The organism is Mesorhizobium sp. Root554, assembly GCF_001427025.1.
Lineage (GTDB): Bacteria > Pseudomonadota > Alphaproteobacteria > Rhizobiales > Rhizobiaceae > Mesorhizobium.
On sequence record NZ_LMGA01000001.1, the window covers coordinates 607,044 to 661,714 of the forward strand.

Genomic DNA, 54,671 nt, shown 5'->3' on the forward strand with positions numbered 1-54,671 from the left:
GGCNGCTTAATACCTCTTCGTCATCCCGGCCGCAGCCAAGAGATCAAGGTCGCGAGGCAAGAGTCGGGATCCATGCCGGAATTGGCAGGTCACGGAATGGATCCCGGATAGCCGGTCTCCGCTACGCTGCGGCCAACTTCCGGGATGACGTCGCGGCTATACTAAAGCCGCGTCATGAACTGCGCGAAGGTCATCGAGCCTTCGGGCCAGGGTCCATGGCCGGATTCGGCGTTGAGATGCCCGGCCTCGCCGGCGTCGATAAACAACGAACCCCAGGCTGAGGCGATATCTTCCGCGACGTCGAACGAGCAGTATGGATCATTGCGGCTGGCGACGGTGATCGACGGAAACGGCAGCGGCTCGCGCGGATACGGCCCGAATGTCATCAGGTGCCTTGGCCGGATGTCCGGGTTGGCGACATCTGGCGGCGCCACGAAAAACGCGCCGGCGATAGGCTTGGTGAATTGCGGGATTGCCTGCACCACGGACGGAATGCCGAGCGAATGCGCGATGAACACCACCGGCCGCTCGGCCTCGTTGACCGCCCTGACGACGTTCTGCGTCCAGTCTTCACGCACCGGCTTCGACCACTCGGCCTGCTCGACCCTGCGGGCGGTCGACAGCCTCGACTGCCAGCGCGTCTGCCAGTGGTCGGGGCCGGAATTGGTGTATCCCGGAACGATGAGAATATCTGTGTCCTTGACTTTCATGGCGCGCATGTAGCGAGCCAAAAGGCTCGATGCAACATCGCGGCAACGATGCGTGTGTCGCATTCGGTGAACACGATGTTCGCTTTTGCCCGACTTGTGTGAACGATAACGATCGACGATTTATGGAGGAATGTCGTCAAAGCGGAAATGTTTTCTGCGAACGGACCATGTTCGCGCACTTGCCGACCGATGGAGATAGCCATGACCGAACTGCCCTTTGCCGCGACCACCCCGGTCAGCGTGTCACGCGTCGGGCTGAAGGCGCGCGATGCCGACGCGCTGGCAGCCTATTACCGCGACGTTGTCGGGTTGCAGGAACTTGGCCGCGATGGAGAGACCATCACGCTGGGCGCCGCCGGCAGGCCCTTGCTGGTGCTGGAGCAGGACCGCGCCGCAACGCCCGACGATCCGCGCGGCGCCGGCCTGTTTCACACGGCTTTTCTTCTGCCGGGCCGCTCCGATCTCGGCCGCTGGGCGAGCCATGCCATGGCGAACAAGCTGGCGATAGAAGGCGCGTCGGACCACCGCGTCAGCGAGGCCTTCTACCTCACCGACCCGGAAGGCAACGGCATCGAGATTTACGCCGACCGGCCGCGTGAAAACTGGCTGTGGAACGGCGCGCAAGTCGCCATGTCGACCGAGCGCATGGATGTGCGCGGCGTCATCGCAGAGGCGGCCGGCACGACATGGAACGGTGCGCCGGAAAATACCGTCGTCGGCCATGTCCATCTGCGCGTCGGCGATCCGCGCGAGGCGGAGGATTTCTGGCACAAGGAATTCGGCTTCGACACGGTTGCGAAATATGGCGCGCAGGCGGTCTTTTTGTCCTCGGGCGGATATCATCACCACATTGGCGCCAACACCTGGCAGAGCGCCGGAGCGGGCCGGCGCGACCCGGCACGGACGGGGTTGTCGTGGGTGGAGATGCGGTCGGATAAGGCCGGGGCGGCAGTGGAAAAGCAGGACCCGTGGGGCACCGTGATACGGCTGGTACCGGACCGGGCGGCCTAAAGCCTGGCCTGTTCCAGCAGCCGGCCAAGCATGAGCAGGCCTTCCGGCCATACGCCCAGCTTCGCTTCATTGCCCATATGGCCGAGTTCGCCTGCGTCGGCGACGGCGCATTCCCAGGCCGAAGCAAATTCATGCGCCTTGGAAAAGGTCACGCGCGGATCGGTTCGGCTGGCGACGACGAGCGCCGGAAACGGCAGCGGCGCCAGCGGCATCGGCGCGAATGGCCGCACCAGGTCGAAGGAAGGGTCGGGGTCTTCGATATTGGTCGGCGCGACCAGAAAGGCGGCCGCCACCTTGTCCACGCGGTCCTCATCCGCTTCTGCCGCCCACTTCACCGTCGTGGCGACGGACAGCGAATGCGCCAGGATGACCACGCGGCGCGGTGCGGCGGCAATCGCCGCGTCCACCCTGGCGATCCAGTGGCGCGGGTCGGGCCTGTCCCATTCCGCCTGCAGCACGCGGCTGGAATTCGGGAAGGCCCGGCACCAGTGCGACATCCAATGGTCCGGTCCGGAGTTTCCGCGCCCGGGCAGGGCGAGGAAGTCGAAATCTCCGGCTTCTGGAACCATCAGGCTTCTCCGAACACCCGCTTGAAGATCGTATCGACATGCTTGGTATGATAGCCGAGATCGAATTTCTCGCGAATTTCAGCCTCGGGCAGCGCTGCCGTGACTTCCTTGTCGGCGAGCAATTCCTCAAGGAAATCGGCGCCTTGCTCCCAGACCTTCATGGCATTGCGCTGCACCAGCCGGTAGGCGTCCTCGCGGCTGACGCCGGCCTGGGTGAGGCCGAGCAGCACGCGCTGCGAATGCACCAGCCCGCGGAACTTGTTCAGATTCGCCATCATGTTGTCGGGATAGACCAGAAGCTTGTCGATGACGCCGGTCAGCCGCACCAGCGCGAAATCGAGCGTCACGGTCGCGTCAGGGCCGATCATGCGCTCAACAGATGAGTGCGAGATGTCGCGCTCATGCCAGAGCGCCACGTTCTCCATCGCGGGCAGGGCGTAGGCGCGCACCATGCGGGCGAGGCCGGTCATGTTCTCGGTCAGGATCGGGTTGCGCTTGTGCGGCATCGCTGATGAGCCCTTCTGGCCCGGCGAGAAATACTCCTCCGCTTCCAGCACTTCCGTGCGTTGCAGGTGCCGGATTTCCACCGACACGCGCTCGATGGACGAGGCGATGACGCCCAGCGTCGCAAAGAACATGGCATGGCGGTCGCGCGGGATGACCTGCGTGGAAACCGGCTCCGGCTTCAGGCCGAGTTTCTCGGCGACATGCTCTTCCACATAAGGGTCGATGTTGGCGAAGGTACCGACCGCGCCGGAAATGGCGCAGGTGGCGATGTCCTCGCGCGCATGCACCAGCCGTTCGCGGGCGCGGGAGAACTCGGCATAGGCCTCAGCCAGCTTGACGCCGAACGTCGTCGGCTCGCCATGGATGCCGTGGCTGCGGCCGATGGTGATGGTGTCCTTGTGCTCGAAGGCGCGGCGCTTGAGCGCGGCCAGCAGCCCGTCCAGGTCGGCGAGCAGAATGTCGCTGGCGCGGGTGAGCTGCACGGAAAAGCAGGTATCGACGACGTCGGATGACGTCATGCCCTGATGCACGAACCGCGCATCGGGACCGACGATCTCGGCAAGGTGAGTCAGGAACGCGATGACGTCGTGCTTCGTCACCTTTTCGATTTCGTCGATGCGATCGACGGAGAAGGTCGCAGCGCCGCCTTTTTCCCAGATCGTCCTGGCAGCTTCCTTTGGAATGACGCCAAGTTCGGCAAGCGCGTCGCAGGCATGCGCCTCGATCTCGAACCAGATGCGGAAACGAGCTTCCGGAGACCATAGTGCGGCCATTTCCGGCCGGGAATAGCGAGGGATCATGTGTCGGTCCTGATCGTCTTGGGGAAATTCAAAAAAACCTCGTACCAGACGCCGGCAAGATGCTCAACGCGGCTGGCGGACAAACCAGGCGCCGGCCAGGAACAGCGCGATGAAAGCCACAGGAAAAAAGAACCGCAGGCCGAGCACGGCGAATTGATAAAGCGCCGCCAACGTCGTGAAAACGAGCTGATAAATCCAGATGACGGAGAAAGCAGGCGCGTGCCATTCGGCGTAGTAGACCCGGTACTGCAAGGCAAAGAGCGCGCTGGTCGCAGCGATCGTCCCCAGGCTGAGACAGACGAAGGCGGCGGCGAAGGCGACCTCGTCGCGCCTTCCGAGCGAAAGCAGCCGCGCCGCGAACAGGGCGATGGGAAAGGCGATGGCCCCGCCGGCGGCGTAGAGCAGCGCGAGATAGCGTATCCTTTCCACCGTTTCCCACTCACCTGTGACGAGATGCGCCAGCGCACTGGCGCCCATCGTCAGAGCCCAGACGATGGCGCCAGAAACTGCGGTCCGCAGCGACGGCAGCGCGCGCTTCATATAAGAAATGATACCCGATGGGGGCACCTTTTTGAGCCGTCGCGACGGGGCTTCTGCTGTCACGGTCGCCCGGTCACGGCGATCCAGCGGTGGTCCGGTCCTTCGAAGCCGTATTGGCGTACCGAAATCAGCACCGCATAGGCAGTCAGCGAGTCGGCCGACAATGTCTGCACGCCGCCAAGGGCATAGCCCATAGGGCATCCACGGCTTTTCGGAATCGATTTGTCCTCGTGCAACACCGTGGTCTTGCCACCGTCCTTGTCGTCCACCCGCAGCAGCCGGAAACCCTTCGTGTCACCGAGACTGTTGCAGACTTCCGCACCCGCCATCGGGATTTCCTCAAGCCGGAATTCCAGCGGAGGGTCGATGGCCGGAAACACCGGGCGCGGGTTCACCGACATCCGAAACGGATCGGCGGAAAGCTCGGTGACAGGGTTCAGGCCAGCGGTAAAGCCACGGTTGGCCGCGAGCTCACTGGCCGGAACGATTTTCTCGCCCTGTTCACGCGCTCTCTGGCGCGCGCCATCGACTGAAACGCCGTCCTGGTCCAGCCGTACCCGCACCGGAGTTCCGGGAAGGAACGCATCGCTGTCCACATCAATGTAGTAGCGGTTGGCGTAGGGAAAACCGGACCCGTCCTGCAGGCCGTATTCCTCGAAAGCGAAAACCTTGCCGTCCTTGCCGAAGCCGAGGATTTCGAGATTGGCCGCGTCGCCTGCTTGCGCCGCTGGGGCCACGGCCAGCACCAATAGCGTCACAACAAACTGACATAGGAATCGCATGGTTTCCCCCGGGCGTGCAGACACCCACATATCATGGCAAAGCCTGCGCGGCACTGCACGAGAATTGTCTGCGCCATGCATCCATTTGGCGAATCGTCCGTTTCTGACTGGCAAAAGGAGAACCGTCATGAGCAACACCGCGGGCATTCGCGAACATATGGAATTGATCGGCGCCGATGGCCTCCATGTCGGCACCGTCGACCGGGTCGTCGGCGACCGCATCAAGCTGATGAAAAAGGATAGTGGCGAGGGCTCGCATGAGGGGCACCACCATTTCATCCCGGCCAGCCTCATCGCCGGAGTCGAGGGTGATACGGTGCGGCTTTCGGCGAATTCAGACGTCGTCGTCGATGAATTCATCGAAGAAGAATCCGATCCCACCTGAATGATGAAGCTCCGGCTAGTCCTTGCGGGTAGACCAGGCCGGAAACAGGTCACCGTCAGCCGGTGAGGCCGCGAACACGCCCCGGCTAATGGCGCGGGCCATGGTTGCGCCGGCTGCCGCATAGAGGTCGATGGCATCATTGGGCGAAAGCGCGATGCCGCTTTTCCCCGTTGCCAGCGCGAACACCAGATCGCCGTCCGCCGGCGTATGGCTGGGCCAGATGGCGCGGGCAAAGCCGTCGTGCGCGGCAATCGCCAGCCGCTTCGCCGCCGCCTTGGGGAGCACGGCGTCTGTGGCGATCACGGCGATGGTGGTGTTGCCGCCGGTCCCTGCGTCGCGGAATTTCAACCGGATGTCGCTCGCGTCCCGCGGCATTGGCGAGGGATAATCAAGGCCGCCGAACTCATCGCCGATCTCGAACGGCGCCGCCCAGAAATGCCGGCTGCGCCCGACGGTCACCGAGCCCACCGGGTTCACTGCGGCCAGCGCGCCGATGGTGACGCCGCTTTCCAGCGCGGTCGAGGCCGAGCCAAGCCCGCCTTTCAGGCCGGCGCTGAGCGCGCCGGTTCCAGCGCCCGCCGTGCCGATTTCAAAATCCAACGCCGCCGATTGCACTGCCGAATAGCCCAGCTCGCGATAGGGCGGATAACGTCCCCAGTTCTTGTCGCCGCCATTCTTCAGGTCGAACAGGATCGCTGCCGGCACGATCGGCACCCGAAAGCCACCGACCTCGAAACCGACGCCTTGCTCGCGCAGGAATGCTTGTACCCCGGAAGCGGCGTCGAGGCCAAAGGCCGAACCGCCGGAAAGCACCACCGCGTTTATTGCCTCGACCGAATTGTGCGGTTCCAGAAGGTCGGTCTCGCGCGTGCCGGGCGCGCCGCCCAGCACCTGGAAACTGGCGACCGCCGGTTCGTCGCATAGGATCGCGGTGACGCCAGATTTGATCGCCGCGTCCGCGGCGTTGCCCACTCGAAGGCCAGCCACGTCGGTAATGAGGTTTCGTGGGCCGGTACGGAGCATCACTCGTCCTCCGCCGGCGCGAACCGCGTCCCGTCGAACCGGAACAGCCGATAAGGGCTTTTCGCGAGATCTCCTTTTTCATCGAATTTCACCGGTCCGATGGCCGTGCGGAAGGCCTGCAACGCCAGCTCTTCCGCGAGCGGCCTGCCGGACGCCTTGGCGGCTTCGTTGGCCTGCCGGGCGATTTCAACCGCGGCATAGGCAGGCAGCGCATAGCCTTCCGGAATGATCTGCGCGGCGGAAAAGGCGTCGAGCGCGGTCTTGTCGGCACTATCGGCCCATTCCGGTTCGGCGACCATCAGCGTGCCGGTGGCGAGTGGCACCTCGCCTTCGGGCGCGCGCAGCGTTTCACCTCCCGCGAAAGTCATGCCGGCTTCCAGTGTTTCGGCATCGCGGCTCATGATCGCCAAATCGTCGCGGTCGCCACCAACGAAGACATGGGTCGCGCCCGCTTTCTTGAGCCGGCCGACCAGCCCGACCTGATTGTCCATTCCCGGACGGAACGTATCGACGAAAACCGGCTTGAGCGCCGCCTGCTCGGCCGCCGCCCTGAAACTTTCCGCCATCTCGCGGCCATAGATCGTGCCGTCGTCGACAATGGCGAACAGCCTCTCCCGCCATTGACGGGTCAGGATCGACGCGGCGGCGGTTCGTTCGTCGTCGCCGCGCGGTCCAAGACGGAAAACCGGCCAGCCTGTCTTGGCGCGGCGGTCGGTCAGGCTGTCGGCGCGCACGCCAACCGTGATGACTGGGATGCGCGCGTCCTTAAATAGGGGCAGCGCCGCTTCGATGGCGTCCGTGCAGAGAAAGCCGATAACGATATCGACCTTGGCCCCAATGAGGTCCCTCGCGGCCTTCTCGCCGCCCGCCGCCGTGCAGCTATCGTCAACCGTCCGGATTTCTACCCCGGCGGATTTGGCCGAAAGCGCCGCGCCATCCTTAACCTGCGTGCCGAGCAGGGCCGAGGAGCCGGACAGCGGCGCCGCCACGCCGACCGTCAACGCCTGCGCCTGGCCGGCAAGCGCCAGCCATGTCAATGCTGCAGAAAGGATGGTGCGGGGCCGCATACAGGAAAACTCTCCATGCCGGAAGGTGGTCCGGCTTTCCAGACCTAAAGGCTGGTCTGCGCGCGCGCAACTCGCCATTTTCGTTGCGATACACCCAACCGTTAACTTGTACCGGTCCACCATGAGGTCTTATATAACGAGCAGTTTCAAACAAATGGGCGAAGCAGTGCTGAAGAAGAACGATGTCGAGCCCCAGGCCTATCGCGATGCGATGAGCCATTTTGCCGGCCATGTGCATGTGGTGACCACGGATGGCTCGGCAGGCCGGCGCGGCGCCACCGTCATCGCCGCCTGCTCGGTGTCCGACACGCCGCCGATGATTCTTGTGTGCCTCAATCGCCAGAATCTGAAGAACGAGCCTTTCCTCCAGAACGGCAGTTTCGCGCTGAATACGCTTTCCTCCCATCACGAACCCCTGGCGGTCGGGTTTTCCGGGCTGACCGGACTTCCGGCTGAAGAGCGCTTTGCTCTCGCCCAATGGGACACGATCTCGACCGGGTCGCCAACGCTCACCGATGCGCTCGCTGTGTTCGATTGCGAACTGGTCGATACCAAGGACCTCGCCACGCATCGTGTGCTTTTTGGCAAGGTGACAGGTCTGCGCATCGGGTCTAATTTGAAACCCCTTATCTATCACGACCGCGGCTACCACGTTCTGTGAAACGGACGGCAGCTTTCACGGAGAAGGTATGACCGGATTGAAACCGCGCGCCGTGCCGCAGACGATTGATGAAACGCTCGATCTGCTCACTGGCGCGGACTATGTCGCGGACAGGTCGCTGGCGACGGTCCTGTTCCTCAGCCTGCGGATGCGCCGTCCGCTTTTCCTGGAAGGCGAGGCCGGCGTCGGCAAGACCGAGATCGCCAAGGTGCTCGCCTCGGCGCTTGGCCGCCGTCTGATCCGATTGCAGTGCTATGAGGGGCTCGACGTCTCCTCGGCGGTCTATGAGTGGAACTATGCCGCGCAGATGATCGAGATCCGGATGGAGGAGGCGGCTGGCAAGGTCGACCGCACCGACATGGAGCGCAATGTCTTTTCCGAGAAATATTTGATCCGCCGCCCGGTGCTGGATGCGCTGACGGGAACGGCGGGCGCAGCGCCGGTGTTCCTCATCGATGAACTCGACCGTACCGACGAGGCTTTCGAGGCGTTCCTGTTGGAAATCCTCTCCGATTTCCAGGTGACTGTGCCGGAACTGGGGACGATCAAGGCGGAGGAGCCGCCCATCGTCATCATCACCACCAACCGCACGCGGGAGATCCACGACGCGCTGAAGCGCCGGTGTCTCTACCACTGGGTCGATTATCCCGATGCGGCGCGTGAGCTGGAGATCGTGCGGCGCAGGGTGCCGCAAGCCAACCGCCGGCTCTCGGCTGAAGTTGTGTCCTTCATCCAGAAGCTGCGCCAGATCGAGCTGTTCAAGGCGCCCGGCGTGGCTGAGACCATAGACTGGGCCGGCGCCCTGACCGAGCTCGACAAGGTCGCGCTCGATCCCGAAACCGTGTCCGACACGATCGGCGTGCTGCTGAAATACCAGGACGACATCGCCCGCATCGGCGAGGGCGAGGGCCGGCGCATCCTCAACGAGGTGAAGGCCGAGCTGTCGGCGGCGGCGGAGTAGTCCGATGGGTAGCGTCGCAACGGTTCCTGACGCTAAAGCAGACGGCCGCATCGCCGACAATATCGTCTATTTCGCCCGCGCGCTGCGCAAAGCCGGCGTGCGTGTCGGCCCGGCTGCGGTGAAGGACGCCATCGAGGCCGTGCTTGCCGCCGGCATCGGCTCGCGCGACGATTTCTACTGGACCCTGCATGCCGTGCTGATTACCCGCCATGAGGACCACGCAACTTTCGATGAGGCGTTCCGGCTGTTCTGGCGCTCGCGCGAGTTGATCGAGAAGATGCTGGCCATGTTCTCGCCCGTCGCGCCCGACAACCGCGAGAAGCAGAAGCTCCGCGCTGCCGAAAACCGCGTCAGCCAGGCGATGTTCGAGGGCCACCAGAAGCATCAGCAAGTCCAGGAAACGCCCGAGGTCGAGGTCGATGCACGCCTCACCGTGTCGGGCAACGAAGTCCTTCGCGAAAAGGATTTCGCCCAGATGACCGCGGCCGAACTCGTCCAGGCGCGCAAGGCCATTGCCGAACTGCGCCTGCCGTTCGACACGGTGCTGACGCGCCGCTTCCGTCCGGACAGACAGGGCCGTCGTATCGACCCCCGCGCCATGATGCAGGCGGCCGCGCGCAGCGGCGGCGAACTGATACTGCCAAAATTTCGCTCGCAGCGCGAAATTCACCCGCCGCTGGTGGTGCTGGCGGATATTTCCGGTTCGATGAGCCAGTATTCCCGCATCTTCCTGCATTTTCTCCACGCTTTGAGTGAGAAGCGCCGGCGTGTTCACGCCTTCGTTTTCGGCACGCGTCTGACCAATCTCAGCCGGCAATTGCGCCATCGCGATCCGGATCAGGCGCTGGCGGACGCTGCTGCCGCGGTGAAGGATTGGTCCGGCGGCACCCGCATCGGCGATACGCTGGCCGAGTTCAACCGCCTGTGGTCGCGCCGCGTGCTGGGGCAGGGCGCCATTGTGCTTTTGATCACTGACGGACTGGAGCGGGACGATACCGCTGGCCTCTCGCAGGAGATGGAACGGTTGCAGAAATCCTGCCGGCGGCTGATCTGGCTCAACCCGCTGCTGCGCTTCGACGGTTTCGAGGCCCGCGCCCGTGGCGTGCGGGCCATGCTGCCCTATGTCGACGAATTCCGCTCGGTTCACAATCTCGAGGCGCTTGGCGATCTGTGCGCTTCCCTCGGCAGCAAAGCGCCGGCGACAATCGATCCGCGCCGCTGGCTCGAGGCTGGCGGCAGGCGCGCCGCATGACCATATATTCTGTTTGAATTGGAGGTTCCGACATGGACAACCCCGTTCCCCTGGACGAAGCCCGCGATCCGCTGACCATCGCTGAAAACTGGCTGAAGGACGGCCGCGAGGTCGCCCTGGCCACCGTAGTCGAGACCTGGGGCTCGGCCCCGCGCCCGGTCGGCAGCCATCTCGTCATCGACGCCGAGGGTAATTTCCACGGCTCCGTTTCCGGCGGCTGCGTCGAAGGCGCTGTGGTGACCGAAGCCGCCGACGTGATCGGAACAGGCAAGCCTCGGATGCTGGAATTCGGTGTCGCCGATGAAACGGCCTGGCAGGTCGGGCTGTCCTGCGGCGGCCGCATCAAGGTTTATGTCGAGCCGCTGGGCTGAGACATGACGCGTTTTCAGCGAGTGCATTGACATGGAACGACACCTGCTCGAACGTTTGAACGCTGCCCGCCGTGAGCGGCGCGCGGCAATGCTCGTGACCGATCTGGCAAGCGGAGCGGGCCGGCTCGTCGGCGAGGGAGAGCCTGTGACGGGAGATCTCGGCACCGCAGTTTCAAGGGCCTTCCGCACCGGCAATTCCGGTACGGTCGAGGCAGACGGACAAACCTTCTTCCTCAACGTACATCTGCCGCAGCCGCGCCTTGTGGTGATCGGCGCGGTCCATATCAGCCAGGCGCTGGCGCCCATGGCCAAGGTCGCGGGCTATCCGGTCGAGATCATCGACCCGCGCACCGCCTTCGCCACGCCGGAACGCTTTCCCGATGTCTCGCTGGAAGCCGAATGGCCGCAGGACGTGCTCGCCCGCAAGCCACTCGACAGTTACACCGCCATTGCCGCTGTCACCCACGATCCGAAGATCGACGATTTCGCGCTGAAGTCGGCACTGGATGCCGGTTGTTTCTACATCGGTGCGCTGGGCAGCAGAAAGACGCACGCCAAACGGGTTGAACGGCTGCTGGCTCTTGGCGCGAGCGCCGAACAGGTTGCCCGCATCCATGCCCCGATCGGACTGGATATCGGCGCCGCCAGCCCGTCCGAGATCGCCGTCGCGGTGCTGGCGCAGATCATCCATGCTTTCCGCTCGCGCGGTCTTGAAGCGAAGGGCTCGGCGGCGTGAAGTTCGGGCCTGTCCCGATCGACCAGGCCGCCGGCGCCATTCTGGCGCACGCGACCACGGCGGGCGAGAGACGCTTGCGCAAGGCGCATCGGCTGAGCGACGTCGACATTGCTGATCTCAAGGCAGCGGGCATAGCCGAGATCGTCGTCGCTGTTCTCGATCCCGGCGACCTCGACGAAGATGCTGCCGCGACGGCCATTGCCGCCGCCATGTCGTTCCGCAATGTGGTCGCCAGGCCCGCAGCAACGGGCCGGGTCAACCTTCATGCGCTTGAAGCCGGCATCTCTACCGTCGATACAGCCAAGATCGATGCGATCAACGCTGTCGATCCCGCCATCACCATCGCCACCTTGCCGCGCTATGCGCCGGTGATCGCCGGGCAGATGGTGGCGACTGTCAAGATCATTCCGTTCGCTGTCCCATTGGCTCTTGTCGACAAGGTGCGCGCGCTGTGTATCGGCGGCGAGATATTTGGGGTCAACGCATATCGTCCCATGCGCATCGGCGTCGTCCAGACAGTGCTGCCCAGCGTAAAGCCAAGTGTTTTGGACAAGACGATCCGCGTGACCGAGGCACGGCTGGCGCGTTCGGGCGGCAGTGTTGCCGCTGAACGCCGCACGCCGCACGAAGCCGTTCCCCTGGCCGAAGCGATTACCGAACTCGCGCGCGACACCGACATGATCGTCATTTTCGGCGCGTCGGCCATGAGCGATTTCGAGGACGTCGTGCCGGCAGCCATCGACCGCGCCGGAGGCACAGTCGTTCATGCGGGTATGCCGGTCGATCCCGGCAACCTTCTTGTCGTTGGGACGCTTGGCGGCAAACATGTCATCGGCGCGCCGGGCTGCGCCCGCAGCCCGAAGGAGAACGGTTTCGACTGGGTGCTTGACCGGCTTGTGGCCGGGCTGGACGTCACGTCGAAGGATATCGCCGGCATGGGCGTCGGCGGCCTGCTGATGGAGATACCGACCCGGCCGCAGCCGCGCGAGCCGCGGCCCGCCCAGGCGGGCCGCAAGGTTCACGCCGTGCTGCTGGCCGCGGGACNTGGGTGGTCCGAACAAGCTTCTTGCCTTGTTCGATGGCAAGCCACTGGTGACGCGCACGGCCGAGCGCGTGTTGGACGCGGGCGTGGCCGGCGCCGTGGCAGTTGTCGGGCACCAGCACGAGCGTGTCGGTTCGGCGTTGAGCGGCCTGAGCCTGAAAACCGTGGAAAATCCCGACTTTGCCGACGGCCTCTCATCTTCGCTCAGGGTGGGAATAGCGGCCTTGCCACCCGATGCGGGCGGCGCGCTTGTCGTATTGGGCGACATGCCGGGCATTTCCGCCCGGGACCTTGACCGGCTGATCGAAGCGTTCCGCAAATCGGGCGGTTCTGCCATTGTCCGTGCTTCGCACAACGGCAAGCGCGGAAATCCGGTGCTTTTGCCGCGAAGCCTGTTCTCGGCCGTGGCGCATCTCGAGGGCGATACCGGCGCCCGCTATCTCGTGGAAAACGCCGGCATCGACGTCATTGACGTCGAGATCGGCGCTGGCGCATGGCTTGATGTTGACACGCGCGAGGTCCTCGAAGAAGCCGGCGGCGTGCTGCAGGATTGAACGCCGCCCTTGACGGGCAGGTTTTGGGAAGCCAAGCACAGAGGCTCGAAACGTCGAGGTTCCGCGTGCGCGCATCCCGTTCCCTCTTGGCCGGTTTTCTGTCGATTGTCGTCACAGTCGCTTTGGCGCCACCAGCCGAAGCAACGGATGCGCTGAAGCCGTTCAAGGACGAACTGTTTGCATATCCGGCGGTTCTGTCTTCCGAAAAGGGTGACCGCTACCGGGTCGTCGATTATCGCGAACTGCGTGACATCAACGAGCGCGATCAGGTGCCCGAGCGCCGTGTGAAGGGCGAGTACGTCTCGACGGCTGTGCGCAAGGTGCAGCAGGATCTCATGCTGAAGACGGACGCTGGCGACATCCGCCATGTCGCGGTGGGCAGCACAGCCGGAGCGGGCATCATCGTGCTCTACCTGCACGGGCAGGGCGGTAGCCGCAAGCAGGGCGCCGACGACTTCACCTTCGGCGGCAACTTCAACCGCATCAAGAATTTGATGGCCGCCAATGGCGGGCTTTATCTATCGCCGGACTTTTCCGACTTCAGCGACAAGGGCGCGGCCCAGATCGCCTCGCTGATCGGCCATTATGCCGAAGCGTCGCCTGGAGCGAAAATCTTCGTTGCCTGCGGCTCGATGGGCGGCGCGCTGTGCTGGAAGCTGGCAGGCCGGCAGGACACCGGCGCGCGTGTGGACGGGTTATTGTTATTGGGTTCGCTGTGGGACGAAAGCTTCCTCGCCAGCCCAGCCTTCAAGCGGCGCATTCCGGTGTTCTTTGGGCAGGGCAGCAAGGATCCGGTCTTTCCGGTGCAGAACCAGGAAGCGTTCTTCCGCTCCATCCTCGCAAAGTCTTCCAGCTACCCCGCGCGATTCGTCCGCTTCGAGACCGGAACGCACGGCACGCCGATCCGCATGGTCGACTGGCGTGAAACGCTGAACTGGATGCTGTCCGTTTCAGGTTAGGCCGCAATCCTCATGGGGGCGTGTTGTAGTCGACAACCGTCTGCGGGTTGATCTCGCCGTCGTAGGAGGCGTCGACATCGTACTGGACCAGCGAGAAGTCGCCATTGCGAAACAGGTAGCTGGCCGAAGATGACGCGTCGCCGACGCCGCGCCATTTGGCGTAGGACATGATCGTTCGCGTCTTCTCGTCGTAATCGGAATTGAGCAGTTCGTCCTCGGTCTTGAAACCGGTGACATTCACGGCCTCGACCTTGCCTTCGCTGTCGCCGTTCTCGTAGCGGATGTCGAGTTCCGGCTCGGCGAATTGCAACTGCCGGACGCCTTCGACGTCGTTGGCCATGTAATAGACAGCGCTCTCATTGTAGGCCGCCATGAAGCAGAAGAAGCGGAACAGGCGCACTTCGCGCTCCGGATCGGATTCGGATGCATTCGGATCCTTGTAGCGGATCGAATACTGGTCCGGGTTGCCTCTAGGCTCGCCACCGGGTCCGTCGGGATTGCAGCCTTCGCCATAGCTCGCGGCGAAGGCTTTCTTGGCTTGTTCGAGCTCCGAATCCTTCTTCACCGGCTGCGGACCGTCGCCGCAGCTTTCCGGCAGGGCGTCGTCGAGCGTGGTGGCGGTGGAAGGTTTCAGCCCGCCCTTCTCGATATGGATGGGGTTGAACGGCGGCGCCTGGATGGTCGCGTTGACCTGGCGCAGCGTATAGCAACCGGCAAATATCTTCTCGCCGCCATCCTTGTCGGTGGCGCGGATCGCGACGGGCACGTTGAAATAGATGCTGCCGGCAGCGCCTTCTTCCCCAATCCCGCCGGTCTGGACCTCGACACTCGCGGTGCCCTCATAGCCTTTTGCGAAGGCGTCGAAGTCCTTGGCCGGCTTGGTCTCGCCGAAATAATCCCAGGCGCGCGCATATTCCCGGCGGTTGATGGCATTGTAGAACGACTGGATAACCGCCTCGGGATCCGAGCGGTTGTCGACATAAGGCGTTTCAGCGGCGAACACCGCTGGCGCGATGGTGAAGGTGATTGCCACTACTGAGGCGAAAGCCATGCATTTCATCGCGAATCTCCGGTCGGCCGGAGGATGTTAGCACGGAATACGGCCGGTCGATGACAGGCCGCCTCGGGCGCTCAGCCGAAGCCGAACGCCTTGGTACAGGCTAGCGAACCGCCATTTCGCGGGCAATGCGGGGAAAATCTGCCGGCTTGACGCCGATATCTGCCCGGTCGGAATTGCTCATTGAATGAAGCAGCGCCAGAGCCGCGCGGTAGCGCACATGCTCCTGCGGACGCGGGCGGGCGAACATCTCAGTAAAGAAACCCATAGTCAGGCTCCCGGTTGTTCCTCCCGAACCGTCAATATAGGTGATTCATGACAATTGTGCAGTGCACCATTCGCATGGCAGCCATGCGTGAGCCATCTGCCCAAGCCTCGCAGGTGCGGAGTTCCGATAAACTCTTTCCGAACCTGCGCATGTATTTTTAACGAGCCTTTCCTATGTTTCAGCTTGAACGGACGCGCCTTGCGGGGAGAGAGACATCAGCGCGAAAGCCAAACGGGATTTTGCCTCCCTCCTTGATGATCTCTTCGTTGCCCCGCAGGAGGCCGAGGATACCGCCGCCGCGCCGTCCATCCCGTTCGACTACCTTTCCGTCGTCGATGAACTGCATTCGGGTCGCATCAAGGTTTCAGGCGAAGCCGCTGCGGCCGAGTACCGCGAGGCCGGCGCGGATCTTTCCGCCGAATTTGCCGCTTTGCTCGACCAGGTGAAGGTCGCTCTGGCGGAGGAGGCCCCTGCATCGGCCGAGGACAGGTTGCCGCCGGTCGATCCCGATTCCATCGCCGCGGAGCTCGGTCTGGATCGCGATGTCGCGGATATGGATTTCAACCGGCTGCGTCGCGGCTTCGCTTTCGACAATCATCCCGACCGCGTCGCGCCGCACCTGCGCCAGCGCGCCGCCATCCGCATGCAGATCGCCAACATGCTGATCGATGATGCCCGCCGGCGCGCCGAATCGGCCAAGGGCCGGTAAAACTATCCGCTATGCGTGGCTTGTCGGCTTGGAGATTGGCCGGCGTCTGGGCTAGGATGCGGCTCCCTCCCGCGCTTCCGCGCCCATCTTCCTCGGAGCCACACCATGAAAATGAGCCGCCTCGGCCGGACCGACCTTCTTGTCTCGCGCATCTGCCTCGGTTCGATGACGTGGGGCCAGCAGAACACCGAACAAGAAGGCCACGCGCAGATGGACCTCGCCTTCTCGCGCGGCGTCAATTTCATCGATACCGCCGAGCTTTACCCGATCCCGCCCAAAGCCGACACGCAAGGGCAAACGGAACGCATCATCGGCAGCTGGATGAAGGCCAGGGGCAACCGCGACAAGGTGGTTCTGGCTTCCAAGGTCGTCGGCCGCACTGCGAACGAGTATTTTCGCGGCGGCAGGCCTTCGACGCTCAACCGCGCCGACATTTTCGACGCCGTCGACAAATCCTTGGCCAAGTTGCAGACCGACTACCTCGACATTTACCAGATCCACTGGCCCGACCGGCCGGTGCCGTGGGGTGCCAACCCGACCCGCATCGGCTCGACCAAGCCTCGCGCCGACGCTTTCGGAGGCCCCGACGACGAAGTGCCGATTGCCGAGACGCTGGCGGTTTTCGACGAACTGGTGAAAATCGGCAAGATTCGCCACTACGGCCTGTCGAATGACAGCAGTTGGGGCGTGATGCGTTTCGTCGCCGAGGCGGACAAAGGCATTGGCCCGCGTCCGGTGTCGCTTCAGAACGCCTACAATCTTCTCAATCGCACGTTCGAGGTCAATCTGGCCGAAGTCTGCGACAGGGAGGGGATTTCGTTGCTCGCCTATTCCCCGGTGGCGCAGGGCTATCTGACCGGCAAATACGACAACGGTGCGCGGCCGGAGGGATCGCGGACGCGGTTGTTCAACCGTGGCCAGCGCTACGAGACGCCGAACGCAGCCGAGGTACAGCTCGAATACAGCACGCTGGCGCGCTCCTTCGGCATGGAACCGGCGCTTTTCGCCGGCGCCTATGTCGCGAGCCGGCCGTTCGTCACGGCTTCTATCGTTGGCGCTACCAACCTTTCGCAGCTCCAACTGGCGCTGTCCGCTGTCGATGTAACGTGGACCGAAGAGATGCAGACCGCGGTGGATGCTATTCACCAACGCGTCGGCAATCCTTGCCCCTGACAGGATGTCGGGGCTTGCGCCTCGGTCCGTCCATCATGAATTATGCGCGATCAGCGCCGCGATGCGGAAAAAAGGACAAGGTCGAGCCATGCTGCGTGTGAACAGGATCAACGTCAACGACATCTATGTGCCGACCGCGCGGCGCAAGACGCTGCATCCGGAAACCGTCCGTCATCTCGCCGAGGATATCCTCGAGAACGGCATGAAAACGCCGATCCAGGTGCGCCATGACGGCAAGCGCTACGTACTTGTCGAGGGCTTGCACCGGCTGGAGGCGGCGAAGTGGCTCGGCGAGACCGCAATTGACGCCTATCTGGTCCAGGCGAAGCGGCACTAACCGCTCCTTTGCAGTAACGGCTTTCCGGGCGGTGCAGAAAAATTTGCAGTGGGTTGTCGGGCTGGCCAGAGCCCCAGCGTCCTAGGCGCGAAAGCAATTCAACCCGAGGAGACGCAAATGACCACCAAGCTCGACATCGCGCCCAGTTCCGACCGCGAACTGGTTCTGGCCCGCATCATCGATGCGCCGCGGCAGAACGTCTATCGCTGCTGGACCGAGCCGAAGCTCGTGACCCGGTGGTTTGCGCCCAAGCCGTGGACGACGCCGCGCGCCGAGATGGACGTTCGCGCGGGCGGTTCGAGCATGGTCGTGATGGCCGGACCGGACGGCGCCGAGTTCGAGAATCCCGGGCTCTACCTGGAAGTCGTTCCCGGCGAGAAGCTCGTCTTCACCGACGCCTTCACCAAGGCATGGGAGCCTTCCGAGCGGCCCTTCATGACCGTCGTCCTGACGATGGAAGATGAAGGCAGCGGCAAGACCCGCTACATCGCCCGCGTCAAGCACTGGACGGCGGAAGGCCGCGAGCAACACGAGAAGATGGGCTTCCATGAAGGCTGGGGCCAATGTACCGAGCAGCTCGAGGAACTGGCCAAAAGCCTCTGAGCTTTTCACCTTGCTGAAACGGCCGGGCTGAAAGCGCGCGGCCGCTTCTTGTGATCCATCGCTTTGCCTGATCTCGACGTCAGCGCATTTGAATTGACGCTTACCTCGCCCCAGCTAGTTTTGGTGCAGCCAATAGCAGGGTGTGACGACATGACTGGACGATATCAAGGCGGATGCCTGTGCGGCGCGGTGCGCTACAAGGCGGAGGGCGAGCCGATCAACCAGCGCGTCTGCCACTGCCAACTGTGCCAGAAGGCCATCGGCGCTGCGTTCAACGCCCGCGTCCTGTTTGCGATCAAGGATGTGGCCGTTCAAGGCGAGGTCGCGATGGTGAATTCCTCGCCCGACCTCAAGCGCGGCTTTTGTCCGAAATGCGGAACGACGATGTTCTCCCGCCGCGACAGCGCCGGCATCATCGGCATCACCACCGGCTCTCTCGACGACCCGGGCGTGTTCAGGCCGCAGATGCACATCTACACCGCCTTCAAGCAGCCCTGGGTGACGATCGACGACGGCCTGCCGCAATATGAAGGCGCGCCGCCCGCCTGATTTTGCGCCCGCCCGAACTTTGCGCCCGCTTAGTATTTTCTTTCACATCTTCAGGTTGTCGGAACGTTGCCGTTCCTCAGCGAGGCGTCGATTGGCCGGTCCGTTTCTTTGATGGACGGTTCGCCCATGCCATCGTTGGATTTCGGACGGTTCCAGAAGGAAGAACCGTCTCGAAGGAGGATACGGTTCGTCGGCAGCGAAGGAGGACGCATACGCATGGACAGGTTGATCCCGATGCTCGATCTGGCTCGGTTCGAACAGGGCAGTTCCGAGCGCCGAACCTTCCTCGCCGACCTGAGATCGGCGGCACGCGATGTCGGCTTCTTCTATCTTTCCGGTCACGGCATCCCCGATACGCAAGTCGACGACGTCTTGTCGGCGGCACGGAGGTTTTTCGACCTGCCGGAGCCGGAAAAACTTGCCATCGAAATGGCAAACTCGCCGCATTTCCGCGGCTATACCCGAGCCGGAGGCGAACTGACGAAGGGCAGGGCGGACTGGCGCGAGCAACTCGATATCGGCATCGAGAGGCAGCCTATCCCGCCGCAGCCGGGAGCGCAGGCATGGACAAGGCTGCCAGGCCCAAATCAATGGCCGTCCTCGCTTCCGAGCCTGAAACCAACCCTGCTTTCATGGCAGGCCACTGTTACAGAAGTCGCGATTCGTCTGCTCAGGGCTTTCGCGCTGGCGTTGCAACAGCCCGAGGATATTTTCGACGCCCTTCATGCGGATCAGCCCAATCACCGGATGAAAATCGTGCGCTATCCGGGCCACGACCATGCCGATGGCGAGCAGGGCGTGGGCGCGCACAAGGACGGTGGCTTTCTGACCCTTCTGCTGCAGGATGCGGAACGTGGGCTGCAGGTCGAATATGACGGCTCCTGGGTTCCCGTCGATCCGATGCCTGGCACATTGGTGGTCAACATCGGCGAACTGCTCGAACTGGCGTCGAACGGTTATCTGCGGGCGACGGTGCATCGGGTCGTCAGTCCGCCTGTCGGCGGTGAGCGGCTTTCCATACCGTTCTTCTTCGGTGCGGGTCTCGACGCCACCGTTCCGCTTCTCGACCTGCCGTTCGAACTGGCGGCCGAGGCGCGAGGCCCCGCGAGCGATCCTGCCAACCCTCTCTTTAACGACGTGGGTCTGAACGTGCTGAAAAGCCGCCTGCGCTCGCATCCCGACGTGGCGCGCCGTCACTACGCCGATCTCCTGGATGCCGGCTTCGCCGTCCGGCAATGGCCGGCCTGATCGTTACGCTGCCCGCTTTCTTCTCCGGTTCGCTCTGGGGGCGCCGCGAATTGTTCGCGGCCACCGCGCCGCGAAATCCCATTTGGGTGCGGGCAGAGTGCCTTGCGTTTCGGTCAAATATTGCTGCGACGCAGCATAATTTTTCCTGCAAATGCCACACGATAGCCGCCGAACGATCATTGGCGAGCCATGATTGCAACCCTATCTAAAGGGGCGGCGGGCAAGCCATCGAGGAGGCGAACATGAACGAGGGCACACAGACCCTGGACGAGTTGTTGAGCGATCCGATGATCCAGATGGTCATGGCGCGCGACAGTGTCCGGCCGGAAGAGGTGCGCTGGCTGCTCAAGCGTGTGCGCGACCGCGAGCAGGATCCCTCGCTTCCGCCCGCCTATATGCTCGCCGAAACCTGCCGCGGGCGCTGCAAGGGGCTTTGATTGCCGGGCGTTCTTTGCCAGCGGCCGGGGCGTCTCTCCGGTCCTTGGTTTGTAAACGGATCGCCGGTCTTTTGGGCTCGGCGATCTTTTCTTGTCGGATTTTCAGAAAATTGTTTTGCGATAACAACGCAATAATTGCCCGTTAACCCGGCATTCACCAAGCCGGCGTCATGAATCGCATTTGATTCAAACTTTGTTGGTAATTTCCCGTTCATAAATGACGTTCGTCTCCGGCGCAGTCTGTCGCCGGCCTGTTTTGTAGTGCGTACAGGGTTCAGATGCGTTCGTCAGGCGTTACCGCCATCCTTCTCGTTTGTCTTGGCCTGACCGGCGCCGGCTGCACGTCGAGCTCCGGTCTCGAAGACATGATGCCGCGTCCCTCTCATGAGGTGACCAGTTCCATCACCCGCCCGGTCCGCCCCGATGCGCCCGTCGAGACGGCCTCTTCGCCAATGCCAGTCGTCTCCAGGCCCGATCTGCCGATGGCCGCCCTCGCTGGACCGGAACCGGATGATCTCGTGTCGGAAGCCGAGCCGGTTCAGATGGCCGCGCTTGTCCCGCGCGCAAAGCCGGCGGTCGCGTCCAGGGCGCTGATCGACGAGATCATCGTCAACGAGCGCCGCTTCCGGGACGCCAAGCCGATCAATTTCGGCAAGGCTTCGCCGAAAAACCTGGCGGTTCACGGTGTCGATGTGTCGCGCTGGCAGGGCGACATCGACTGGCGGAAGCTGCGCAGCCAAGGCGCCAACTTCGCCTATATCAAAGCCACCGACGGCGGCGACCACATCGACCCGATGTTCCGCGAGAACTGGCGCGGCGCCTCTGCCGCGGGCCTTCGCCGCGGCGCTTACCACTTCTTCTACTGGTGCCGCACCGCCAGTTCGCAGGCCGACTGGTTCATTCGCAACGTGCCCAAGGTTGACGGCGCTCTGCCGCCGGTCATCGACGTGGAATGGAACCATCAGTCGAGCTGCAAGCGCCGCCCCTCCCGCGCCACGGTGATCGAGAAGATGCAGGTCTTCATGGACAGGCTGGAACGCCACTACGGCCAGCGCCCGATCATCTACACCGCGCCCGATTTCTATGCCGACAACCTCAAGGGCGCATTCCTGGACTATCCGTTCTGGCTGCGGTCGGTCGCCCGCCACCCGGCCAAGGTTTATCCCGGCCGCAGATGGGTATTCTGGCAGTATTCCGGATCGGGGTTGTCGCATGGGGTCAGGGGCCGCATCGACCTGAACGTCTTCAACGGCGACGAGCGCGAATGGCGCGGCTGGCTGAGCGGCGGCGAGATCGTGGCCGACGCCAACTGAGGCCCTACGGCTGTGCTGCCAGATGGTCGGCAAGTCGCAGCGCCAGCGCGCCGATCGTGAGCGTCGGGTTCGCCGCCGCCGCGTGGGGGAACACGGATGCGTCGCAGCCATAGAGGTTGGCAAGCGCGTGCGTTTTGAGGTTCGCGTCGAACACACCGTTTCCGGCAGTCTCCGATGTCGTCACGCAAGGCACCCAGATATGGGCATCGAGGAAGCAGCCGGAGGAAACGAAATTCCAGAACTCATGCGCGGCAAGGTTGGAATTGCCGTTGGGAAATTCCGGGCAAACCGCCCAGCAATCCGTATCCGCCGCCGCTGCCGGCTTGAAACAGAAAAGCCCGACGGCGCGGGCCTCCATGCATTCCGCATTGGCTGATCCGTCACGAAAACCAACTTCCACCCTGCCGAAGCAGGTCCTCACCGAGTCTTGGTAACAGTCTACACGGGCTTGGCCAATGTACCAGTGGTTGAGACGCGTCTCATCAATTGATACGAAAAGAGAGAGAGCGCGGCCGGCAGGGAAGCCATCGTCTGGACCATTGGTTGGGTCCGAACGGCGGTGGCGCTTGGGCCATGCGTCACCTATCTGCAAGACCTGAGCCATCATCCGGAGAGCACAAGATGACCGATGCCTATACGCCGCCGAAAGTCTGGACCTGGGAAAAGGCTTCCGGCGGCCAGTTCGCCAACATCAATCGGCCTATTGCCGGGCCGACCCACGACAAGGAACTGCCGGTCGGCAAGCATCCGTTCCAGCTCTATTCGCTCGGCACGCCGAATGGCCAGAAGGTCACGATCATGCTGGAGGAGCTGCTGGCGGCGGGCCACAAGGGGGCCGAATACGACGCCTGGCTGATCCGGATCAACGAGGGCGACCAGTTCGGCTCGGGCTTCGTCGAAATCAACCCGAACTCCAAGATCCCGGCGTTGATGGACCGCAGCGGCCCGACGCCGATCCGCGTCTTCGAATCCGGCGCCATCCTGATGCATCTGGCTGAAAAGTTCGCCGCCTTCCTGCCGACGGAGCAGCCGGCGCGCGCCGAGACGCTGTCCTGGCTGTTCTGGCAGATGGGCTCGGCGCCGTTCGTCGGCGGCGGCTTCGGCCATTTCTATGCCTATGCGCCGGAGAAGATCGAATACGCCATCAACCGCTATGCGATGGAGACCAAGCGCCAGCTCGACGTGCTGGACCGCCGCCTGGCCGATAACGAGTTCGTCTCCGGCTCGCAATACACCATCGCCGACATGGCGATCTGGCCCTGGTATGGCGGCATGGCCAAGGGCCTGCAGTACGGCGCCGGCGAGTTCCTGTCGGTGCACGAGTACAAGAACGTCATCCGCTGGGCCGACCAGCTTGCCGAGCGTCCGGCGGTGAAGCGCGGCCGCATGGTCAACCGGGTCCAGGGCGAGCCATCGACGCAGCTGCGCGAACGCCACGACGCCGGCGATTTCGAGACGAAGACGCAGGACAAAGTCGCGGCGGAGTAACCCTCAAGTCCGTCCGACTGCCTTGTAGAGCTACGATCAGGTTGGATTGCAGGTCATCCCATTCCGGCGAGCGTTGTCGATGCAATCCTGCCTGTTCGAATAGCCTTGGCTTGAAGATCCGACGATCCGACCGTTGGCGGCTGTCCGCCGCCAGCGCCAGCCGTCGTTCGCATAATAGATTTCCCAGGTGTCGCCATTCCCGTCCTTGCAACTAGCCATTGTAGTCCTCCATTAGGAATTGAGGAGTACGGTGAGTCGGGCTGGGATTCCCACGAATTGAGTACAACCCCCGGATTGTATAAATCGATTGGAAGGTTGTCGGATCGCTGCGGTAGGCACTCCTCCCAAAAAACCAATTAAAAAATGCAACCGGATTGTCGGTTCCGTCGGAGCCCGCACGTCCTTGGAGCGCGAGCGGTATGGTGACGCCTGAAAGGGGGGCCCTGCCGACAGGTTCGAACTCCGGAGACCATCATGAACCATTCCTATCGTTGGGTGATCGTCGCGGCAGGTGGCGTGCTGGGATGCGTCGCCATCGGCGCGATGTTTTCGCTGCCCGTTTTCCTGTTGCCCATGTCGCGCGAGACCGGCTGGTCGGTGACCGGCATCTCCACCGCCATGACCATCGGCTTCCTGGCCATGGCCGGCGCCAGCATGGTGTGGGGCAATCTGTCCGACCGCTTTGGCGCGCGCCCGGTGGTGCTGGCCGGATCGGTTATCCTTTCCGGCAGCCTGGCGCTGGCCAGCCAGGCCAGCTCGCTGATCCAGTTCCAACTCCTCTTCGGCCTGTTGGTCGGGGCCGCCACCGCCGCCGTCTTCGCGCCGATGATGGCCTGCGTCACCGGCTGGTTCGACACCCGGCGCAGCCTCGCCGTCTCGCTGGTCTCGGCCGGCATGGGCATGGCGCCGATGACCATGGCGCCGCTCGCCGCCTGGCTGGTGTCCGTCTACGACTGGCGAACCTCGATGCTGATCATCGCCTGCATCGCCGCCATCGTCATGATCCCGACGGCATTGCTGGTGCGCCGCCCGCCCGCCGCCGACGAGCCCGAGATGACCGGCGAGGCCGGTCCGCAGGCCGGCCCGGGATCGGCCATGACGGTCAGGCAGGCAATCCGCTCGCCGCAGTTCATCACCCTTCTGGTGGCGAACTTCTTCTGCTGCGCCACCCATTCCGGCCCGATCTTCCACACGGTCAGCTATGCGGTGACCTGCGGCATCCCGATGATCGCGGCGGTCTCCATCTACAGCGTCGAGGGCCTTGCCGGCATGTTCGGCCGTATCGGCTTCGGCGTCATGGGCGACCGCTTCGGCGCCCAGCGCGTGCTGGTGGCCGGGCTGTTTGCGCAGGCGTTCGGCGTGCTTGCCTATGTCTTCGTCAGCCAGCTCGGCGGTTTCTACGCGGTCGCAGCCCTTGTCGGCTTCATCTATGCCGGCGTCATGCCGCTCTACGCGGTCATCCTGCGCGAAAACTTCCCGATGCGCATGATGGGCACAGTCATCGGCGGCACCGCCATGGCCGGCAGCCTCGGCATGTCGACCGGGCCGCTGGTGGGCGGGCTGATCTACGACAATCTCGACGGCTACGCATGGCTGTACATCGGCTCCTGGGGCATCGGCCTCGCCGCCTTCCTCATCGCCATCATGTTCAGGCCGTTCCCCAAGGCTGAGGGCCGGCTGGTGGCTGCATGACGCGCGGATGCGATCCCGCCGGGGCAGTCCCGGAGGGTGAAGTTGTCAGAGCATTAAGGGAAAAACCGCAGACATCGCGGCGGATTGGGCGGCTTCAATATCCGCAGGCTCCGCCTGCCGGTTGAAGCAACCGGGGCGTGCCGCGCTTGCACCCGCGCCGTGATGGGGCGCGCAGCGTTTGCGCCGGGCTCGAAGCGGTCGCGGCCGGCGGCTTGCATGAGCACAAGCGCGGCCGCCAGCGCCCGCAATCGCAGCGCAAGGCGCATGGCGTCGTCGGGATCATCGCCATCACTGGAGGTGGCCATCCAGTCGCCGGCGGCGACGATGGCGTTGGCGGGGACGGGCGCGCCGAATGCGCGCGCCGCGTCGGCAACGCAGCGATACGCGGCTTCCTCAGCAGGACTTATGGCCGCGAGCACGCGGCGGCGCACGAACCGGGAGCGGCGCGAGGCCTGATCGGCCAGATCGGCGAGCGAAACCAGCAGCGCTGCGATGCGCAACAGCCAGGTCCCGCCCGTCTCCGTATTCCACCCCACCGTCGCGCCTCCTTTCCGTGCTGGCGCGGGCATTGTGCGGACGGTGGAGGGGAGGTGGATAGATTTTTGGGTCGCCCTCCGGTTACCAATCGTCATCCTCGGGCAAGTGGAGCGAAGTGGAACGCAGGATCGTTGTTCGGTTCTAGAGGTGATGTCCCGCGGGCGAAGTGCCGCCCGCGTCGTCGGCGGAGCCCATGCCGCCCCCGCCCATGCCACCACCCATGCCGCCGCCGGCTCCGCCACCTCGGCCTCCGCCGGCATTGCCGCCTTCGCCGCGCCCACCTCCTCGGCCCGAGCCGGACGAAGGCCGCGCCGGGCCCTGGCGCGGCATAGGCAGGTCGGCGGGCACCGGCGCGAGGTCGAGCGCGACGCGGATGAAGTCGCGCAGCGACACGACAAGATCGTGCGTTTCGACCCGCCGCCCGGCCACCAGTTCGCCGACCGCCCGCTGGGCCAGCCGCACCTGCTCCTCGGTGCCGAGCAGGATGATGTCGGAGAGCGCCGCCTCCACCGCGTCGCGGATGCGGCGCTGGCGCTCCGAACCTTCGTCGGCGGCATCGCCGACCTCCGTCTCGTCATCGGCGCCGCTCGCGTCGAGGCCGCCTTCCGTTTCAGCCTTGCCGGAAGCGGCGGCCCGGCTGCGCAGGCGCACGTCGCGCAGATGCGTCGGGTCGACGGAGAGATTGCCGGTGAACGAGCCGCCCAGCACCTTGTAGGCGGCAATCAGCGTGCGCAGCCGCTCGTTGATCTGCCGGTTCATGCGCTCGCGCCGCTGCTGGATGGTGAACATCATCAACAGCCGGATGCCGATGCTGATGAGCGTGAACAGCGCCAGCCCCACCAATGTCGTCAAAATGCTCTGCCAGGATCTGAAATCGAAATTGCGCAATGGTCATGCCTCGGGGGTGGACTATCGGCGCAGTATGCATGGGGAGGGCGGAAAGGCGATGGGGGAGGAAGGCGGTCAAATACTTGTTTTTATCGCCATTTGAAATATTGCGCACACCCCAGAATGATAACTTGAGATTGCATGCGCATTTAAAATAACAACTTGGAATCGCTAGATAGCACGCTCTGGCTGAAACTATTATTCACGCAACCAAAGCGTGTTAAAAACCATGTCGCGCCAGACACCAAACGAACGTGATCGTACCATTGGTAGAGAACTCGCGCTCAGGCGTCGAGCCGCGAACAAAACGCAGCAGCATGTCGGCGATCACATAGGAGTCACTTGGCAACAGATTAGCAAGTACGAGCGCGGCGAAGATTGTATTTCCGCCAGTCGGCGCGATCAGATTATCGAATATCTTGAGCCGGTCCCGTTGACAGGGTTCAGTGAGGCTCAGGCGCCGTATCTATCACCTCGCAGCGAGACGTATCTTCGTACAGAGTTGGAGAACGTTGTCCGTGATCTGAATTCCATTCTCGACAGATTGTGAGAGTATTTCGAACGGTATCGTCGGTAGCTGCCAAGCCGCCATCATGGCCTATGTGCGAGATACGCGCCTCAGCCTGGCGATGAAGCACCACAAGGGGAGAGATGGGAGGCAGCCCTATCTTCGTCATCCATGGGCAAACGAAGGCGCAGCCGCCCCGCTTTCGTCATCCTCGGGCAAGTGGAGCGAAGCGGAACGCGGCCCGAGGATCCATGCCGGAGCGTCTAGGAGAGCACGCCCATCCGAACCGGCCCGCGTCCTGCACCGTCCCGCACGACCGCGCCGTTCAAGCATGGATCCCAGGGTCTCCGCCTCGCTTCGCTCGGCTCCGCCCTGGGATGACGAAGGGCCTGCGCTTCTGGAACGACGACGTGCTGCGCGACCTGAATGGCGTCTGCGAAAATTTCATCGCCTATGTGCGGAATACCAGCTTGCAGCTGTAGAACTGTCTTCCTCATCTCGCAGGGAATAAGGTGGAGCTTGGTGCGGGCGCTTCTACCGATCTCAGCATGGGGAATGGGACGAAATGCACAGTCATTTGAAGAAGAGGTGGATAAATTGGCTAGTCTTCGTCGAGAAGCTGAGCAGAAAGAAGGTCAGCTAAATATGACTCCATCGGCGACAAATCTAAATTTCCTGCATCCCAGATGCGATCGACCTCCCTCAAAGCAGCAACATAAGGACCTCTATACTCTCGAATTCTTTCCGGGACAATTTTTCGACCAGGTAACAACGTTCCGCTTCTTACACAAAGAAGATAATAGCAGACTGCTCGCGCGGTCCTGCCATTTCCTTCTATAAAAGGATGTATCCAATTTAAACGCCAAAGGCCGTACCCAGCTAACTGAGGCGCAGTTAAATTGTCCCAATTCTCGTGTATAAAAGAAATAAATCTATCCATCAAATCAGGAACAGCATCAAAATGCGGAGGAATATGATTTCCGACGTAGATAGGCTCTTCGCGAAATCTTCCGCCAAACTGTGAAATGCCAGATACCGCAACGTGGTTTAATGACCATAGCATATATTTATCGATGGCTGTTGGACCATGTTGAAGGCCTATTTCTATAAAGTTTGTAAGGAGATCGTATTGCCTAAGGAGATTTTTCTCCAGAATGGCCGCGTATAATTCAGGATGTCTGGATTCTGTTACGAGCATAAAAAAAGAAGCCCGCTTTCGCGAGCTTCCTCCTGTTGGTTAGACATGAAGCATACGGATACTCTGCGATGCGCTTCGTGCTGACTCCTTTGTTATTTTCGAACCTTCGGGCGCATTACCATAAACGAAGCTAGCACGTTGTTCCTTCAACTGATCGTCGGTTACGCCGCGCCGCTGGGCGTCCTCAATAAGACGGTCGAGTTCAGGTCGCGCGGGCGCAGGCGTTATAACAGTTTTACGGGCGGCCATTTTTATTCTCCCAAGGCTGAAGTGGTTCGATCATATCAAACCACTTTACGACAGCGATTCTACGGATTCGGGTACCCTGTACAAGTCGCCAATTTTTGGCAAAAATTAATACACCTCCATTGTTGCAGTCTTGTCTCAGCGGTAGGTGGTGTGAGTACAAATATGGAACAGGCGCGCTAATTTGCAACAAAAATCGGCCCGATCTTATGACCGGGCCAAAAGCATAGCCTTTTAAAGTGAGTTGTCTCAACTGCACCCGCTCGTTGACCCGCACGTGTCGCATTTCTCACACGTCCCGTTCCGCACCATCGTGAAATTGTGGCACTCGGAGCATTCGTTGCCGGTGTAGCCCTGCATCAGGCTCTGCTGACGGCGGGTGGCGGCGAGCGCCTTGGCGTCGGCGGCTTCCCTGGCGGCGGCGTCGGTGAACAGCGCCGAGGCGGGAGAGGTCGCTTCCTCGGCCTCGTCCTGGACGATGTCCTCCACCAGCTCCTTCGCCCGCTCCTCATAGTCGCGCTTGTAGGCGACGGCCTCGTCGGCGGCCGGCTTCAGCGCCAGCACGTTGGAGCCGGCGAAGGCCGTGGGCGCGGCGCGGGCGGGGGCGCTGCCCGCACCCTGGCCGCCGAGGCCTTTCGGCTCCGTTGTGCCGGACACCAGCTTCACCGGCGAGGCACCGCGGTAGAGGCCCTTGGAGAAGGGCGACGTCTTGCCTTCGTTGATGCCGCGGCCGAGCGCCGTGTTGCCGAAGTCGGACGTGTCGACATGGGCGAGGTCGTTGCGGCCGGCATAGGACACGGCGAGTTCGCGGAACACGTAATCGAGGATCGACGTGGCGTTCTTGATCGCGTCGTTGCCCTGCACCATGCCGGCCGGCTCGAACTTGGTGAAGGTGAAGGCCTCGACATATTCCTCCAGCGGCACGCCGTACTGGAGGCCCAGCGAGATGGCGATGGCGAAATTGTTCATCATGGCGCGGAAGGCGGCGCCTTCCTTGTGCATGTCGATGAAGATCTCGCCCAGCCGCCCGTCGTCGAACTCGCCGGTGCGCAAATAGACCTTGTGGCCGCCGACGATCGCCTTCTGGGTGTAGCCCTTGCGGCGGTTCGGCAGCTTCTCGCGGTCGCGGTAGAGTCGCTCGACGATGCGCTCGACGATCTTCTCCGTCACCTGCACCGCCTTGGCGGCGGCGGGCGCGGCGATCAGCGCCTCGACGGCCTCGTCCTCCTCGTCGTCCTCATCGGCGATGAGCGAGGCGTTGAGCGGCTGCGAAAGCTTGGAGCCGTCGCGGTAGAGCGCGTTGGCCTTCAGCGCCAGCTTCCACGACAGCATGTAGGCGCTCTTGGCGTCCTCCACCGTCGCTTCGTTCGGCATGTTGATGGTCTTGGAGATGGCGCCCGAGATGAAGGGCTGCGCCGCCGCCATCATGCGGATGTGCGATTCCACCGACAGGTAGCGCTTGCCGATCTTGCCGCAGGGGTTGGCGCAGTCGAACACAGGATAGTGCTCGACCTTGAGGAAGGGCGCGCCCTCCAGCGTCATCGCACCGCAGACATGGATGTTGGCGGCCTCGATCTCCTTGCGGGAGAAGCCGATCGCCGGCAGGATCTCGAACGAGAAGTCGGCCAACTGCTCGTCAGTGAAGCCGAACGTCTCCTTCACCCAGTCGGCGCCCAGCGTCCACTGGTTGAACACGAACTTGATGTCGAAGGCCGATTTCAGCGCTGCGTTCACCGCCGCGATCTTCTCGTCGGTGAAGCCTTTTGCCTTGAGCGTTGAAGGGTTTACGCCCGGCGCTTGATTCAGATTGCCATGGCCCACCGCATAGGCGTCGATCTCGGCGATCTGGCTTTCGGAATAGCCCAGCGTGCGCAGGGCCTCCGGCACCGCGGCGTTGATGATCTTGAAATAGCCGCCGCCGGCCAGCTTCTTGAACTTCACCAGCGCGAAGTCCGGCTCGATGCCGGTGGTGTCGCAATCCATGACGAGGCCGATCGTGCCGGTCGGCGCGATGACGGTGGCCTGCGCGTTGCGGTAGCCGTGCTCCTCGCCGAGTTCGATGGCGCGGTCCCAGGCGGCCTTGGCGTGTTCGCCAAGTTCCGCCTGCTTCAGGTCGGCATGGACCAGCGGCACCGGGTTGACGGCCAGCTTCTCGTAGCCGTCCTTCTCGCCATAGGCGGCGCGGCGGTGGTTGCGCATCACCCGCAGCATGTTGACGGCGTTGCGGTCGTAGTCGGCGAAGGCGCCGAGTTCGGAGGCCATCTCCGCCGAAGTCGCATAGGCGACGCCGGTCATGATCGCCGTGAGGGCGGCGCAGATGGCGCGGCCTTCATCGGAATCATAGGGAATGCCGGAGGTCATCAGCAGGCCGCCGATATTGGCGTAGCCGAGGCCGAGCGTGCGGTAATCGTAGGAAAGCTTGGCGATCTCCTTCGACGGGAACTGCGCCATCATGACGGAGATTTCCAGCACCATCGTCCACAGCCGAACCGTGTGTTCGTAGGCGGCGATGTCGATCGTGCCGTCGGCGTTGCGGTAGGGCAGGAGGTTGATCGAGGCGAGGTTGCAGGCCGTGTCGTCGAGGAACATGTATTCCGAGCACGGATTGGAGCCGCGGATCGGGCCGCCGGCCGGCGACGTGTGCCAGTCGTTCATCGTCGTGTTGAAGTGCAGGCCGGGATCGGCGGACGCCCAGGCGGCATAGCCGATCTTCTCCCACAGCTCGCGCGCCTTCAGCGTCTTCATCACCTTGCCGTCCTTGCGGGCGGTCAGGTGCCAGTCGCCGTCCTGCTCGACGGCGCGCAGGAAGTCGTCCTTCAGCGAGACGGAGTTGTTCGAGTTCTGGCCGGAAACGGTGAGGTAGGCTTCCGAATCCCAGTCCATGTCGTAGGTCTTGAAGTCGAGCGCGGTGTAGCCCTGGCGCGCGAACTGGATGACGCGCTGGATGTAGTTTTCCGGCACGGCGTTCTTCTTGGCCGCCTTGATTTCGCGCTTCAGCGCCGTGTTGATGGCCGGGTCGAAGCAGTCGTCATCCTGGCCCTCGCAGTTGATGCAGGCCTTCATGATGGCGTCGAGATGCTTCTTGACGATCTTGGAGCCGGTGACCAGCGAAGCGACCTTCTGCTCCTCCTTCACCTTCCAGTCGATGAAGGATTCGATGTCGGGATGGTCGGCATCGACGATCACCATCTTGGCGGCGCGGCGCGTCGTGCCGCCCGACTTGATGGCGCCGGCGGCGCGGTCGCCGATCTTGAGGAAGCTCATCAGCCCGGACGAACGTCCGCCGCCGGAAAGCTTCTCGCCTTCGCCGCGCAGCATGGAGAAGTTCGAGCCGGTGCCCGAGCCGTATTTGAACAGGCGCGCCTCGCGCACCCACAGATCCATGATGCCGCCCTCGTTGACGAGGTCGTCCTGCACGCCCTGGATGAAGCAGGCATGCGGCTGCGGATGCTCGTAGGAGGATTTCGACTTGGTCAGCTTGCCGGTGAAGGGATCGACATAGAAGTGGCCCTGGCCGGGGCCATCGATGCCATAGGCCCAGTGCAGGCCGGTGTTGAACCATTGCGGCGAGTTCGGCGCCACGCGCTGGGTGGCCAGCATGTAGCAAAGCTCGTCCATGAAGGCGCGGGCGTCATCTTCTGACGCGAAATAGCCGCCCTTCCAGCCCCAGTAGGTCCAGGTGCCGGCCAGGCGGTCAAAAACCTGGCGGGCGTCCGTTTCCGAACCGTAGCGTTCGTTTTCCGGCAGCTTCGCCAGTTCCGCCTCGTCGGGGACCGAACGCCACAGGAAGGAGGGGACGTCGTTCTCTTCGATCTTCTTCAGGCGCGCGGGCACGCCGGCCTTGCGGAAATATTTCTGCGCCAGGATATCGGCTGCGACCTGGCTGAATTGGGCGGGCACATCGATGTCGTCGAGACGGAACACGATGGAACCGTCCGGATTCTTGATCTCGGAAAGCGCCTTGCGGAATTCGATCTCCGCATAGGCGGCCCGCTCTTTTCCTGCCTTGGTGAAACGCCGCTCGATGCGCATCGGATCAGTCCCTTTTCATCTATATATAGCGCTTTCCGCCGGGTATTTCCCCACCCGTTTCGAAAGACGCAATTCCACCGCATCCGGCCGCCTCATGGCTGCCGGCTCTCCTGTCCGCTTCGTTCACCGCTTCGCTTCGAAAACACCTCGGATGAGGCCATTTTTCAAGCAGGTCAGTGTGAGCGGCCCCTCAAAAACCGAAAACTTGTCCTCGACATCATGTGAGGCGCTTTTACATTATCTAGACCAGAACCTAGCCGCAAACACTAAATATAGTGTTAACAGACAATTTATTCCAGTCCAAAAAGTCTCCCTATCGCCACCCCGACGCCCAAAAATCCCCACGCCTCCGCCTGCCTCGTGAACGGGCGGAAAGACGAGCAAAACGCACATAATGCGGGAAAAAGACCGGCCTCAGAACTTTCCGGTCGCGTTCACAACAGGAACGCATGGCCTATAAAAGGCGACTCGCCCCGGCCCGTCAAGGTCTCGTTCTTGTAGTTTTTGTGACCCCAATATCTTGTGCGTCACAAATGTGGATAACGGGGAGAAAGCAGGCGCTGGCCAGGCGCCTGCTGAACCGCGCTGGCTTACGAAAGCGGGATGCCCTGCGCACTCCTGAACCAGTCGAGCGGATTGTATTTGCGCTTGATGGCCCGCAGCGGCGAGAAGTGCCTCATATACGAGCAGCGTCGCGGGATCGCCGTGGGGTTGGAGGCCACCGTGTTGATCTTGCTACCATAGGAATCGATCATGCACAGGCTTGCCGCCATGTCCGGGGCGGACGCGAACTGAAGGCGGCAATAGGATCGCGGGTCCCTGCGACAGGCCGCTCAGGCGGCGAACTGTTCCGCATTGTGGCTGAAATAGACGATGATCCGGCGCAAATCCTGTTCCTGGACCATGTCGGCGGCCTCTTCCGGGGTAACCCAACGGCGCTGGCGCTCGTGCTTTTCCTTCCACTTGTCGGCGATCTCTTCCACCTTCAGGGGGAAAACCAGAACCTCGCAGGGCACTTGCTGGCCCGAGGCGAGCGCCTTGGCGTAGAAGTAGCGGCCGGCTTCGAAGTGGCACACCCGGCCTTGCAGGCCGGCTTCCTCACCGGCTTCGCGGGCGGCTGCCCGGCAGAGAGGCTCGCGTGCCTCCGGCCAGCCCTTGGGCAGGACCCAGCGGCCGGTGTCTCGGCTGGTGATGAGCATGATCTCCAGTTGGCCTTCCGTGCCGAGTCGCCATGGCAGCGCGGCCACCTGCAGCCGGCAGGGCTCGGTGCCGAAGAGCTTGCGGACCCGTTCGGCCATAAGGTTGTGTGACAGGGGTCCTGTCAGCATGGAAAGTCGTGCCTCAAAACGCTGAATCGTTTGCCGTCTCACGAATCGTACAGTTAATTATGCGTAATAAAAGTAAAAATTGCGCAAACCAGCTTTTCCTGCCGCGCAAAACGGCAGGAGGCGGCATTCGCGGGAGGTTCGAAGGAGGCGCGGTTGGGTTCGAATCAGCCGGCGTGATCGTCGGCGATCGGCTTCTGGTAGGTGAAGCCCATATCCCACGGGAAGTAGATCCACGTGTCCTGGCTGACTTCCGTCACGAAGGTATCGACCAGCGGCCGCCCCTTCGGCTTGGCGTAGACGGTGGCGAAATGCGCCTTCGGCATCATGGCGCGGACGATGCCCGCGGTCTTGCCGGTGTCGGTCAGGTCATCGACGATCAGCACGCTGGCGCCGTCATCGGACAAAAGGGAAGGGGTGATCTCCTTCAGCACCGTCAATTGGCCTTGCGACGTGTAGTCGTGGTAGGAGGCGACGCTCACCGTTTCGATGACGCGGATGCCGAGTTCGCGCGAGATGATCGCCGCGGGCACCAGCCCGCCCCGGGTGATGCAGACGATCGCTTTCCATTGCCCGATACCGGCCAGCCGCCATGCCAGCGCGCGCGCATCGCGGTGGAACTGGTCCCAGGAAACGGGAAAGGCCTTTTCGGGAAGCGACATGGTAGGCACTCCGGCAGCACGGCGGTCCGCGCGCGAACATGGATGGAATGCGCGCGGAATTAGCCGGAAACCGGCCGCCTTGGCAAGGGCAAGTGTCAAGCCGCCAGCGCGGCCCGCGTCGTCCCGATCATCAGCGCCGCCTGCGCCGCCTCGCGCCCCTTCTGGACGAAATGCTCGCGATAGATGCGGGTGTGGTGTTCCGTCTCCTGATAGTGGTGCGGCGTCAAAGAGACCGACAGAACCGGCACGCCGGTATCCATGGCCGCGCGCATCAGCCCGTCGACCACCGCCTGGGCGACGAATTCATGCCTGTAGATGCCGCCATCGACGACGAAGGCGGCGGCCGCGACGGCGGCATAACGCCCCGAAGCGGCAAGGTCGCGCGCCACCAGCGGCATTTCGAACGCGCCTGGAACATCGAATACGTCCACCTGTTCAGGCGGAATCAGCTGGAGGAAGCCGTCGAGCGCGCGCCCGACGATATCGGCATGCCAGTTGGCTTTGATGAAGGCATAGCGGGTGTGTGTCATGGTGATCACCTTTCTCGTAACGACGACACGTCACCGAAGGCGATCACGGGCACACCGGCGCGCTTGGCGCGCCGGCGATGCACGTTCTCTCTCATCCGGACTGTGACCGTCGGCCCAGGCATCGCACCTGGTCTGCTGACCCTTCCGGGGAAGGCGCTCGCGGGCTCGCGGCCAAGCCGCATACCGCCGGTGGGGACTTTCACCCCGCCCTGAGAACGGCGCGAAGATAGGCAGAAATGAGGGAGTGGGCAAGCCGGTGGCAGCTTGCCCGCCATCTGTCAGCGCGACAGGAACGCCGCGACTGGAACCGAGCGCAGCACCGAGCGCGTCACGCCGCCGAACAGAAGCTGTCGCAGCCAGGAATGGCTGTACGCCCCCAGAACCACCAGATCGGCTCCGCTTTCGGTGAGCCGCTTCTGGATGGTCTCCTCGACGCTGTCGCCATCGGTTTCCTGCACGACGACCGTGACGGCGGCGCCATGGCGCGACAGCGACGCGGCGATTTCAGCTCCGGCGGCCTGCATGTCGTCGACCGACTCCGGCGGATCGATGACCAGGATTTCCGTATGCTCCGCGTCGACAATGAAGGGCAGGGCATCGAAGGCTGCGCGCGCCGCTTCCCTGGACCCGTTCCAGGCGAGCAGGATGCGCTTGAAACTGGTGATGACCGGACCGTCCTTTGGCACCACAAGCACCGGCCGTCCGGCGTCATAGACCAGCGTATCGACATCCGCGCTCGCATCGCCATCCACGTCACGCTGCGCGGCGATGACGAGGTCGGCGGTGCGCACCGACGGGATACCGGAAATGGCGCTATCGCCGGTGAAGGTTTCGAGGCTGCGCCACTCGAAGGAAAGGCCGGATGACTCGATCTTGCCCAAAAACAGCGCCTTCAGCTTCGCCGATTGTTCCTTGTTGATCTCGGACGAGACCTGGAGGAATTCGGCGTCCGGAAAACCGGTCGCCGATGTATAGGGGACCGGCATGGCTTCGGCATGGATGCCGACCAGATGGCTGCCGAACTGCTTGGCGAGCGGAATGGCGCATTCGAGCACGCGCCCGGCGTCGTGCTCGCTCTGCAGGATTGCAACAATGGTCTTGAACATGGCTGTTCCCTCAATTCGCGGGACAATCCCCCGCTGAAAGAAAACGCCGCCGGTGCTTCGCGGTTCCGGGCCGGCCCTTACCGGCCTTGCGCTGCCACCATGGCCTCGACCTCCGCGCGCGCCGAATCCAGGGCTGCCTGCGTGCGGGCGCGCACGACGAGCTCGGTCCAGAACTTGCCGTCGGCATATTTGGGATAGGAACCGATGACCGTGTCGGGGTGCGCCTTCTGGATTTCGCCGAGCGGCCCGCCGATCGCGCCTTCGCCGAACGGGCAATGCACGGTCGCTGAAAGCATTTTCGCGCCGGTCTTCAGCGTCGGCACGACATTGTCGAGCATGGCCTGGAAGATCGACGGCACGCCGGCCATGACATGCACGTTCTCGACGCGGAACCCCGGCGCCAGCGACACCGGATTGTCGATGTGCTCGGCGCCGCGCGGCATCCGCGCCATGCGCTTGCGGGCCTCGGTGAATTCGAGGCCGCGCCCGGCGTAGTTCGCTTCCATCATGGCGTAGGCCCTGGCGTCATATTCGCAGGGAACGCCGAACGCCTTGGCGATGGAATCGGCGGTGATGTCGTCATGGGTCGGCCCGATGCCGCCGGTGGTGAAGACATAGGTATAGCGGGCGCGCACCGCGTTCACCGCGGCGACGATCTCGTCTTCCTCGTCGGGGACGATGCGCACTTCCTTCAGGTCGATGCCCACGGCGGTCATGATGTCGGCCAGATGGCCGATGTTCTTGTCCTTGGTGCGTCCGGAAAGGATTTCATCGCCGATGACGAGCATGGCGGCGGTGACGATTTCGGTCATGGAAGCGCTCCGGACAAGGTCGTGAATTCACTAGCGCGGCAGGTCCGCTCCGGCAATGCCGCTCGAATTGTGAACAATCCGTGCTCCAACCAGCGGTAGGCGATGAACGATCATTGCCCTAGATGCATGAGGGCGTTGCGCACGATGCGCACCTTATCAGGTCCTCGGAAGGAGACGAAGCATGGCGAAAGTACTGGTTCTTTATTATTCGAGCTGGGGCCACATGGAAAAAATGGCGCTTGCCGCGGCCGAAGGCGCGCGCGAGGCGGGTGCCGACGTGACGGTCAAGCGTGTTCCGGAACTGGTTCCCGAGGCCGTCGCCAAGGCCGCCCACTACAAGCTCGACCAGGAAGCAGCCATCGCCGACCCGCTCGAGTTGGAAAATTACGACGCCATCATCCTCGGCGCCTCGACCCGCTTCGGCGCCATGGCCTCGCAGCTTAAGAATTTCTGGGATCAGACAGGCCCGCTATGGGCCAAGGGCGCCCTGGTCAACAAGGTGGCTTCGGTCATGTCGTCCACGGCGACCCAGCATGGCGGCGCCGAGCTTGCCATCATCAGCGCGCAGGCCTCGCTCCAGCATCACGGGATGATCATCGTCCCGCTCTCCTATGCCTATCAGGACCAGATGGGCAATGACGTGGTGCGCGGCGGTTCGCCCTATGGCATGACCACCACCACCAACGGCGACGGCTCGCGTCAGCCCTCGGCGCAGGAACTGGACGGCGCGAAGTTCCAGGGCAAGCGGGTTGCCGAGATAACCATCAAGCTCCACGGATAAACGAAAGCGCCGGGCGTCGAGCCCGGCGCTTTCCGCTGCGTAGTCAATACAGGCGAGGCGCCTCGATCGCGCGACGCACCATGGAAATCAGTCGGAAACCTCGGTCTGCGGCCGGTCGCGGCCGTCGGCCAGCTCCTCGTGCCACTTGCCTTCCGAATCTTCATACTGGATGCCGTCAGTGGTGCCGGCGACCTGCTGCTCGGCCGATGCCTGCTTGGCCGCCGCCAGCGCATCGTCATGGGTCGGGAAGGTTTCGGAATATGTTGTTCCGACCTGGTAGGCCCAGCCGCCGTCATGTTCCACGATCTTGTATGTGAGCTTGCTCATGAACATACTCCCTTGAGAGGTTTTCCGAAGTTTATATGGCCGGGATAGTGGGGTCTAGGCCATCACTGGCAGGCATGGGCCGGCAGGGCCTAGTTGAGCTTTTCGTCAGGAACAAGAACGTCGGATTCCTTCGCCGCCTCCACCAGCGCGCGGCGCGCATCGGCGGTCGAGCGATAGCCTTCCAGCACCTTCAAGCAGGTCTCGACGGCGTCGCGGTGGCGGGGGCCGCGGTTCAGCGGCCATCCCGTCATCAGGCAATCGGCGGCCTCCTGGGCGCTGCGAATCTTGCGGTATTTGCCGACGTGACCGAGTTCGACCACCACCGGCTTCTCGAAAGGTTTCGTGTCCATCATGCCCGCCAACGCGGCGCCGGGCGAATGGTTGCGCTTTTCACACACAACCTTTCAAGCGCCGCTGCTTGGACGCTACCCAGCCGCCGGCTTCATCCAGTGCTGCATGGTCGTGACCGACCGCAAGAGTTGCGGCGTCGCCTCGATCTTTTCGCCGAAGACCGCCGCGGCGCGCCAGCCCCAGCGCGGATCGGCCAGGAAGGCGCGGGCCAGCGCCACCATGTCGGCGCGGCCATCGGCGACCACCGCATTCGCCTGTTCGGGCGTGGTGATCAGGCCGACCGCCCGCGTCGGGATATCCGCGCCCTTCCGGATCGCTTCGGCCAGATGCACCTGATAGCCCGGGCCGGACGGCAGTTTCTGGTGCGGCTGGTTGCCGCCGCTGGAAGCGCAGATGTAGGCGACCCCTTCCGCCTTGAGCGCCTTGGCCACCTCGATGGCTTCGTCGACGTCGAACCCGCCATCGACCCATTCCTTGACCGACAGCCGGGCGCCCAGCATCAGGCCGGGGGCGGCCTTCTTCACCGCCCTGGCGATCTCGACGGCGAAACGCATACGGTTTTCCAGCGGCCCGCCCCAGCGGTCTGTGCGCTGGTTGGAAAGCGGCGACAGGAACTGGAAGATCAGATAGCCGTGGGCCGCGTGCAGCTCGATGAAGTCGAAGCCCACGCGCTCGGCGCGCCTTGCCGAATCGCCGAACTTTTCGACCAGCCGCACGATGTCCTCGTCCGTCAGCGCATGCGGGACCTGCCAGCCGGTATCGTAGGCGATTGCCGAAGCCGACACGACCGGCCACGGGTCCTGGTCCGGCTTGAGCGGACCGCCGCCCTCCCATGGCTTCTGGTTGGAGGCCTTGCGGCCGGCATGGGCCAGCTGCGTGCCGAACTTCGTTCCCGGGCAGGCGACCGCCTTCGCGGCATCCAGCGCCCGCTTCGCCGCCTGCTCGTTATGGTCGGAGTAAAGTCCGAGGCAGCCATGGCTGATGCGTCCGCGACGCTCCACGTCGGTCATTTCCACGGTGACCATTCCGGCGCCCGACATGGCGTAGCTCATCCACTGCTGCAGGTGCCAGTCGGTGGCAGACCCGTCATCGGCCGAATACTGGCACATCGGCGCGATCGCGATGCGGTTGGGGAAGGTCAGGCCGTCAAGCGTGATCGGCTGGAAAAGCGGTGCGGTCATGGGGGCACTCCGGAGGCGGGAAGATCGCTATGTACGCAAACAAGTTGCTTCCCGCCAGACACGGAACGGTGAGTACGCCACGCGACTCCGCAGGAACCGTTCTCGCGCTTGCCAGTTGTTCAGAAATGACGATCAATTGGAGAACGGCCATGACCGATGCGGACAGCCTGCGACAAGGCCTTGCGAAACCGAAAGTGGCAAAGGCGGGCAAGCGGAAGCAACCGGAAGTGCTCGAAGAACAGCTGGAATCCGGATTGGAAGACAGTTTCCCGGCGAGCGATCCGCCGGCAGTGGTATCCAGCACGATTTCCGGCGGCGGCAAAAAGCTGGTGGGCGTCGAGGAACATCTGCGCCGCAAGCGTGAGGAAAAATCAGGACACTGATGTGTTCGTCAGGCTCACAGCCGCGCTCTGGCCAACCTTGGTGCGGACGGCGGGGATCGAACCCGCATAGCCGAGGCTGAGGGATTTTAAGTCCCTTGCGTCTACCAGTTCCGCCACGTCCGCGTGGCTTGCTTTTCAAATGCGCGGAGTGCTTCGTCAATGCCCGGTCGGCAAAACTTTCTGCCGACCGGAATTGTCCGGCGCCGGATCTTGCCGGCTCAATCCTCTTCGACGAACACCTCGTCGCGTTTCTTGCGCACGCTGGGCAGGAACACCACGATCAGCACGAGCAGGGCGATGCCGAGCAGCGAGGCGCTGATAGGCCGGGTGAAGAAGGTCGTCGGATCGCCGCGCGACAGGATCATGGCGCGCCGCAGATTTTCCTCCAGCAGCGGCCCGAGCACGAAGCCGAGCAGGAGAGGGGCCGGCTCGCAGCGCAGCTTCACCAGCATGTAGCCGATCAGGCCGAAGAAGGCGACGGCATAGAGGTCATAGACATTGGAGTTCACTGAATAGACGCCGATTGAGCAGAACGCCATGATGATCGGGAACAGCACATAGTAAGGGATCGTCAGCAGCTTCACCCACAGGCCGATCAGCGGCAGGTTGAGCACGATCAGCATCAGATTGCCGATCCACATCGAAGCGATGATGCCCCAGAACAGCGCCGGCTGCTCGGTGGCCACGTTCGGCCCCGGCACGATGCCCTGGATGATCATGGCGCCGATCATCAGCGCCATCACGGGATTGGCCGGGATGCCCAGCGTCAGCATCGGGATGAAGGAGGTCTGCGCGCCGGCATTGTTGGCCGATTCCGGCCCGGCCACGCCGGCGACGGCGCCCCGGCCGAACTCCTCCGGCTTCTTGGAGACGCGCTTTTCCACCGTGTAGGAAGCGAAGGAGGCGAGGATGGCGCCGCCGCCCGGAAGGATGCCGAGCGCCGAGCCGATTACGGTGCCGCGCAGGATCGGCGCGACCATTTCGCGAAAATCCTGGCGCGTCGGCATCAGGCCCGTCACCTTGGCCATCAGCACCTCGCGGGTCTTCTCGCTTTCAAGGTTGCGCAGGATTTCGGCGACGCCGAACACACCCACGGCGACCGCGACGAAGTTCAGTCCGTCCGAATACTGGCGGATGCCCAGCGTGAAGCGCGGCGTGCCCGTGTAGATATCGGTGCCGACAAGGCCGAGCAGCAGGCCGAGCACGACCATGGCCAGCGCCTTGACGATGGAGCCGTGCGCGAGCGCGATGGACGACACGAGGCCGACGATCATCAGCGAGAAATATTCGGCCGAACCGAACTTCAGGGCGATCACCGTAAGCGGCGGCGCAAAGATGGCGACCAGGAAGGTCGAGACCGAGCCGGCGAAGAACGAACCGATCGCCGCGATGGCGAGCGCGGCGCCCGCGCGGCCCTGGCGGGCCATCTGGTAGCCGTCGATGGCGGTCACCGCCGAGGAGGACTCTCCGGGCATGTTGATGAGGATGGCGGTGGTGGAACCGCCATACTGCGCGCCGTAATAAATGCCGGCCAGCATGATCAGCGACGAGGCCGGATCGCCGATCTGGAAGGTGATGGGCAAAAGCATGGCGATTGTCGCCGTCGCGCCGATGCCGGGCAACACGCCGATCAGGGTGCCGAGCAGCACGCCGATGAGGCAGAAGCCCAGATTTGAAAGCGTCGTGGCTTCGGCGAAGCCGAGAGCGAGATTGGAGAACAGATCCATCGTCGTGCCTCAGAACCGGGTCCAGGGGCCAAAGCGCTCGTAAGGGAGGCCAAGGCTGTAGCTGAAGACGATGATCGAGAAAATGGTGATGCCGAGCGCCACGGCGAGCGCGTAAAGCGGCTTCATCCGGGAACTGGCGAAGGCGGCGATCAGCGCCGTGAAGAACAATGAGGGCGCAAAGCCAAGTCCGCGCACGGTCAGCCCGAAGAAGATCGGCGCCGGCAGGATCAGCAACATGCCGCGCCATGCGATCGGCCCCAGCGGTTCGCCCTGGACGCGCGTCGCCTGCACGATGATGACGATGCCCAGAAGAACAAGGATGAGCGCCAGCACCAGCGGGAAATAGCCAGGCCCCATGCGGAAGGCGGTGCCGAGATCCAGCCCGAATGCCTGCCAGGCGAAGAACAGGCCCGTCGCTGCGAAAATCGCGCCGCAGGCAGCATTTGTCGGGTCAACGGATAGCTTGTTCATGTGTCCTCCCCAGAACGAAATCGACCCCCACTCCGGCCCTTCGGGCCACCTCTCCCCCGATCGACGGGGTAGAGGAAAGCCGCAGGCGATCTTGGCGCTTTCCTCTACCCCGGGCAGGGGAGAGGTGGCGAGTGTAACGAGGCGGAGTGGGGGTGCTATTTTTCCGCAAGTTTATAACTTGCGATGTCGAGTGCTGTGTCAATCCGCGTATTGGCCGGCGGCGTCGATCACCGGCTTCCAGCGGGCGATCTCGCTTTCGAGCTTGGCCTTCAACGCGGCCGGGGTGGCGTCGGCCTCCGAGGACGGCGTGGTGCCGAGTTCGGCGAAGCGATCGACGACGTTCTTGTCTTTCAGCGCGATCTGGAGCGACTTGGACAGGCGCTCGGTGATCTCCGCAGGCGTGCCCTTCGGCGCGTAGAGGCCGTGCCAGATGCCGACTTCCATCTTGGGCAGGCCGCCTTCGGCGACTGTCGGGACATCGGGCAGCACATCGAGGCGCTTCGATGAGGTCACCGCGTAGGCCTTGATGGTCTTGCCCTGGATCTGCTTGGTGGTGTTGGTCGTCTGGTCGCACATGATGTCGACCTGGCCGCCGAGCAGGTCGGTCATGGCCGGGCCGGTGCCCTTGTAGGGGACCGTGACAAGCGGGGTCTCGATGGCGCTCATGAACAGCATGCCGCACAGATGCGAGGCGGCGCCGATGCCGGCATTGGCGACCGTCACCTTGTCCTTGTTGGCCTTGGCGTATTCGACCAGGCCCTTCAGGTCGGTGGCTTCCATGTCCTTGCGCGCGACGAGCGTCATTGGAACTTCGGTGACGAGGCCGACATATTCGAAGGCATTGAGCGTATCGTAGGGCAGCTTGCGGTAGAGCGTGGCGCTGGTGGCCATGCCGATGTGGTGTAGCAGCAGCGTGTAGCCGTCGGGATCGGCCTTGGCGACCTGCGAGGCGCCCAGCGTGCCGCCGGCGCCGCCGACGTTCTCGACGATGACCTGCTGGCCGAGATCCTTCGACATCGCTTCGGCGACAAGCCGGGTGACGGTGTCGGTCGGGCCGCCGGCCGCGAAGGGCACGACAACGGTGATGGTGCGCTCTGGATAGCCGGCGGCATGGGCGCTGGCTGCGGTGAAGGCGAGCGCTGCGGTGGTCGCAAGCGCGGCAAACAGTTTCTTCATGACGAAAACCTCCCAGGAATGGACAACCCTGGCGGCGCGCGTTTCCTCCCGCACTGCCAGCGAATGCTCCAATCAAGCGGCGGCCACGGAACCGGCGCAACGGCCGAATGCACGATTCCCCGAAACTATCGGCCTTACGGGCCAGCAATGGGTGGATTCGGTAACATTGGCCCCAAACCATGTGTGCGATCCCACACATGGTTGCTCGCAATCGACATTTACCGGACGGACATGTCGCCCGCCTCGCCGGAGGATTGCCTGTCCAGCCCGTATTTCTGCATCTTCTCGTAGAGCGTCTTGCGCGAGATGCCGAGCGATTCGTAGACGTTCTTCAAGCTTCCCCGGTGGGCGGCCAGCGCGCCGGCGATCAGGCTTTTCTCGAATTCCGCCACGCGTTCGGCCAGCCGCGTATCCTCGGGGCCGCTGTCTCCGTCGTCCGACGGGCGCAGCCCCAGCACATAGCGGTCGGCGGCATTGCGCAGTTCGCGCACATTGCCCGGCCATTGCCGCTGGCCGATCTCGGCCAGCATGTGCGGCGGCACGTCAATGACATCGCGGCGGTAACGGGCCGCGGCTTCGCGAACCAGTTGCAGGAAGAGCAGCGGCACGTCTTCCCGGCGCTGCGACAGGGCGGGCATGCGCAGCGTCACCACGTTCAGCCGATAGAGCAGGTCGGGCCGGAATTGTCCGGTCTCCGCCTCGGCGGTGAGGTCCGCCTTGCTGGTGGCGATGAAGCGGACATCCAGCGGGATCGGCTCGTTCGAGCCGAGCCGGGTGATCACCCGGTCCTGGATGACGCGCAGGAGCTTTGCCTGCAGGTCGAGCGGCATCGAACCGATCTCGTCCAGCAGGACCGTGCCGCCTCTCGCATGTTCGAACTTGCCGAAACGCGGCCGGATGGCGCCGGGAAAGGCGCCGGCCTCGTGGCCGAACAATTCGCTTTCGATGAGGTTGCCCGGCAGGGCGGCGCAGTTGATGGCGATGAACGGCTTGCCGCTGCGGCCGCTGAGGTCGTGGATCGCCAGCGCCGCGACCTCCTTGCCGGCGCCGGTATCGCCGATGATGAGGATGTCCGCATCGGTCGCGGCGACGGCGCGCAACTGATAGCGCAGATCGACCATGACCTGCGTGCGCCCCGGCAGCCGCGCCTCGATATCGTCGCGCTTGCCGGCGGCGGCGCGCAGCTCGCGGTTCTCCAGCACCAGACCGCGCCGGTCGAGCGCTCGCCCCGCCATGTCGGCGAGATGCTGGGTGGCGAAGGGCTTTTCGATGAAGTCGTAGGCGCCCTCGCGCATGGCCCGCACCGCAAGCTGCACGTCGCCATGGCCGGTCGCCAGGATCACCGGAATGTCGGGATCGATGTCGCGCACCTTTCCCATCAGCGTCATGCCGTCCATGCCGGGCATGCGGATGTCGGTGATGATGACGCCGTTGAGGCCCTGGGTGACGAAGTCGAGCGCGCGCTCGGCGGAGCCGAATTCACGGACCGTGAAGCCGGCCAGATCCAGCGACTGCGCGGTGGAATGGCGCAGTTCCTCCTCGTCTTCCACCAGGAGCACCAGCGGCGGCTTCATTCCGCCGCCTCGCGCATCGGCGCCCGCGCCGCATCGAGCGAAAGCGTGAAGACAGCGCCGCCATCGGAGTGATTCTTTATTGCAAGATCGCCACCGAAGTCCTTGACGATGTTGTAGCAAATCGACAGTCCAAGGCCGAGACCCTTGCCGACTCCCTTGGTGGTGAAGAACGGATCGAAGATGCGTTCTGCGATGGATGCCGGCACCCCAGGTCCATGATCGCGAACCTCGACCGTCACCTTCCCCGCCTGCCGCGATGCCGAAATTTCGATGCGCCGGTCGGGCAGGCCTTCGACGGCGTCGGCGGCATTGGTAATCAGATTGACCAGCACCTGCTGCAGCCGCACCGAGCCGGCGCGCACCCATGGGGGCGTCTTGCCGAGATCGGTAATGACCGTCGCGCCGCCGGCCTTGAGCCGGCCGTCGACGATTTCCAGCGTATCCCGCAACACTTCGGTCAGCGACACCGCGCCAAGCTTCTCGTTCGGCTTGCGGGCGAAGTTGCGCAGATGGCGGCTGAGCGACGCCATGCGGTCTGTCAGGCTGGAAATCCGCGAAAGATTGTCGCGAACCTCGCCGATGCGGTCCCGCTCGATCAGGATGGCGGCATTGTCTGCGTAGTTCTTCACCGCCGCCAGCGGCTGGTTGAACTCATGCGACAGCGCCGCCGACATTTGTCCCAGCGCGGCGAGCTTGCCGGCCTGGATCAGGTCGGCCTGGGTCTGGCGCAACTGGCGCTCCGTCACCCGCCGTTCGGCGACTTCCGTCTCGAGCCGCCGGTTGACGAGAGCAAGGTCGGCGGTGCGCTCGTCCACCCGCCGCTCGAGCTCCTCCTGGGCGGCGCGTTGCATCTCCATGCGCTCGGCAAGGCGGGCGCGCCGCTGCAGGATCACCGCCGCGATCAGCCCGGCAAGGCCGAGCACCAGCAGCGCCGAGGCGAGGGTGGTGTAGACCTGCGTGTGGACGGAGGCCGTGTCCATCAGTACCCGAACGGTCCATCCGGCCTCCTCCATCGGCTCGGCGAGGACGAGATATTCGGTGCTTTTCGCCTTGTTCAGCACCGTCATCAGACTGGCGTCGTCGAACCGGCTGGTCTTGATCGGCAGTTCACGCAGTTTCGCGTCGGCGTAGCGCCGGGATTCCGCCGTGCGCGCCAGCCTTTCCGGCGTCAATGGCAGAAGGCTGGCATAGAGCCAGTCCTGCCGGCCGGTCATGAAGATGATGCCTTCCGGGTCGGTGACGATGATCTCGTTGTCGCCGCCGCGCCATGTCGCCTCGATCGCGTCGATGTCGACCTTGAAGACGACGACTCCGGCGATCCGTCCATCCACCCGCACAGGTGCGGAGAAATAGTAGCCGCGCTTCAGCGAGGTGGTGCCGAGCGCGAAGAAGCGGCCCTGCTGGCCCGCCATCGCTTCCTGGTAGTAGGGCCGATACGAAAAATTCTCGCCGACGAAGCTCAGCGGCTGGTCGTAATTGCTGGCGACGATGGTGTCGCCGTCGGTCTTCATCACATAGATGTCCGAAGATCGCAGCAGCCGGTTGATCTCCTTCAGGTAGGCGTTGCCCCGGGCGATGCGCTCGGGATTGCCTGGATCGGCCAGCAGCGCCTTGATGTCGGCATGGTCGGCAATCAGCGCCGGCAGCGGCTCGAAGCGGTTCATCTGGCCGGAAAGCGCGGAGACCGCGAGGCGCAGCGTCGTCTGGCCGCGCGCCGCCGCCTGGTCAAGGAAGGCGCGCGTGGCGAAAGCCCCGCCATAGAACACGATGGCGGCGGCCAGCGCCACCAGCACGGCGGCTCCCAGCCAGATGCGCTTTGCAAAGCCCGTCGGCTTGCTGTCGAACGTCGTGATCGCCATGGCGGCCATAGAGCGACAGGTGCCCGGCTGAATCAAGCGGCTGCATCGAGATCGGCCCGCAACTGGCTTGCATTGTCATGCCGATGCACCAAAAACCTGCGCTGTGGCGCTGTTCAAAACCTCCGCGGCTTGGCAGTCTTGCCGCCAACAGGAGAATTCGCATGAGCAAAGACCGCGCCGCCGGAAAACCGAGGCCATGGGCCGATATGGCGACCGAACTGGTCGACGTCGCCATGGGCCGGAAGCCGGCCGATCTGGTGGTGCGCAACGGGCGCTGGGTCAATGTCCATTCGGGCGAGATCATTCCCGGCACTGACATCGCCGTTTCGGGCGGCCGCTTCGCCTATTGCGGGCCGGATGCCAGCCACGCCATCGGCGACGACACCATCGTCGTCGATGCCGCCGGCCGCTATCTGGCGCCGGGCTTGTGTGACGCGCACATGCATGTCGAAAGCGGCATGGTGACGGTGACGGAGTTCTGCCGCGCCGTCATCCCGCACGGCACCACCTCGATGTTCATCGATCCGCACGAGATCGCCAATGTGCTTGGCCTGCCGGGCGTGCGGCTGATGCATGACGAGGCGATGGCCATGCCGGTGAACGTGCATGTGCAGATGCCGTCCTGCGTGCCGTCGGCTCCCGGACTGGAAAACGCCGGCGCGCAACTGACGGTCGAGGACGTGCGCGAGGCAATGACCTGGCCGAACATCATCGGCCTCGGCGAGGTGATGAACTTTCCCGGCGTTGCCGCCAACGATCCGGTCATGACGGGCGAGATCGCCGAGACCGTCCGCGCCGGCAAGACGGTCGGCGGTCACTATGCCTCGCCGGACCTAGGCCTGCCGTTCCACGGCTATGTCGCAGGCGGACCGGAGGACGACCACGAAGGCACCCGCGCCGACGACGCCATTGCCCGCGTGCGCTTGGGGCTAAAGGCGATGCTGCGGCTGGGCTCGGCCTGGTACGACGTGGCCGAGCAGATCAAGGCGGTGACGGAGCAGGGCATCGATCCGCGCAACTTCATCCTCTGCACCGACGACAGTCATTCCGGCACGCTGGTCAATGAAGGCCATATGGACCGCGTCGTGCGCCACGCCATCGCGCAGGGGTTGAAGCCGGTGACGGCGATCCAGATGGCGACGCTCAACACGGCGCAGCACTTCAGGCTGGAGCGCGAGCTGGGTTCCATCGCTCCGGGCAGGCTGGCGGATTTCCTCGTCGTCTCCGATCTTTCAGCGATGTCCATTGACGAGGTCTATGCGCGGGGCCGGCTGGTCGCGAAGGATGGCCGGCTGGAAATCGATATTCCCGCCTATGACTACCCGCTAGAGGCGAAGAACACCGTCAGGCTCGGCAAGCGGCTGGCGGCAACCGATTTCGACATAGCCGCGCCCGCCGGCGCCAATTCCGTGCGCGCCCGCGTCATTGGGGTGATCGAGAACCAGGCGCCGACCCGTGCGCTGGAGGCCGATCTCGGCGTCGCCGACGGCCTGGTCGCCATGGACCGGGAGGGCGACGTCTGCCAGATCGCGCTGGTGGAACGGCATCGCGGCACCGGCGGCGTCACCAACGCCTTCGTCTCGGGCTTCGGCTACAAGGAAGATTGCGCCATCGCGTCGTCCGTGGCGCATGACAGCCACCACATCATCGTCGTCGGCACAAACAAGAACGACATGGCATTGGCCGCCAACCGGCTGGCCGAGGTCGGCGGCGGGGTGGTGCTTTATTCGAAGGGCAGGGAACTGGCGCTGGTCGAGATGCCGATCGCCGGTCTGATGTCGGACGAGCGGGCTGAGATCGTCGCGGCCAAGGCCGACAGGCTGGTCGAGGCCATGCGGCAGATGGGCTGCACGCTCAACAACGCCTACATGCAGCACTCGCTGCTGGCGCTGGTGGTGATCCCGGAACTGCGGATTTCGGATGTCGGATTGGTGGATGTGCGGACGTTCGAGAGAGTGGAGCTGTTTGTCTAGCGGCAGTCGGCAGTCGGTAAGAGCGGCACGCCGAAGCCGTGTCTCTTCATTCCCCGACTGCCGACTGCCCATTGCCGACTGCCGGTCTTCCTACCGCCCACCAGTCGCGATGCTCAGCACCTTGAACGGCGTCGTGATGATGATTTCAGCCACCGAGCCGACCGCCTGGCCGACGCCTTGCCCGAGGTCGTTGATGGGTTGTCCCGGATCGGCCGCGGGATCCGCAAGCGCGGCGGGCGTGCGGAGTTGTTTTCCGAGCAATTCCACCAGAACAGGGTTGTCGGCGAACTTGGCGTGGTTCAGCCGGTCGTTGCCCTTGGTTTTGGTGAGGTCGGCCACCACGACGCCGTAGCTGGCGAGATCGGCGGCGTCGCCATAGTCGCCGACGCGCGGCTTTGAACCGGAAATGAAACTGGAAAGCCGCAAGGCCCTGTCGTCGCCGGAAAGCAGGATGGCGAAAGGCTTGTCCGGCTTTCCGTAGCGCATCATCTGCTTCTTGAAGACATCGACGTCGATGTCGGGCGAGGCGAGGATGACGTAGCCGAGCTTGTCGTCAAGATCGCGGTTGCCTTCGATGGCCAGTTGCCGCAGCGCCTCCATCGTCACCCATGTGCCCATCGAGTGGGCGATGATGTCGATGCTCTTGGCGCGCGTCTTCGCCAGCATCTTGAGCGTCGCTTCGAGATCGTCGCGCGCCGCGTTGGCGCTTTCCTTGTCATAGATATAGCCGGTGGTCTTGCCGGCCGAAGCCCAGGAGAACAGCACCGGCGTGCCGGAATAGCCCGTGTCGTGCGCGATCTGCGTCACGCGGTAGATGCCGTCGTCGAAACCGTTGTTGAATCCGTGGACGAAGACCAGGATACGGTCGCCCCGTTCCGCCACGTCGGCATCGACCGCCTTGGTGAATTGCGGTCCGCTTTCGTAGAAGGACACGCGCGACGCCGCGAAATTCTTGGCCGGATCGCTGGGCGCCGAACCCTTGGCGCGTTCGATATTGCCGACCTGATGGACTTTCGGCACGGTCATGTCGACCTTGGCGAAGGTCGTGGTCAGCGAGCGATCGCCGCTGAACACCTGGCGCGGATCGGCCTGTGCCTGCTTGCGGGTGGTGGCGACGAAGATCTCATGGGAGCCCGCTATCTCGGAAGCAGGCACGTCTATCGCGGTCCTGTTGAGCAGGTCGTGCGTGTTCTGTCCGGCGCAAGCGGTCAGAAGCGCCATGGCGGCGGCTATGGCCAAAGCCTTCCAGCGCACTGTATCGCTCCTGAAAGGGACGCCTCGCTCGGCATCCGGGTTTATGTCGAATAAAGCCAGAACCGTTCGAGGTCCAGCCGGAACCGCCGCGGCGCGGCAGTTCTACATGATACCGCCCGTCGCCTGCCGGATGCGATCGGTGATGTCGCGGTCGCTGGCGAAGCCGTCATCCTCGCGCAGCCGCTGACCGAGAAGACCGATCAACTGCGGATTGTTGGCGAATTTGGTGTGGTTGAGCCTGTCGGCTCCCTTGGCATCCGAGAGATCGATCACGTTGACGCCATACTCAGCCAGATCGGCGGCATTCTTGTAGTCGCCGACGCGCGGCCGCGAACCGGCCAGCCAGCCGGAGAGCTGCAAGGCGCGGTCGTCGCCGGAAAGCAGCAGGATGAAGGGTGTCGTCGGCTTGCCGTAGCGGCGCATCTGGCTCTTGAACACATCGACATCGATGTCAGGCGAGGCCAGCACCACGTCGCCCAGCTTGCCGCCGAGGTCGCGGTCGCCGGTGATGGCGAGCTGGCGCAGCGTCTCCATCGTCACCCACGTGCCCATCGAATGGGCGACGATGTCGATCCGCCGCGCGCCCGACTGCGCCAGCAGGCGCAAGGTCACTTCGAGCTGGTCGCGCGCCGCGCTGGCGCTTTCCTTGTCGTAGACATAGTCGGTCGTCTTGCCGCCAGAGGCCCAGGAGAATAGCACCGGCGTGCCGGGATAATTTGCGTCGTGCGTGATCTGCGTCAGCCGATAGACGGCGCTGTCGAAGGATGTGTTGTAGCCATGGACGAAGACGACGACGCGGCCGCCGCGCGCCGCCACGTCGGTGTTCAGCGCTTCCTGGAATTTCGGCGCCGTGTCGAAACCGACAGCCTGCGAAGCCATGAAATATTTCGACGGATCGTCGGAGGCGCCCCGCCGCTTGCGCTCGATCTTGCCGACTTCATGCGACTTGGGCACGGTGACGTTGACGCGGGCGTAATTGAGCGTGGCGGAGCGTTCGCCGTCGAACACCTTGGTCGGGTCGCTGGAGCGCTGGCGCGTCGTCGCGATGAAGATGCTGTGGTTGCCGGAAATCTCCGCGACCGACGCGGTGACCATGGCGCTGCCCAGAAGTTCTTCGGTCTTGCGGCCGCCGCAGCCTGCCACGAGCAAGGCGAGGCCGACGGAAATCAAAATTCTCGAAAACACGCTCAATCCACTCCAGCCGACTTCGGTCGGCAACCCGCCCTCGATTTTCCCATGAGGTCTCCGGACAGGCGAAGTGCGGCGGAAGTAAGTCGTCGGCGCTTCTAAGCCGGTTCCGGGACTGCCGCAGCCACGTCACTGTTGCGCGAAAGCCAAAATGGCGGCAGGAACAGATTTTCAGGACGCCAAAGCGTCCGCATCGGGATTCGAACGCCATGACCAGCTTTGCCGACAGGGTTTCCAGCGCCGCGGCGGCCATGCGCGAGATTTTTCCGGAAACGCCGTTGCAGGAGAATGCGTATCTGTCGCGCAAGTTCGGCGCGCGCATCCTGCTGAAGCGCGAAGACCTGACCCCGGTGCGTTCCTACAAGCTGCGCGGTGCCTTCAATTTCTTCCGCAAGACACTGGCGGCGGGCAACAAGGCCGAGCTTTTCGTCTGTGCCTCGGCCGGCAACCACGCGCAGGGCTTCGCCTATGTCTGCCGCCATTTCGGCAAGAAGGGCGTCGTCTTCATGCCGGTGACGACGCCGCAGCAGAAGATCGACAAGACGACGCTGTTCGGCGGCGAGTTCGTCGAAATCAGGCTGGTGGGCGACTTTTTCGACGACTGCTACCGGGCCGCTCTCGATTTCACCCGCGATAGCGGCGCCCATATGGTGCCGCCCTTCGATCACAAGGACATCATCGAGGGGCAGGCGACCATCGCCATGGAAATCGCCGGACAGATGGCGGGCGAGCGCGGCCCGGACATGGTTGTCCTGCCGATCGGCGGCGGCGGTCTGGCGGCCGGCGTCACCCGCTATTTCGCCGAGGAGGGCCGGACGACCCGTTTCGTCTTCTGCGAACCATCCGGCGCGCCGAGCCTGAAGCAGAGCCTGATCGCCGGCAAGCGCATGAAGCTGCCGAAGGTCGACAATTTCGTCGATGGCGCCGCCGTCGCCGAGATCGGCCGCGAACCGTTCCGCTATCTCAAGGATTTCGACCCCGAGACGGTGCGGCTGGTGCCGGAAAACCGGATCTGCGCCACGATCATCGAGATGCTCAACGTCGAAGGCGTGGTGCTGGAGCCCGCCGGCGCACTGGCCATCGACGCGCTCAAGGATTTTTCGCGCAAGGAGCTGAAAGGCAAGACCATCGTCGCGCTGGTCTCGGGCGGCAATTTCGACTTCGAACGGCTGCCGGATGTGAAGGAGCGGGCGCTGCGCTTTGAGGGATTGAAGAAGTATTTCGTCATCCGCTTCCCGCAACGTCCCGGCGCGCTGCGCGACTTCCTCGAAATGCTCGGCCCGGAGGACGACATCGCCCGCTTCGAGTATCTGAAGAAATCGGCGCGCAATTTCGGCTCGGTGCTGATCGGTATCGAAACCAAGCAACGCCGCAATTTCGATCTCCTGACTGCCAATTTCGCCGCCAACGGCGTGCAGTACCAGGACATCACCGAGAACGAGACGCTTTCCGGCTTGATTGTGTGACGGCAGGATGAGCAGGGAAACCGTCTTCGTCGCCCTGTTTTCCGGCATCAATGTCGGCGGCAACCGCATCGTGAAGATGGCCGACCTGCGCGCCTTCTTCGAAGAGCTGGGCTTCACCCGCGTTGCGACCTACATCCAGAGTGGCAATGTCGTGTTCCGCGCCGCCGGCAAGGACGCTGCAGCGTTGGCCAAGCAACTGGAAGCGGCGTTCGAGAAGCGCTGGGGTTTTCATTCGCGCATCATGGTGCGCGATGCACAATGGCTGGCGGATCTGGTGCGGCAAAAGCCGTACCCCGAGGAAGCCGGGGATCACAAGAAGCTGCACGCCTATGTGCTGGAGCGTGAACCGACCGCCTCGGAAATCGAACCGCTTGCTGAAAAGTGCGCCGGTCCGGAGCGCTTCGAAGTGAAGGGCGACGTGCTCTATCTTCACGCCCCGGACGGAGTGGGCAAATCCGTTTTCGCCAATCTGCTTCCGAGGGTCCTCAAGGTGCCGGTGACCGCCCGCAACTGGCGCACGGTTCTCACGCTGAAGGGAATGATGGAGTAGCACTCCTTTGCCTTCTCCCCTTGTGGGAGAAGGTGGATCGGTGCGCAGCGCCGAGACGGATGAGGGGGTGTTGGACGGAATGCAGACGGTTCTAAGCCGGGTCACCCCTCATCCGACCTCGCCTGCGCTCCGCTTGGCTCGGCCACCTTCTCCCACAAGGGGAGACGGCAAAAGATGGCCTCACCAGTTCCCGGTATTCGCCATCGAAGCCCACGGTTCGGCCTTTTCCTTGGCCGGGCCTTTCTGCAGCAGTTCGATGGAAATGCCGTCGGGCGACCGTACGAAGGCCATGTTGCCGTCGCGCGGCGGCCGGTTGATTGTCACGCCATTGTCCATCAGCCGCTGGCAGGTGGCGTAGATGTCGTCGACCTCATAGGCGAGGTGGCCGAAATTGCGGCCGCCCTTGTAGTCTTCCGGATCCCAATTGTAGGTGAGCTCCACCAATGGCGCCTTTTCGGTGATGCCGGCATGTTCGTCTTCGGGAGCGGCAAGGAAGATCAGCGTGAAGCGGCCCTGTTCGTTTTCGAACCGGCGCACTTCCTTGAGGCCGAGCTTGGTGCAGTAGAAATCGAGCGACTGGTCAATGTCGGCGACGCGGACCATGGTGTGCAGATAGCGCATTTGAATCTCCGGTTGCAGCAAAACATAGGGTGACGCGGCCGGCGCGGCAACCGGCGCAAACCGCGATCCGGGCCGGCGAAGAACATTTCGACTATTCCTGGGATCAGTTGCGAAAAAAGGCACGTCAGGTCTTGCACACCCCGGAAGCCGCAGTGTTAATCTCATGTAAAGAATCACCTGCGGCGTTTTTGGGGAAGGAGGCATTCTTATGGGGGAAAAGGCCTCTTTCGTGGGGCGGAATTCGCCCGCTGGCGAAGGCGTGAATCGCGACGAAGCCGGCGACTCTGCCGATCTGGTCGAGGTTTCCGGGGCGATAAAGTGGTTCGACGTGGCCAAGGGCTACGGCTTCATTCTTCCCGATGACGGTGTTTCCGGCGACATACTCCTGCATGTGACCTGCCTGCGGCGCGACGGTTTCCAGACCGCGCTCGAGGGCGCCAGGGTCGTGTGCCTGGTGAAACAGGGCGATCGCGGTCTTCAGGCCTTCCGCGTCCTGTCGATGGATATCTCCACGGCTGTCCATCCCGCCGAGATGCAGGAGCAGCGCACCCATGTCAGCGTAACGCCGGAAAGCGGTCTGGAACGGGCGCTGGTCAAGTGGTTCAACCGCACCAAGGGCTTCGGTTTCCTGTCGCGCGGCGAGGGCACGGAGGACATTTTCGTCCATATGGAAACACTGCGCCGCTATGGCGTAACCGAACTGCGCCCCGGCCAGGTCGTGCTGGTGCGCTTCGGGCGCGGTGACAAAGGCCTTATGGCCGCCGAAATTCACCCCGATATGGGGACCTTGCCGGTCGCTCACTGACCGCGCGAGGTACCGTCATGGCTCAGAAGAGTTGGTTCGCTGCCGGCACGCTGTGTGCGGCCGTTGCTGTCGTTGGCCTTGCCATTGGAGCCTACCTTTATTCGGATCGCCCGAGCGCGGCCGACGGCATGGCGATGCTGCTCCCGGTCGATCCCGCGCCGCTCGTCGCCGTGACGGATGGCGGCGAACGCAAATTCACCATCGAGATCGCCGATGACGTGGCCGAACGCTCCGCCGGGCTGATGTATCGCGAGACCATGGCGGACGATCACGGCATGCTGTTCGTGTACGATCACACGCAGGCGGTCAGTTTCTGGATGAAGAACACGCCGATGC

The 54,671-nt window shown here is 63.4% G+C and carries 57 protein-coding genes, 1 tRNA gene, 3 pseudogenes and 1 riboswitch (1 of these 62 only partly in view); of the genes and pseudogenes, 28 read left to right on the forward strand and 33 right to left on the reverse strand.

Annotated features, from left to right (window positions below; all coding sequences use genetic code 11):
* Positions 1-161: 161 nt before the first annotated feature.
* Complete coding sequence (locus tag ASD44_RS02895) at positions 162-710, reverse strand: alpha/beta hydrolase (RefSeq protein ID WP_056115323.1); 549 nt, start codon at positions 708-710, stop codon at positions 162-164.
* Between the two features lie 201 nt (positions 711-911).
* On the opposite strand from ASD44_RS02895, the gene ASD44_RS02900 reads away from it, so the two are divergent.
* Positions 912-1,721 carry a VOC family protein gene (locus ASD44_RS02900; RefSeq protein WP_056115326.1) on the forward strand — a complete coding sequence of 270 codons (810 nt, stop codon included), beginning with the start codon at positions 912-914 and terminating at the stop codon, positions 1,719-1,721.
* On the opposite strand, the gene ASD44_RS02905 is transcribed toward ASD44_RS02900, so the two are convergent.
* From ASD44_RS02905 to ASD44_RS02920, 4 genes are all read right to left on the reverse strand, one after another.
* On the reverse strand, positions 1,718-2,290 hold the full coding sequence (locus ASD44_RS02905) for an alpha/beta hydrolase (protein WP_056108549.1): 573 nt from the start codon (positions 2,288-2,290) through the stop codon (positions 1,718-1,720). The genes ASD44_RS02900 and ASD44_RS02905 overlap by 4 nt on opposite strands.
* The gene (purB, locus tag ASD44_RS02910) at positions 2,290-3,597 is read right to left on the reverse strand and encodes an adenylosuccinate lyase (RefSeq protein ID WP_056108553.1); all 1,308 of its coding nucleotides are present in this window, start codon (positions 3,595-3,597) and stop codon (positions 2,290-2,292) included. The genes ASD44_RS02905 and purB overlap by 1 nt, the downstream gene beginning before the upstream one ends.
* A 63-nt stretch (positions 3,598-3,660) precedes the next feature.
* A complete protein-coding gene (locus ASD44_RS02915) occupies positions 3,661-4,137 on the reverse strand; it encodes a hypothetical protein (protein ID WP_056108556.1) in 477 nt (158 codons plus the stop codon).
* 59 nt (positions 4,138-4,196) lie between these two features.
* A complete protein-coding gene (locus ASD44_RS02920; protein ID WP_056108558.1) occupies positions 4,197-4,919 on the reverse strand; it encodes a DUF2259 domain-containing protein in 723 nt (240 codons plus the stop codon).
* A gap of 127 nt (positions 4,920-5,046) precedes the next feature.
* Between ASD44_RS02920 and ASD44_RS02925 the strand changes: the two genes are divergently transcribed.
* Positions 5,047-5,304 carry a DUF2171 domain-containing protein gene (locus ASD44_RS02925; RefSeq protein ID WP_056108561.1) on the forward strand — a complete coding sequence of 86 codons (258 nt, stop codon included), beginning with the start codon at positions 5,047-5,049 and terminating at the stop codon, positions 5,302-5,304.
* A 15-nt stretch (positions 5,305-5,319) separates the two neighbouring features.
* Here the strand turns inward: ASD44_RS02925 and ASD44_RS02930 are convergent, their stop codons facing one another.
* Entirely contained in the window at positions 5,320-6,327 is a 1,008-nt protein-coding gene (locus tag ASD44_RS02930; protein WP_056108564.1) for a P1 family peptidase, read from the reverse strand.
* On the reverse strand, positions 6,327-7,394 hold the full coding sequence (locus ASD44_RS02935; RefSeq protein WP_056108566.1) for a branched-chain amino acid ABC transporter substrate-binding protein: 1,068 nt from the start codon (positions 7,392-7,394) through the stop codon (positions 6,327-6,329). The genes ASD44_RS02930 and ASD44_RS02935 overlap by 1 nt, the downstream gene beginning before the upstream one ends.
* A 166-nt stretch (positions 7,395-7,560) precedes the next feature.
* Between ASD44_RS02935 and ASD44_RS02940 the strand changes: the two genes are divergently transcribed.
* The 8 genes and pseudogenes from ASD44_RS02940 (at position 7,561) to ASD44_RS02970 (ending at position 13,930) form a co-directional block, all read left to right on the forward strand.
* The gene (locus ASD44_RS02940) at positions 7,561-8,055 is read left to right on the forward strand and encodes a flavin reductase (RefSeq protein WP_056115329.1); all 495 of its coding nucleotides are present in this window, start codon (positions 7,561-7,563) and stop codon (positions 8,053-8,055) included.
* Positions 8,056-8,083: 28 nt separating this feature from the next.
* Complete coding sequence (locus ASD44_RS02945; RefSeq protein ID WP_056108569.1) at positions 8,084-9,016, forward strand: MoxR family ATPase; 933 nt, start codon at positions 8,084-8,086, stop codon at positions 9,014-9,016.
* Positions 9,017-9,020: 4 nt separating this feature from the next.
* The gene (locus ASD44_RS02950; protein ID WP_056108573.1) at positions 9,021-10,268 is read left to right on the forward strand and encodes a VWA domain-containing protein; all 1,248 of its coding nucleotides are present in this window, start codon (positions 9,021-9,023) and stop codon (positions 10,266-10,268) included.
* A 32-nt stretch (positions 10,269-10,300) separates the two neighbouring features.
* Positions 10,301-10,639: an XdhC family protein gene (locus ASD44_RS02955; protein ID WP_056108576.1), complete on the forward strand. Its 339-nt coding sequence runs from the start codon at positions 10,301-10,303 to the stop codon at positions 10,637-10,639.
* Positions 10,640-10,670: 31 nt separating this feature from the next.
* Positions 10,671-11,375, forward strand: a complete 705-nt coding sequence (locus ASD44_RS02960) for an XdhC family protein (protein ID WP_056108578.1) — start codon at positions 10,671-10,673, stop codon at positions 11,373-11,375.
* Between the two features lie 41 nt (positions 11,376-11,416).
* Positions 11,417-12,419 (forward strand): annotated as a pseudogene (locus ASD44_RS18650) (molybdopterin-binding protein); the annotation flags it as partial.
* Position 12,420: 1 nt separating this feature from the next.
* Positions 12,421-12,971, forward strand: a pseudogene (locus tag ASD44_RS18655) (nucleotidyltransferase family protein); the annotation flags it as partial.
* 98 nt (positions 12,972-13,069) lie between these two features.
* Positions 13,070-13,930 (forward strand): alpha/beta hydrolase, encoded by an 861-nt coding sequence (locus tag ASD44_RS02970; protein ID WP_244478808.1) that lies wholly within the window; start codon positions 13,070-13,072, stop codon positions 13,928-13,930.
* Between the two features lie 10 nt (positions 13,931-13,940).
* Here the strand turns inward: ASD44_RS02970 and ASD44_RS02975 are convergent, their stop codons facing one another.
* A complete protein-coding gene (locus ASD44_RS02975; protein WP_244478712.1) occupies positions 13,941-14,981 on the reverse strand; it encodes a DUF1176 domain-containing protein in 1,041 nt (346 codons plus the stop codon).
* Between the two features lie 109 nt (positions 14,982-15,090).
* On the reverse strand, positions 15,091-15,255 hold the full coding sequence (locus tag ASD44_RS18555) for a hypothetical protein (protein WP_156459752.1): 165 nt from the start codon (positions 15,253-15,255) through the stop codon (positions 15,091-15,093).
* Between the two features lie 430 nt (positions 15,256-15,685).
* Here ASD44_RS18555 and ASD44_RS18905 point away from each other — a divergent pair, with 430 nt between their 5' ends.
* The 8 genes from ASD44_RS18905 (at position 15,686) to ASD44_RS03015 (ending at position 21,624) form a co-directional block, all read left to right on the forward strand.
* On the forward strand, positions 15,686-15,964 hold the full coding sequence (locus ASD44_RS18905; protein WP_310180901.1) for a hypothetical protein: 279 nt from the start codon (positions 15,686-15,688) through the stop codon (positions 15,962-15,964).
* Positions 15,965-16,069: 105 nt separating this feature from the next.
* Positions 16,070-17,137 carry an aldo/keto reductase gene (locus tag ASD44_RS02985; RefSeq protein WP_056108587.1) on the forward strand — a complete coding sequence of 356 codons (1,068 nt, stop codon included), beginning with the start codon at positions 16,070-16,072 and terminating at the stop codon, positions 17,135-17,137.
* 88 nt (positions 17,138-17,225) lie between these two features.
* Positions 17,226-17,474, forward strand: coding sequence for a ParB N-terminal domain-containing protein (locus ASD44_RS02990; protein WP_056108589.1), 249 nt, complete (start codon positions 17,226-17,228; stop codon positions 17,472-17,474).
* A 117-nt stretch (positions 17,475-17,591) separates the two neighbouring features.
* A complete protein-coding gene (locus ASD44_RS02995; protein WP_056108592.1) occupies positions 17,592-18,077 on the forward strand; it encodes an SRPBCC family protein in 486 nt (161 codons plus the stop codon).
* Positions 18,078-18,227: 150 nt separating this feature from the next.
* Complete coding sequence (locus tag ASD44_RS03000) at positions 18,228-18,626, forward strand: GFA family protein (protein WP_056108595.1); 399 nt, start codon at positions 18,228-18,230, stop codon at positions 18,624-18,626.
* Positions 18,627-18,842: 216 nt separating this feature from the next.
* Complete coding sequence (locus ASD44_RS03005) at positions 18,843-19,874, forward strand: isopenicillin N synthase family oxygenase (RefSeq protein WP_056108598.1); 1,032 nt, start codon at positions 18,843-18,845, stop codon at positions 19,872-19,874.
* Between the two features lie 242 nt (positions 19,875-20,116).
* Complete coding sequence (locus ASD44_RS03010; RefSeq protein WP_056108601.1) at positions 20,117-20,311, forward strand: hypothetical protein; 195 nt, start codon at positions 20,117-20,119, stop codon at positions 20,309-20,311.
* 278 nt (positions 20,312-20,589) lie between these two features.
* On the forward strand, positions 20,590-21,624 hold the full coding sequence (locus ASD44_RS03015; RefSeq protein ID WP_056108603.1) for a GH25 family lysozyme: 1,035 nt from the start codon (positions 20,590-20,592) through the stop codon (positions 21,622-21,624).
* Between the two features lie 4 nt (positions 21,625-21,628).
* Here ASD44_RS03015 and ASD44_RS18660 read toward each other — a convergent pair whose 3' ends face one another.
* Positions 21,629-21,982: a GMC oxidoreductase gene (locus ASD44_RS18660; RefSeq protein WP_056108606.1), complete on the reverse strand. Its 354-nt coding sequence runs from the start codon at positions 21,980-21,982 to the stop codon at positions 21,629-21,631.
* 263 nt (positions 21,983-22,245) lie between these two features.
* On the opposite strand from ASD44_RS18660, the gene yghU reads away from it, so the two are divergent.
* Entirely contained in the window at positions 22,246-23,112 is an 867-nt protein-coding gene (gene yghU, locus ASD44_RS03025) for a glutathione-dependent disulfide-bond oxidoreductase (RefSeq protein ID WP_056108611.1), read from the forward strand.
* A 36-nt stretch (positions 23,113-23,148) separates the two neighbouring features.
* On the opposite strand, the gene ASD44_RS03030 is transcribed toward yghU, so the two are convergent.
* A complete protein-coding gene (locus ASD44_RS03030) occupies positions 23,149-23,331 on the reverse strand; it encodes a DUF1508 domain-containing protein (protein WP_056108614.1) in 183 nt (60 codons plus the stop codon).
* 255 nt (positions 23,332-23,586) lie between these two features.
* On the opposite strand from ASD44_RS03030, the gene ASD44_RS03035 reads away from it, so the two are divergent.
* Positions 23,587-24,804: an MFS transporter gene (locus tag ASD44_RS03035; protein WP_056108617.1), complete on the forward strand. Its 1,218-nt coding sequence runs from the start codon at positions 23,587-23,589 to the stop codon at positions 24,802-24,804.
* Positions 24,805-24,857: 53 nt separating this feature from the next.
* Here ASD44_RS03035 and ASD44_RS03040 read toward each other — a convergent pair whose 3' ends face one another.
* Together ASD44_RS03040 and ASD44_RS03045 are read right to left on the reverse strand one after the other, a co-directional pair.
* Positions 24,858-25,304: a hypothetical protein gene (locus tag ASD44_RS03040; RefSeq protein WP_156459753.1), complete on the reverse strand. Its 447-nt coding sequence runs from the start codon at positions 25,302-25,304 to the stop codon at positions 24,858-24,860.
* 178 nt (positions 25,305-25,482) lie between these two features.
* Positions 25,483-26,193 carry a hypothetical protein gene (locus ASD44_RS03045; protein ID WP_244478714.1) on the reverse strand — a complete coding sequence of 237 codons (711 nt, stop codon included), beginning with the start codon at positions 26,191-26,193 and terminating at the stop codon, positions 25,483-25,485.
* Positions 26,194-27,114: 921 nt separating this feature from the next.
* Between ASD44_RS03045 and ASD44_RS18665 the strand changes: the two genes are divergently transcribed.
* A complete protein-coding gene (locus ASD44_RS18665; protein WP_244478715.1) occupies positions 27,115-27,219 on the forward strand; it encodes an endonuclease domain-containing protein in 105 nt (34 codons plus the stop codon).
* A 119-nt stretch (positions 27,220-27,338) separates the two neighbouring features.
* On the opposite strand, the gene ASD44_RS18080 is transcribed toward ASD44_RS18665, so the two are convergent.
* From ASD44_RS18080 to ASD44_RS03080, 8 genes are all read right to left on the reverse strand, one after another.
* Positions 27,339-27,935, reverse strand: a complete 597-nt coding sequence (locus ASD44_RS18080; protein WP_082542369.1) for a Fic family protein — start codon at positions 27,933-27,935, stop codon at positions 27,339-27,341.
* A gap of 495 nt (positions 27,936-28,430) precedes the next feature.
* Positions 28,431-32,213 carry a vitamin B12-dependent ribonucleotide reductase gene (locus ASD44_RS03050; RefSeq protein WP_056108625.1) on the reverse strand — a complete coding sequence of 1,261 codons (3,783 nt, stop codon included), beginning with the start codon at positions 32,211-32,213 and terminating at the stop codon, positions 28,431-28,433.
* Positions 32,214-32,803: 590 nt separating this feature from the next.
* Positions 32,804-32,968 carry a BBE domain-containing protein gene (locus ASD44_RS03055; RefSeq protein ID WP_156459754.1) on the reverse strand — a complete coding sequence of 55 codons (165 nt, stop codon included), beginning with the start codon at positions 32,966-32,968 and terminating at the stop codon, positions 32,804-32,806.
* 78 nt (positions 32,969-33,046) lie between these two features.
* The gene (locus tag ASD44_RS03060) at positions 33,047-33,541 is read right to left on the reverse strand and encodes an NUDIX hydrolase (protein ID WP_056108630.1); all 495 of its coding nucleotides are present in this window, start codon (positions 33,539-33,541) and stop codon (positions 33,047-33,049) included.
* 164 nt (positions 33,542-33,705) lie between these two features.
* Positions 33,706-34,200 (reverse strand): xanthine phosphoribosyltransferase, encoded by a 495-nt coding sequence (gpt, locus tag ASD44_RS03065; RefSeq protein ID WP_056108633.1) that lies wholly within the window; start codon positions 34,198-34,200, stop codon positions 33,706-33,708.
* Between the two features lie 95 nt (positions 34,201-34,295).
* Complete coding sequence (locus ASD44_RS03070; RefSeq protein WP_056115334.1) at positions 34,296-34,730, reverse strand: 6,7-dimethyl-8-ribityllumazine synthase; 435 nt, start codon at positions 34,728-34,730, stop codon at positions 34,296-34,298.
* Between the two features lie 79 nt (positions 34,731-34,809).
* A riboswitch (FMN riboswitch) is annotated at positions 34,810-34,951 on the reverse strand.
* Positions 34,952-35,008: 57 nt separating this feature from the next.
* Complete coding sequence (locus ASD44_RS03075; protein ID WP_056108635.1) at positions 35,009-35,836, reverse strand: universal stress protein; 828 nt, start codon at positions 35,834-35,836, stop codon at positions 35,009-35,011.
* Between the two features lie 77 nt (positions 35,837-35,913).
* Complete coding sequence (locus tag ASD44_RS03080) at positions 35,914-36,648, reverse strand: competence/damage-inducible protein A (RefSeq protein WP_056108637.1); 735 nt, start codon at positions 36,646-36,648, stop codon at positions 35,914-35,916.
* Between the two features lie 181 nt (positions 36,649-36,829).
* Between ASD44_RS03080 and wrbA the strand changes: the two genes are divergently transcribed.
* The gene (wrbA, locus tag ASD44_RS03085; protein WP_056108640.1) at positions 36,830-37,429 is read left to right on the forward strand and encodes an NAD(P)H:quinone oxidoreductase type IV; all 600 of its coding nucleotides are present in this window, start codon (positions 36,830-36,832) and stop codon (positions 37,427-37,429) included.
* Between the two features lie 87 nt (positions 37,430-37,516).
* On the opposite strand, the gene ASD44_RS03090 is transcribed toward wrbA, so the two are convergent.
* The 3 genes from ASD44_RS03090 to ASD44_RS03100 form a co-directional block, all read right to left on the reverse strand.
* A complete protein-coding gene (locus ASD44_RS03090; RefSeq protein WP_056115337.1) occupies positions 37,517-37,756 on the reverse strand; it encodes a DUF2188 domain-containing protein in 240 nt (79 codons plus the stop codon).
* Positions 37,757-37,845: 89 nt separating this feature from the next.
* Entirely contained in the window at positions 37,846-38,109 is a 264-nt protein-coding gene (locus ASD44_RS03095; RefSeq protein WP_056108643.1) for a DUF982 domain-containing protein, read from the reverse strand.
* Positions 38,110-38,181: 72 nt separating this feature from the next.
* Entirely contained in the window at positions 38,182-39,288 is a 1,107-nt protein-coding gene (locus ASD44_RS03100; RefSeq protein ID WP_056108645.1) for an NADH:flavin oxidoreductase/NADH oxidase, read from the reverse strand.
* Between the two features lie 203 nt (positions 39,289-39,491).
* Between ASD44_RS03100 and ASD44_RS03105 the strand changes: the two are divergent.
* Positions 39,492-39,671 (forward strand): annotated as a pseudogene (locus ASD44_RS03105) (hypothetical protein); the annotation flags it as partial.
* A gap of 38 nt (positions 39,672-39,709) precedes the next feature.
* Here ASD44_RS03105 and ASD44_RS03110 read toward each other — a convergent pair.
* The 6 genes from ASD44_RS03110 to ASD44_RS03135 all read right to left on the reverse strand — a co-directional run bounded on the left by ASD44_RS03110 (position 39,710) and on the right by ASD44_RS03135 (position 46,478).
* Positions 39,710-39,794 (reverse strand) — tRNA-Leu (locus tag ASD44_RS03110).
* Positions 39,795-39,889: 95 nt separating this feature from the next.
* Entirely contained in the window at positions 39,890-41,398 is a 1,509-nt protein-coding gene (locus ASD44_RS03115) for a tripartite tricarboxylate transporter permease (protein ID WP_056108652.1), read from the reverse strand.
* 9 nt (positions 41,399-41,407) lie between these two features.
* On the reverse strand, positions 41,408-41,869 hold the full coding sequence (locus ASD44_RS03120; RefSeq protein WP_056108654.1) for a tripartite tricarboxylate transporter TctB family protein: 462 nt from the start codon (positions 41,867-41,869) through the stop codon (positions 41,408-41,410).
* Positions 41,870-42,067: 198 nt separating this feature from the next.
* Positions 42,068-43,045 (reverse strand): tripartite tricarboxylate transporter substrate binding protein BugD, encoded by a 978-nt coding sequence (locus ASD44_RS03125; RefSeq protein WP_056115340.1) that lies wholly within the window; start codon positions 43,043-43,045, stop codon positions 42,068-42,070.
* A gap of 218 nt (positions 43,046-43,263) precedes the next feature.
* Positions 43,264-44,619 carry a sigma-54 dependent transcriptional regulator gene (locus ASD44_RS03130; protein WP_056108657.1) on the reverse strand — a complete coding sequence of 452 codons (1,356 nt, stop codon included), beginning with the start codon at positions 44,617-44,619 and terminating at the stop codon, positions 43,264-43,266.
* On the reverse strand, positions 44,616-46,478 hold the full coding sequence (locus ASD44_RS03135) for a sensor histidine kinase (protein WP_082542541.1): 1,863 nt from the start codon (positions 46,476-46,478) through the stop codon (positions 44,616-44,618). Before ASD44_RS03135 ends, ASD44_RS03130 begins: the two co-directional genes overlap by 4 nt.
* 161 nt (positions 46,479-46,639) lie before the next feature.
* Here ASD44_RS03135 and ade point away from each other — a divergent pair, with 161 nt between their 5' ends.
* Entirely contained in the window at positions 46,640-48,451 is a 1,812-nt protein-coding gene (gene ade, locus ASD44_RS03140; RefSeq protein ID WP_056108660.1) for an adenine deaminase, read from the forward strand.
* A 90-nt stretch (positions 48,452-48,541) separates the two neighbouring features.
* Here ade and ASD44_RS03145 read toward each other — a convergent pair whose 3' ends face one another.
* Positions 48,542-49,672 (reverse strand): alpha/beta hydrolase, encoded by a 1,131-nt coding sequence (locus ASD44_RS03145; protein WP_056115346.1) that lies wholly within the window; start codon positions 49,670-49,672, stop codon positions 48,542-48,544.
* Between the two features lie 135 nt (positions 49,673-49,807).
* Positions 49,808-50,890, reverse strand: coding sequence for an alpha/beta hydrolase (locus tag ASD44_RS03150; protein WP_156459755.1), 1,083 nt, complete (start codon positions 50,888-50,890; stop codon positions 49,808-49,810).
* A gap of 212 nt (positions 50,891-51,102) precedes the next feature.
* Between ASD44_RS03150 and ilvA the strand changes: the two genes are divergently transcribed.
* Positions 51,103-52,359 carry a threonine ammonia-lyase IlvA gene (ilvA, locus tag ASD44_RS03155; protein WP_056108665.1) on the forward strand — a complete coding sequence of 419 codons (1,257 nt, stop codon included), beginning with the start codon at positions 51,103-51,105 and terminating at the stop codon, positions 52,357-52,359.
* 7 nt (positions 52,360-52,366) lie between these two features.
* The gene (locus ASD44_RS03160; RefSeq protein WP_056108668.1) at positions 52,367-52,909 is read left to right on the forward strand and encodes a DUF1697 domain-containing protein; all 543 of its coding nucleotides are present in this window, start codon (positions 52,367-52,369) and stop codon (positions 52,907-52,909) included.
* 180 nt (positions 52,910-53,089) lie between these two features.
* On the opposite strand, the gene gloA is transcribed toward ASD44_RS03160, so the two are convergent.
* Positions 53,090-53,530 (reverse strand): lactoylglutathione lyase, encoded by a 441-nt coding sequence (gene gloA / locus ASD44_RS03165; RefSeq protein WP_056108672.1) that lies wholly within the window; start codon positions 53,528-53,530, stop codon positions 53,090-53,092.
* A 208-nt stretch (positions 53,531-53,738) separates the two neighbouring features.
* Here gloA and ASD44_RS03170 point away from each other — a divergent pair, with 208 nt between their 5' ends.
* Together ASD44_RS03170 and ASD44_RS03175 are read left to right on the forward strand one after the other, a co-directional pair.
* The gene (locus tag ASD44_RS03170; RefSeq protein ID WP_056108675.1) at positions 53,739-54,335 is read left to right on the forward strand and encodes a cold-shock protein; all 597 of its coding nucleotides are present in this window, start codon (positions 53,739-53,741) and stop codon (positions 54,333-54,335) included.
* 17 nt (positions 54,336-54,352) lie between these two features.
* Positions 54,353-54,671, forward strand: partial view of a DUF192 domain-containing protein gene (locus tag ASD44_RS03175; RefSeq protein ID WP_056108678.1) — the 5' portion only. 266 nt of this gene lie beyond the right edge of the window; the window shows 319 of its 585 coding nt (coding positions 1-319); the start codon lies at positions 54,353-54,355; its stop codon lies off the right edge, out of view.

Excerpts from the sequence above, each read along its gene's own strand:
- ASD44_RS03095 (WP_056108643.1), bottom strand. The coding sequence starts at position 38,109 with ATGATGGACACGAAACCTTTCGAGAAGCCGGTGGTGGTCGAACTCGGT.
- ASD44_RS03050 (WP_056108625.1), bottom strand. The coding sequence starts at position 32,213 with ATGCGCATCGAGCGGCGTTTCACCAAGGCAGGAAAAGAGCGGGCCGCC.
- ASD44_RS02935 (WP_056108566.1), bottom strand. The coding sequence starts at position 7,394 with ATGCGGCCCCGCACCATCCTTTCTGCAGCATTGACATGGCTGGCGCTT.
- ASD44_RS02900 (WP_056115326.1), top strand. The coding sequence starts at position 912 with ATGACCGAACTGCCCTTTGCCGCGACCACCCCGGTCAGCGTGTCACGC.
- ASD44_RS02915 (WP_056108556.1), bottom strand. The coding sequence starts at position 4,137 with ATGAAGCGCGCGCTGCCGTCGCTGCGGACCGCAGTTTCTGGCGCCATC.
- ASD44_RS03015 (WP_056108603.1), top strand. The coding sequence starts at position 20,590 with ATGCGTTCGTCAGGCGTTACCGCCATCCTTCTCGTTTGTCTTGGCCTG.
- ASD44_RS18665 (WP_244478715.1), top strand. The coding sequence starts at position 27,115 with ATGACGAAGGGCCTGCGCTTCTGGAACGACGACGTGCTGCGCGACCTG.
- ilvA (WP_056108665.1), top strand. The coding sequence starts at position 51,103 with ATGACCAGCTTTGCCGACAGGGTTTCCAGCGCCGCGGCGGCCATGCGC.
- ASD44_RS03120 (WP_056108654.1), bottom strand. The coding sequence starts at position 41,869 with ATGAACAAGCTATCCGTTGACCCGACAAATGCTGCCTGCGGCGCGATT.
- gloA (WP_056108672.1), bottom strand. The coding sequence starts at position 53,530 with ATGCGCTATCTGCACACCATGGTCCGCGTCGCCGACATTGACCAGTCG.
- ASD44_RS02950 (WP_056108573.1), top strand. The coding sequence starts at position 9,021 with ATGGGTAGCGTCGCAACGGTTCCTGACGCTAAAGCAGACGGCCGCATC.
- ASD44_RS02975 (WP_244478712.1), bottom strand. The coding sequence starts at position 14,981 with ATGGCTTTCGCCTCAGTAGTGGCAATCACCTTCACCATCGCGCCAGCG.
- ASD44_RS03125 (WP_056115340.1), bottom strand. The coding sequence starts at position 43,045 with ATGAAGAAACTGTTTGCCGCGCTTGCGACCACCGCAGCGCTCGCCTTC.
- ASD44_RS03115 (WP_056108652.1), bottom strand. The coding sequence starts at position 41,398 with ATGGATCTGTTCTCCAATCTCGCTCTCGGCTTCGCCGAAGCCACGACG.
- ASD44_RS03130 (WP_056108657.1), bottom strand. The coding sequence starts at position 44,619 with ATGAAGCCGCCGCTGGTGCTCCTGGTGGAAGACGAGGAGGAACTGCGC.
- ASD44_RS02955 (WP_056108576.1), top strand. The coding sequence starts at position 10,301 with ATGGACAACCCCGTTCCCCTGGACGAAGCCCGCGATCCGCTGACCATC.
- ASD44_RS03055 (WP_156459754.1), bottom strand. The coding sequence starts at position 32,968 with ATGATCGATTCCTATGGTAGCAAGATCAACACGGTGGCCTCCAACCCC.
- ASD44_RS02960 (WP_056108578.1), top strand. The coding sequence starts at position 10,671 with ATGGAACGACACCTGCTCGAACGTTTGAACGCTGCCCGCCGTGAGCGG.
- ASD44_RS02895 (WP_056115323.1), bottom strand. The coding sequence starts at position 710 with ATGAAAGTCAAGGACACAGATATTCTCATCGTTCCGGGATACACCAAT.
- ASD44_RS03135 (WP_082542541.1), bottom strand. The coding sequence starts at position 46,478 with ATGGCGATCACGACGTTCGACAGCAAGCCGACGGGCTTTGCAAAGCGC.
- ASD44_RS03090 (WP_056115337.1), bottom strand. The coding sequence starts at position 37,756 with ATGAGCAAGCTCACATACAAGATCGTGGAACATGACGGCGGCTGGGCC.
- ASD44_RS02945 (WP_056108569.1), top strand. The coding sequence starts at position 8,084 with ATGACCGGATTGAAACCGCGCGCCGTGCCGCAGACGATTGATGAAACG.
- ASD44_RS03100 (WP_056108645.1), bottom strand. The coding sequence starts at position 39,288 with ATGACCGCACCGCTTTTCCAGCCGATCACGCTTGACGGCCTGACCTTC.
- gpt (WP_056108633.1), bottom strand. The coding sequence starts at position 34,200 with ATGTCGCTTCCCGAAAAGGCCTTTCCCGTTTCCTGGGACCAGTTCCAC.
- wrbA (WP_056108640.1), top strand. The coding sequence starts at position 36,830 with ATGGCGAAAGTACTGGTTCTTTATTATTCGAGCTGGGGCCACATGGAA.
- ASD44_RS18555 (WP_156459752.1), bottom strand. The coding sequence starts at position 15,255 with ATGGGTTTCTTTACTGAGATGTTCGCCCGCCCGCGTCCGCAGGAGCAT.
- ASD44_RS03030 (WP_056108614.1), bottom strand. The coding sequence starts at position 23,331 with ATGGCTAGTTGCAAGGACGGGAATGGCGACACCTGGGAAATCTATTAT.
- ASD44_RS03160 (WP_056108668.1), top strand. The coding sequence starts at position 52,367 with ATGAGCAGGGAAACCGTCTTCGTCGCCCTGTTTTCCGGCATCAATGTC.
- ASD44_RS02930 (WP_056108564.1), bottom strand. The coding sequence starts at position 6,327 with ATGCTCCGTACCGGCCCACGAAACCTCATTACCGACGTGGCTGGCCTT.
- ASD44_RS02995 (WP_056108592.1), top strand. The coding sequence starts at position 17,592 with ATGACCACCAAGCTCGACATCGCGCCCAGTTCCGACCGCGAACTGGTT.
- ade (WP_056108660.1), top strand. The coding sequence starts at position 46,640 with ATGAGCAAAGACCGCGCCGCCGGAAAACCGAGGCCATGGGCCGATATG.
- purB (WP_056108553.1), bottom strand. The coding sequence starts at position 3,597 with ATGATCCCTCGCTATTCCCGGCCGGAAATGGCCGCACTATGGTCTCCG.
- ASD44_RS03075 (WP_056108635.1), bottom strand. The coding sequence starts at position 35,836 with ATGTTCAAGACCATTGTTGCAATCCTGCAGAGCGAGCACGACGCCGGG.
- ASD44_RS03010 (WP_056108601.1), top strand. The coding sequence starts at position 20,117 with ATGAACGAGGGCACACAGACCCTGGACGAGTTGTTGAGCGATCCGATG.
- ASD44_RS03060 (WP_056108630.1), bottom strand. The coding sequence starts at position 33,541 with ATGCTGACAGGACCCCTGTCACACAACCTTATGGCCGAACGGGTCCGC.
- ASD44_RS03080 (WP_056108637.1), bottom strand. The coding sequence starts at position 36,648 with ATGACCGAAATCGTCACCGCCGCCATGCTCGTCATCGGCGATGAAATC.
- ASD44_RS03070 (WP_056115334.1), bottom strand. The coding sequence starts at position 34,730 with ATGACACACACCCGCTATGCCTTCATCAAAGCCAACTGGCATGCCGAT.
- ASD44_RS02905 (WP_056108549.1), bottom strand. The coding sequence starts at position 2,290 with ATGGTTCCAGAAGCCGGAGATTTCGACTTCCTCGCCCTGCCCGGGCGC.
- ASD44_RS02920 (WP_056108558.1), bottom strand. The coding sequence starts at position 4,919 with ATGCGATTCCTATGTCAGTTTGTTGTGACGCTATTGGTGCTGGCCGTG.
- yghU (WP_056108611.1), top strand. The coding sequence starts at position 22,246 with ATGACCGATGCCTATACGCCGCCGAAAGTCTGGACCTGGGAAAAGGCT.
- ASD44_RS02925 (WP_056108561.1), top strand. The coding sequence starts at position 5,047 with ATGAGCAACACCGCGGGCATTCGCGAACATATGGAATTGATCGGCGCC.
- ASD44_RS03000 (WP_056108595.1), top strand. The coding sequence starts at position 18,228 with ATGACTGGACGATATCAAGGCGGATGCCTGTGCGGCGCGGTGCGCTAC.
- ASD44_RS18660 (WP_056108606.1), bottom strand. The coding sequence starts at position 21,982 with ATGGAGGCCCGCGCCGTCGGGCTTTTCTGTTTCAAGCCGGCAGCGGCG.
- ASD44_RS03145 (WP_056115346.1), bottom strand. The coding sequence starts at position 49,672 with ATGGCGCTTCTGACCGCTTGCGCCGGACAGAACACGCACGACCTGCTC.
- ASD44_RS02985 (WP_056108587.1), top strand. The coding sequence starts at position 16,070 with ATGAAAATGAGCCGCCTCGGCCGGACCGACCTTCTTGTCTCGCGCATC.
- ASD44_RS02990 (WP_056108589.1), top strand. The coding sequence starts at position 17,226 with ATGCTGCGTGTGAACAGGATCAACGTCAACGACATCTATGTGCCGACC.
- ASD44_RS03170 (WP_056108675.1), top strand. The coding sequence starts at position 53,739 with ATGGGGGAAAAGGCCTCTTTCGTGGGGCGGAATTCGCCCGCTGGCGAA.
- ASD44_RS18080 (WP_082542369.1), bottom strand. The coding sequence starts at position 27,935 with ATGCTCGTAACAGAATCCAGACATCCTGAATTATACGCGGCCATTCTG.
- ASD44_RS03035 (WP_056108617.1), top strand. The coding sequence starts at position 23,587 with ATGAACCATTCCTATCGTTGGGTGATCGTCGCGGCAGGTGGCGTGCTG.
- ASD44_RS03005 (WP_056108598.1), top strand. The coding sequence starts at position 18,843 with ATGGACAGGTTGATCCCGATGCTCGATCTGGCTCGGTTCGAACAGGGC.